Source organism: Streptomyces sp. NPDC094032 (genome assembly GCF_040303965.1).
Classification (GTDB): domain Bacteria; phylum Actinomycetota; class Actinomycetes; order Streptomycetales; family Streptomycetaceae; genus Streptomyces.
Genome location: NZ_JBEOUE010000011.1, coordinates 55637 through 112444, shown reverse-complemented (window position 1 = coordinate 112444; position 56808 = coordinate 55637). Strand labels below are relative to the sequence as shown.

Annotated in this window: 46 protein-coding genes and 2 pseudogenes (2 of these 48 only partly in view); 20 read left to right on the top strand and 28 right to left on the bottom strand. The window is 73.9% G+C overall.

The window, feature by feature from the left end; translation table 11 throughout:
- From ABTZ54_RS17755 to ABTZ54_RS17740, 4 genes and pseudogenes are all read right to left on the bottom strand, one after another.
- Positions 1–1528 carry the 5' portion of an AAA family ATPase gene (locus tag ABTZ54_RS17755; RefSeq protein WP_351664265.1) on the bottom strand. The gene continues 554 nt to the left of window position 1, outside the view, so the window shows 1528 of its 2082 coding nt (coding positions 1–1528); its start codon is at positions 1526–1528; the stop codon falls past the left edge of the window.
- A 35-nt stretch (positions 1529–1563) separates the two neighbouring features.
- Positions 1564–2268, bottom strand: a complete 705-nt coding sequence (locus ABTZ54_RS17750; RefSeq protein ID WP_351663947.1) for a Pvc16 family protein — start codon at positions 2266–2268, stop codon at positions 1564–1566.
- Complete coding sequence (locus ABTZ54_RS17745) at positions 2265–5462, bottom strand: hypothetical protein (RefSeq protein WP_351663945.1); 3198 nt, start codon at positions 5460–5462, stop codon at positions 2265–2267. The genes ABTZ54_RS17750 and ABTZ54_RS17745 overlap by 4 nt, the downstream gene beginning before the upstream one ends.
- Before the next feature lie 172 nt (positions 5463–5634).
- Positions 5635–6255, bottom strand: a pseudogene (locus ABTZ54_RS17740) (helix-turn-helix transcriptional regulator); the annotation flags it as partial.
- 429 nt (positions 6256–6684) lie between these two features.
- Here ABTZ54_RS17740 and ABTZ54_RS17735 point away from each other — a divergent pair.
- Positions 6685–8010, top strand: a complete 1326-nt coding sequence (locus ABTZ54_RS17735; RefSeq protein WP_351663943.1) for a COG1470 family protein — start codon at positions 6685–6687, stop codon at positions 8008–8010.
- 242 nt (positions 8011–8252) lie between these two features.
- On the opposite strand, the gene ABTZ54_RS17730 is transcribed toward ABTZ54_RS17735, so the two are convergent.
- From ABTZ54_RS17730 to gadC, 4 genes are all read right to left on the bottom strand, one after another.
- The gene (locus tag ABTZ54_RS17730; RefSeq protein WP_351663941.1) at positions 8253–9917 is read right to left on the bottom strand and encodes a hypothetical protein; all 1665 of its coding nucleotides are present in this window, start codon (positions 9915–9917) and stop codon (positions 8253–8255) included.
- A 105-nt stretch (positions 9918–10022) separates the two neighbouring features.
- Positions 10023–11888: an eCIS core domain-containing protein gene (locus ABTZ54_RS17725; RefSeq protein ID WP_502997261.1), complete on the bottom strand. Its 1866-nt coding sequence runs from the start codon at positions 11886–11888 to the stop codon at positions 10023–10025.
- Between the two features lie 163 nt (positions 11889–12051).
- Complete coding sequence (locus ABTZ54_RS17720) at positions 12052–12492, bottom strand: hypothetical protein (RefSeq protein WP_351663886.1); 441 nt, start codon at positions 12490–12492, stop codon at positions 12052–12054.
- Positions 12489–13967: a glutamate/gamma-aminobutyrate antiporter GadC gene (gene gadC / locus ABTZ54_RS17715; RefSeq protein WP_351663884.1), complete on the bottom strand. Its 1479-nt coding sequence runs from the start codon at positions 13965–13967 to the stop codon at positions 12489–12491. Before gadC ends, ABTZ54_RS17720 begins: the two co-directional genes overlap by 4 nt.
- A gap of 412 nt (positions 13968–14379) precedes the next feature.
- On the opposite strand from gadC, the gene ABTZ54_RS17710 reads away from it, so the two are divergent.
- Positions 14380–14679, top strand: a complete 300-nt coding sequence (locus tag ABTZ54_RS17710) for a DUF1876 domain-containing protein (RefSeq protein WP_351663882.1) — start codon at positions 14380–14382, stop codon at positions 14677–14679.
- A gap of 79 nt (positions 14680–14758) precedes the next feature.
- Here the strand turns inward: ABTZ54_RS17710 and ABTZ54_RS17705 are convergent, their stop codons facing one another.
- The 5 genes from ABTZ54_RS17705 to ABTZ54_RS17685 form a co-directional block, all read right to left on the bottom strand.
- The gene (locus ABTZ54_RS17705; protein ID WP_351663880.1) at positions 14759–15370 is read right to left on the bottom strand and encodes a CBS domain-containing protein; all 612 of its coding nucleotides are present in this window, start codon (positions 15368–15370) and stop codon (positions 14759–14761) included.
- Between the two features lie 79 nt (positions 15371–15449).
- Complete coding sequence (locus ABTZ54_RS17700) at positions 15450–16724, bottom strand: serine hydrolase domain-containing protein (protein ID WP_351663878.1); 1275 nt, start codon at positions 16722–16724, stop codon at positions 15450–15452.
- 88 nt (positions 16725–16812) lie between these two features.
- Positions 16813–18813: an FAD-dependent monooxygenase gene (locus tag ABTZ54_RS17695; RefSeq protein ID WP_351663876.1), complete on the bottom strand. Its 2001-nt coding sequence runs from the start codon at positions 18811–18813 to the stop codon at positions 16813–16815.
- Positions 18814–18897: 84 nt separating this feature from the next.
- A complete protein-coding gene (locus ABTZ54_RS17690) occupies positions 18898–19563 on the bottom strand; it encodes a GntR family transcriptional regulator (protein WP_351663874.1) in 666 nt (221 codons plus the stop codon).
- A complete protein-coding gene (locus ABTZ54_RS17685) occupies positions 19563–20786 on the bottom strand; it encodes a CaiB/BaiF CoA transferase family protein (RefSeq protein ID WP_351663872.1) in 1224 nt (407 codons plus the stop codon). Before ABTZ54_RS17685 ends, ABTZ54_RS17690 begins: the two co-directional genes overlap by 1 nt.
- 178 nt (positions 20787–20964) lie before the next feature.
- On the opposite strand from ABTZ54_RS17685, the gene ABTZ54_RS17680 reads away from it, so the two are divergent.
- Positions 20965–22170: an acyl-CoA dehydrogenase family protein gene (locus ABTZ54_RS17680; RefSeq protein ID WP_351663870.1), complete on the top strand. Its 1206-nt coding sequence runs from the start codon at positions 20965–20967 to the stop codon at positions 22168–22170.
- A gap of 25 nt (positions 22171–22195) precedes the next feature.
- Here the strand turns inward: ABTZ54_RS17680 and ABTZ54_RS17675 are convergent, their stop codons facing one another.
- Both ABTZ54_RS17675 and yczR read right to left on the bottom strand, forming a co-directional pair.
- Positions 22196–22699 carry an FBP domain-containing protein gene (locus ABTZ54_RS17675; protein WP_351663868.1) on the bottom strand — a complete coding sequence of 168 codons (504 nt, stop codon included), beginning with the start codon at positions 22697–22699 and terminating at the stop codon, positions 22196–22198.
- 73 nt (positions 22700–22772) lie between these two features.
- Entirely contained in the window at positions 22773–24254 is a 1482-nt protein-coding gene (gene yczR, locus ABTZ54_RS17670; RefSeq protein ID WP_351663866.1) for a MocR-like transcription factor YczR, read from the bottom strand.
- A gap of 350 nt (positions 24255–24604) precedes the next feature.
- On the opposite strand from yczR, the gene ABTZ54_RS17665 reads away from it, so the two are divergent.
- Entirely contained in the window at positions 24605–25138 is a 534-nt protein-coding gene (locus ABTZ54_RS17665; RefSeq protein WP_351663864.1) for a universal stress protein, read from the top strand.
- On the opposite strand, the gene ABTZ54_RS17660 is transcribed toward ABTZ54_RS17665, so the two are convergent.
- Positions 25123–26565, bottom strand: coding sequence for a DUF6777 domain-containing protein (locus ABTZ54_RS17660; protein WP_502997260.1), 1443 nt, complete (start codon positions 26563–26565; stop codon positions 25123–25125). The two genes, ABTZ54_RS17665 and ABTZ54_RS17660, sit on opposite strands and share 16 nt — an antisense overlap.
- An 84-nt stretch (positions 26566–26649) precedes the next feature.
- Here ABTZ54_RS17660 and ABTZ54_RS17655 point away from each other — a divergent pair, with 84 nt between their 5' ends.
- Positions 26650–28017 (top strand): streptophobe family protein, encoded by a 1368-nt coding sequence (locus tag ABTZ54_RS17655; RefSeq protein ID WP_351663860.1) that lies wholly within the window; start codon positions 26650–26652, stop codon positions 28015–28017.
- 69 nt (positions 28018–28086) lie between these two features.
- On the opposite strand, the gene ABTZ54_RS17650 is transcribed toward ABTZ54_RS17655, so the two are convergent.
- Genes ABTZ54_RS17650 through ABTZ54_RS17640 form a run of 3 tightly spaced genes read right to left on the bottom strand, consistent with a single transcriptional unit; the run spans position 28087 to position 32477 of the window.
- Positions 28087–29124: a serine/threonine-protein kinase gene (locus ABTZ54_RS17650; RefSeq protein WP_502997259.1), complete on the bottom strand. Its 1038-nt coding sequence runs from the start codon at positions 29122–29124 to the stop codon at positions 28087–28089.
- Positions 29125–29156: 32 nt separating this feature from the next.
- Positions 29157–29936, bottom strand: coding sequence for a hypothetical protein (locus ABTZ54_RS17645; RefSeq protein WP_502997258.1), 780 nt, complete (start codon positions 29934–29936; stop codon positions 29157–29159).
- A 6-nt stretch (positions 29937–29942) separates the two neighbouring features.
- Positions 29943–32477: an FHA domain-containing protein gene (locus tag ABTZ54_RS17640; protein ID WP_351663858.1), complete on the bottom strand. Its 2535-nt coding sequence runs from the start codon at positions 32475–32477 to the stop codon at positions 29943–29945.
- Between the two features lie 114 nt (positions 32478–32591).
- Between ABTZ54_RS17640 and ABTZ54_RS17635 the strand changes: the two genes are divergently transcribed.
- From ABTZ54_RS17635 to ABTZ54_RS17615, 5 genes and pseudogenes are all read left to right on the top strand, one after another.
- Complete coding sequence (locus tag ABTZ54_RS17635; protein ID WP_351663856.1) at positions 32592–33200, top strand: TetR/AcrR family transcriptional regulator; 609 nt, start codon at positions 32592–32594, stop codon at positions 33198–33200.
- A 259-nt stretch (positions 33201–33459) separates the two neighbouring features.
- Positions 33460–34140 (top strand): ThuA domain-containing protein, encoded by a 681-nt coding sequence (locus tag ABTZ54_RS17630; RefSeq protein WP_351664257.1) that lies wholly within the window; start codon positions 33460–33462, stop codon positions 34138–34140.
- A gap of 108 nt (positions 34141–34248) precedes the next feature.
- A complete protein-coding gene (locus tag ABTZ54_RS17625; RefSeq protein ID WP_351663854.1) occupies positions 34249–35640 on the top strand; it encodes an NADP-dependent succinic semialdehyde dehydrogenase in 1392 nt (463 codons plus the stop codon).
- Positions 35641–35710: 70 nt separating this feature from the next.
- Positions 35711–36211, top strand: a complete 501-nt coding sequence (locus tag ABTZ54_RS17620) for an NUDIX hydrolase (protein ID WP_502997257.1) — start codon at positions 35711–35713, stop codon at positions 36209–36211.
- A gap of 242 nt (positions 36212–36453) precedes the next feature.
- Positions 36454–36558: pseudogene (locus ABTZ54_RS17615) on the top strand (IS5/IS1182 family transposase); the annotation flags it as partial.
- A 123-nt stretch (positions 36559–36681) separates the two neighbouring features.
- On the opposite strand, the gene ABTZ54_RS17610 reads toward ABTZ54_RS17615, so the two are convergent.
- The 3 genes from ABTZ54_RS17610 to ABTZ54_RS17600 all read right to left on the bottom strand — a co-directional run bounded on the left by ABTZ54_RS17610 (position 36682) and on the right by ABTZ54_RS17600 (position 40321).
- The gene (locus tag ABTZ54_RS17610; RefSeq protein ID WP_351663852.1) at positions 36682–36849 is read right to left on the bottom strand and encodes a hypothetical protein; all 168 of its coding nucleotides are present in this window, start codon (positions 36847–36849) and stop codon (positions 36682–36684) included.
- 369 nt (positions 36850–37218) lie between these two features.
- Entirely contained in the window at positions 37219–38229 is a 1011-nt protein-coding gene (locus ABTZ54_RS17605; RefSeq protein ID WP_351663850.1) for a PHP domain-containing protein, read from the bottom strand.
- Positions 38230–38248: 19 nt separating this feature from the next.
- Positions 38249–40321 carry a SpoIIE family protein phosphatase gene (locus ABTZ54_RS17600; protein WP_351663848.1) on the bottom strand — a complete coding sequence of 691 codons (2073 nt, stop codon included), beginning with the start codon at positions 40319–40321 and terminating at the stop codon, positions 38249–38251.
- Positions 40322–40494: 173 nt separating this feature from the next.
- Between ABTZ54_RS17600 and ABTZ54_RS17595 the strand changes: the two genes are divergently transcribed.
- Positions 40495–43896 carry an ATP-binding protein gene (locus tag ABTZ54_RS17595; RefSeq protein ID WP_351663846.1) on the top strand — a complete coding sequence of 1134 codons (3402 nt, stop codon included), beginning with the start codon at positions 40495–40497 and terminating at the stop codon, positions 43894–43896.
- 29 nt (positions 43897–43925) lie between these two features.
- Here the strand turns inward: ABTZ54_RS17595 and ABTZ54_RS17590 are convergent, their stop codons facing one another.
- Entirely contained in the window at positions 43926–44834 is a 909-nt protein-coding gene (locus ABTZ54_RS17590) for a siderophore-interacting protein (protein WP_351663844.1), read from the bottom strand.
- Between the two features lie 204 nt (positions 44835–45038).
- On the opposite strand from ABTZ54_RS17590, the gene ABTZ54_RS17585 reads away from it, so the two are divergent.
- A complete protein-coding gene (locus tag ABTZ54_RS17585; protein ID WP_351663842.1) occupies positions 45039–45239 on the top strand; it encodes a hypothetical protein in 201 nt (66 codons plus the stop codon).
- 129 nt (positions 45240–45368) lie between these two features.
- Positions 45369–46559, top strand: a complete 1191-nt coding sequence (locus tag ABTZ54_RS17580) for an acyl-CoA dehydrogenase family protein (protein ID WP_351663840.1) — start codon at positions 45369–45371, stop codon at positions 46557–46559.
- 122 nt (positions 46560–46681) lie between these two features.
- On the opposite strand, the gene ABTZ54_RS17575 is transcribed toward ABTZ54_RS17580, so the two are convergent.
- The 3 genes from ABTZ54_RS17575 to ABTZ54_RS17565 all read right to left on the bottom strand — a co-directional run bounded on the left by ABTZ54_RS17575 (position 46682) and on the right by ABTZ54_RS17565 (position 48597).
- Positions 46682–47035, bottom strand: coding sequence for a hypothetical protein (locus ABTZ54_RS17575; RefSeq protein WP_351663838.1), 354 nt, complete (start codon positions 47033–47035; stop codon positions 46682–46684).
- Between the two features lie 191 nt (positions 47036–47226).
- On the bottom strand, positions 47227–47661 hold the full coding sequence (locus ABTZ54_RS17570; RefSeq protein WP_351663836.1) for a VOC family protein: 435 nt from the start codon (positions 47659–47661) through the stop codon (positions 47227–47229).
- 84 nt (positions 47662–47745) lie between these two features.
- Positions 47746–48597 carry a universal stress protein gene (locus ABTZ54_RS17565; RefSeq protein WP_351663834.1) on the bottom strand — a complete coding sequence of 284 codons (852 nt, stop codon included), beginning with the start codon at positions 48595–48597 and terminating at the stop codon, positions 47746–47748.
- Positions 48598–49009: 412 nt separating this feature from the next.
- Between ABTZ54_RS17565 and ABTZ54_RS17560 the strand changes: the two genes are divergently transcribed.
- The gene (locus ABTZ54_RS17560; RefSeq protein WP_351663832.1) at positions 49010–49924 is read left to right on the top strand and encodes a universal stress protein; all 915 of its coding nucleotides are present in this window, start codon (positions 49010–49012) and stop codon (positions 49922–49924) included.
- Positions 49925–50142: 218 nt separating this feature from the next.
- Here ABTZ54_RS17560 and ABTZ54_RS17555 read toward each other — a convergent pair whose 3' ends face one another.
- The gene (locus tag ABTZ54_RS17555; protein ID WP_351663830.1) at positions 50143–51003 is read right to left on the bottom strand and encodes a universal stress protein; all 861 of its coding nucleotides are present in this window, start codon (positions 51001–51003) and stop codon (positions 50143–50145) included.
- A gap of 175 nt (positions 51004–51178) precedes the next feature.
- Between ABTZ54_RS17555 and ABTZ54_RS17550 the strand changes: the two genes are divergently transcribed.
- From ABTZ54_RS17550 to ABTZ54_RS17530, 5 genes are all read left to right on the top strand, one after another.
- A complete protein-coding gene (locus ABTZ54_RS17550) occupies positions 51179–52138 on the top strand; it encodes a universal stress protein (protein ID WP_351663828.1) in 960 nt (319 codons plus the stop codon).
- Between the two features lie 4 nt (positions 52139–52142).
- The gene (locus ABTZ54_RS17545) at positions 52143–53126 is read left to right on the top strand and encodes an ABC transporter ATP-binding protein (RefSeq protein ID WP_351663826.1); all 984 of its coding nucleotides are present in this window, start codon (positions 52143–52145) and stop codon (positions 53124–53126) included.
- Complete coding sequence (locus ABTZ54_RS17540; RefSeq protein ID WP_351663824.1) at positions 53123–53941, top strand: ABC transporter permease subunit; 819 nt, start codon at positions 53123–53125, stop codon at positions 53939–53941. Before ABTZ54_RS17545 ends, ABTZ54_RS17540 begins: the two co-directional genes overlap by 4 nt.
- 257 nt (positions 53942–54198) lie before the next feature.
- Positions 54199–54666 carry an Hsp20/alpha crystallin family protein gene (locus ABTZ54_RS17535; protein ID WP_351663822.1) on the top strand — a complete coding sequence of 156 codons (468 nt, stop codon included), beginning with the start codon at positions 54199–54201 and terminating at the stop codon, positions 54664–54666.
- Between the two features lie 28 nt (positions 54667–54694).
- Positions 54695–55258: an Rv1733c family protein gene (locus tag ABTZ54_RS17530; RefSeq protein ID WP_351663820.1), complete on the top strand. Its 564-nt coding sequence runs from the start codon at positions 54695–54697 to the stop codon at positions 55256–55258.
- 75 nt (positions 55259–55333) lie between these two features.
- On the opposite strand, the gene ABTZ54_RS17525 is transcribed toward ABTZ54_RS17530, so the two are convergent.
- Positions 55334–56314 carry a LysR family transcriptional regulator gene (locus ABTZ54_RS17525; RefSeq protein ID WP_351663818.1) on the bottom strand — a complete coding sequence of 327 codons (981 nt, stop codon included), beginning with the start codon at positions 56312–56314 and terminating at the stop codon, positions 55334–55336.
- Positions 56315–56385: 71 nt separating this feature from the next.
- Between ABTZ54_RS17525 and ABTZ54_RS17520 the strand changes: the two genes are divergently transcribed.
- A protein-coding gene (locus tag ABTZ54_RS17520) for a maleylpyruvate isomerase family mycothiol-dependent enzyme (protein ID WP_351663817.1) crosses the window boundary here: on the top strand, positions 56386–56808 show its 5' portion. Its footprint extends 240 nt past the window's final position; 423 of the gene's 663 nt are visible here — the first part of the coding sequence; the start codon lies at positions 56386–56388; its stop codon lies beyond the right edge, outside the window.

Sequence of the window (56808 nt, the reverse complement as noted above, 5' to 3'; positions counted from 1 at the left end):
TGTCGACGACCGTGGACAGGTCCACCACGTACAGGTCCATACCGAGGTCGGCCGCCACGACCTCGGCGGACATCGTCTTCCCGGTGCCGGACGGACCCGCGAACAGCGCGATCACCCCGCGTCCGCGCCCGCCGCCGGGGCGCATCCCCCACCGGCCGAGCACCTGGTCGCGATGGCGGGCCCGCACCGCGAGCTCCCGCAACTGCCGGTGCGTGGCGGGCGGCAGCACCAGGTCGTCCCAGCCCACCGCGGGCTCCACCCGGCGGGCCAGCCGGGCGAGCCCCGCGCCGTTCTGGGCCCGTACGGCGGCCCGCAGATCGGCGGGCGACACCGGCCGGCCGTCGAGCGCGGCGGTGCGGACGGCGGCACCGGCGGCGCGGCGCAGCTGCCCGGCGTCGAGGCGGTGCGCGGCGACGGACCGGGCGAGCGATCCGGCGTCGGCGTCGCCCGGCCCCGTCTCGTACCGTTCCGCCGCCCGCCCCAACGCGTCCCGCCAGCGGGCCGCCTGGCGCTCGGGTGAGGGCGCCGCCACGGGCAGGGTGACGGGCGTGTCGGTGGCCCAGGCGGGTTCCCAGCCGCTCGTGCCGTACGTGAACAGGGGGATCCCGGCGAGCTCCGCGCAGAGCGCGCGCAGGACGCGGGCCCGTTCGCCGGGCTTGTCCGGCAGCTCCTCCAGCGGCCCCAGGACGACCCCGGCGTCCGCGAGCCGTGCCTCGCGGGCGACGGTCCGGGCGAGCGAGGTCACGGTGCCGCCGTGGTGGCCGAGCGCCGCCGCGTCCAGGGCCAGGACGCCGAGCCCGCGGGCGTCCAGCGCGGCGGCGGCGAGGCCCGCCGGGTCGCCCCCGTGGGAGCGCAGGTGGACGTGGCCGTGGCCGGACGCGGCGGCGGCCCGGTCCCGTTCGGCGGGATCGGCGGCCGGGTCCCCGGCGGCCCGGCCGAGGACGTCGGCGAGCAGCGGGTCCGGCGCGGTGTCGCCGAGCAGGTGCGCGGTGACCCGGTCGGGCACGGCCAGGACGCGGGACAGCGGCGGCCGTTCGGGCTCGGTGACCTCGACGAGCCCGCCGGCGACGAGCGGCGCGGCGGGCGAGAGCCGGAACCGGGCGGCCGCGACCCCGGCGCGGCCGCACAGTTCGAGCGCGAGCCCGACGGTGGGCCGACGGCGCGTCAGGTCGTCGTTGAGGTACCCGTACAGCTGCTCGAAGCGCGCGTCGAGGTCCGGGGCGAGGGCCACCAGAAGCAGGTCCAGGTCCAGCGGGGCGAGCCCGAAGCGGGCGGCCAGTACGGCGAGCGGCGACCCGGGCGGCGGGGCGCCCGGCCCGAGCGCCGGAAGCACGGGGCCGTACGCCGGGTCCAGGACACGGGCGACCGCCTCGGGCGTCAGGAACTGCCCCCGATAGGGGTCGTCCGGATCCGGATCGCCCCCGGCCCGGACCGCGACGGCCTGCCGCACCCGCTCCTCGACCAGCCGCAGACGGCTCCAGAGGTACGGGGGAGGGGCGGGCGGGTCCGAGTCCCGCCCCGACTCCAGATCCCGCCCCCACCCCCCACTGATCGCACTGCGCGTCACGGCTGGCGCTCTCCTCGGCGGCGGCGGGCGGGGGCGGGGCGGCGTTCTCGGGGGCCGCCGAAGCCCTCGTCCGGCGGCGGGGTGTCCACCTCCGAGTAGCGCAGGCGGCGGGTGTCCTCGGCGTCCGGCGTCGAGCGCGGTGCCGAGCGCATGACGAGGCCCTCGGTGACCGGTGGTGCCGTGCCCCGGCTGAGGCCCGCCAGCGGGGCCCGTACCCGTACACCGATCGAGGGCTTCAGCTCGCCGCCGAGCGCCGACCACACGTCGGAGGCCGAAGGGGCGTCGGGGCCGGGGGCTCCCGCGTCCAGCGGTACGAGCAGGCCGAGTTCGGCGAGCGTCCCGCCGAGCAGGCGGGCGGGCAGGTCGTCGCGGGCCGTGAGGCAGACGAGCACCTGGGAGAGCAGCCGGTGCTCGTCCTCGGGGCGGCCCGCCCACGCGGAGACCAGGTACGTCAGCTCGAACCACCGGGGCGGGCTCCGGCGCGCCACGACGAAGCCCTCCTCGTCGTACACCTCGCCCGCGCCGCTGCCCCGCCGGGCGTGGTCCTCGCGGATGTCGTACAGGAACACGCAGACGGTGGGCGTGCTGCGGCGCGCGGCCCAGTCGCGGGTCGGCGCGTCGAAGACCACCTCGACGCCCGCCGCCTCCAGGCCGGACTCCGCGAGCAGGCGGCGCAGCGCCTCGTCGACCTCGTGGATCATCGGCGGGCCACCACGTCCGGCGGCTGCACCGTCCCGGCGACCACGAGGAAGTCGGTGCGCACCGGCGAGAAGCCGGGACCGCTCGCCGTGATGACCCGGGGCCCGGTCTGGTCCTTGGCGAGGATCAGGAGCTGCCCGATGAACGAGCCGTCCGGTCCTGGCACGGTCGGCGCCGCCGCGGCGGTGATGCCCGGCCGCCAGGTGAACCGTACGGGTACCCCGGGCGGGAAGTCCTTGCCGCGCACCGAGGTGACGAAGCCGGGCTTGCCGATCGGCGGGACGGCGACGATGCGCGGCTGGAGCACGCGCAGGCGCTGCCGGGCGGTGTTGTCGCGGAGGTCGGCGTCCGTGCCGGTGGTGGTGAGCACGCCGGTGACACGGGCCGTGAGCGCCCGGTCAGGGCTGAGGACGACCTGGAGGACGGCGCGGGCACCTGGTGCCAGGTCCGGCAGCGCGCAGGTCCAGCCGCTGTCGCAGCCGGGCGGCGGCCCGTTGTGGGGGACACCGGCGGGCAGCCCGACGCGCAGCCTGAGGCCGGTCGCGAGCGCCTCCCGCCCGTTGCGGACCGTGTACGTGACGACGACGCGCCCGCCCACGTAACCGGGGTTCGGCTGGACGGTGATCCGTACGCCCGGCCCGGCCCGGGGCGCGGGCGGCTCGGGCGGCGGAGGCGGTGTGGACGTCGGGGGAACGGTCGGGGTCGGCGGGGTCGTGGCGGGTGTCGACGGCGACGGTGTGGGTGTCGAAGGCGACGGCGTGGGCGTCGGCGGCACCGGCTCGCGCACCGGCACGACCGTGCGGCCCGCGTTGTCGCTCGGGCGCGGGTCGAGGACCGCGCCGGTCACCGACCAGTCCACCGGCTGGTCCCCCGGCACGGAGCCGGTGAAGGTGACGTCCACCGGGACCGTGACACCGGGCGGGACGACGCCCAGGGCGCAGGTCAGGGCCGCCGGGTCGCAGGAGGCCCCGGGCGCGGTGAGCGCGGTGACGGTCAGCCCCAAGGGGGGCGCGAGGGTCAGCCGGGTGCCGGGCGAGGACGCCGGACCCCGGTTGACGACCTCTACCCGGATGATCCCCGGCACGCCGACGGTCAACGGCGGGACCGTGCCGGGCGCCTGCACGGCGAGGTCCACGGACTGCTGCACGGCGGGCTCCTTCTGACGGCCCGGCAGCCCCGCGGTGAGCGGAGTGAGGGCGCCGGTCGCCACGTCGACCAGGCTCAGCTTCTCCGGGCTGTTCGCGGCGAGCGCGGCCCGGGAACTGATCACCAGGCTCCGGCCGTCCGCCGTCCAGGCGGCGTCGCGCGGCTGGAAGGGCCCGGTGTACGAGGTGTCGGGCAGCTCCCGGTGGCAGGCGCCCGGCACGTCGCGCGCGGCGGCCGGCAGCAGCACGCGGCAGCCCGCTTCGAACGCGTCGCCGTTCAGGGGAGCGAGCAGCAGGCCGTTGCGCTGGTCGATGAGACCACCGCCGTTCTTCCGGTTGAAGGCCACGAGGGTGCCGTCCGGCGAGAAGGCGGGGCTGTCGTCGATGACCGCGCAGCCGGGCGGGCACATCGCGGCGCTCAGGTCGCTCTGCCGGTCGAGCCGGTCCACGGGCACGGTCCAGACGTGCTTGTTGCCGCCGTTGCCGTTGATGACCTGGTTCCGTGTGAACGCCAGGGTCGTGCCGTCGGACGACCAGGTCGGCTGGGCGTCGCCGCCCCGCGCCTGGCCCTCCGGCGGGACGATCTCCCCGCGCAGGGCTCCGGTCGTGGCGTCGGCGATCAGGATGCGCCCGGGGCCCGAGGCGTCGCCGACCCCGCCGGGGGAGGTCCGGGTGAAGGCGAGGAGCCTGCCGTCGGGGGAGAACGTCGGGTCGGTGTCCCAGTCCCGGGGCCCGCGCCCGGCCAGCGGCAGCGCCCGGGGGTTCATGCCGTCGGCGTCCGTGAGCCAGATCCGTTGGACGCGCGCGTCGCGCGTGCCCTCGAAGAGGGTGACCGCGATCCCGCGCCCGTCGGGGGTGTACGTCTGCCGCTCGGTCCACGGATCGAAGCCCGGCGCGGGCCGGAACAGCGGGTCCCGCGCGGGATCGGTGTTCGTGTCGGCGGCCGGGTCCTCGTCCAGGATGATCCGGCCGAGGTCGCGGGGGTCGGCGCCGTCCGACCGCACGTCCTGGAGCGTCACCTCGTGCGGGCCGGCCGCCGAGACCCGCTCGACGACGGCGGCACCGGAGTCGGACGGGCCGAGCCAGGTGGGCGAGGAGACCTCGCGGTCCTCGCTGAGCACCACCTCGGGCGTGTCCGCCGTACGGACCGTCACCCGGAAGACATGGTCCCAGTCGCCCTCGCAGTTGCAGGTGCGGTCGGGGCTGAGGAAGAGCACCCGGTCCCCGTCGGGCATCCAGGATGCCCCGTGGGTCCGCCACTGCGCCGGAGTCCCGTCGAACAGCGCACCGCCCGAGCGCCCGTCCGTCCACCGCAGCCGAGGACCGCCGGCACCCGTGGCGGTGTAGGCGATCGTGTCCCGGTGCGTGGCGTCGTCCACCGGGTTCCACACCGGCTCCCCGGCGGTCCCCTGGGAGGGGTCGCTCACCAGGGTGGCGGTGCCGCCGTCCAGCGGACGTACGTAGACCTGCCGCCCGACGGCCGGATCGGCGTCGCTGGCGTACGCGAGCCGCCCGCCGTCCGGCGAGACGGTCGGGTGCTCCTCGTTCGCGGGGGTGTCGGTCAGCCGGGTGAGCCCGGTGCCGTCGATGCCCACCCGCCACAGGTCGCGCGGCCCGCCGCCGGGCGGCGGCGAGTCGAAGACCACGGCCCGGCCGTCCGGCGTCGGCCGGGGGTTCGCCGCGTCGAGACCGCTGGTCAGCCGGGTCACCGAGCCGTCCGCGGAGCGCAGATAGACCTGCGGCGCCTTCTCGTCGCGGCGGCTCGCGAACACCATCAGGTCGCCCAGCGCCGCCGGCTGGACGTCCAGGTGGGCCGGGCCCTCGCCGAACAGCGGGGGGCTGGTGGTCCCGGACGCCACCCGGCCCATGCTGCGGTGCCGCGTCCCCGCGTACGCGATCCGGACGTCACCGGCGTCGGCCGCCCGGGGACCCGCCTCGGCCTTGTCGGGGGCGGAGGCCGCGGTCACCGCGAGCAGGGGGACCAGCAGCAGCATGGGCGCGCCGACCCTCCCCCAGCGGTGCCGTCGGCCGCCGGAGCCGCCCGTGCTCATCACGGTCCACCTCACAGTCCGGTGCAGCACTGTCCGTACGTCCCGGCCACCCTGCCGACCGCACGGCGCCGCCCGGCAGGGCCCCGGGGCCGCACCCGGGGGAAGCCGCCGGTGCGCTTTGGGGCAGCCGGGGCGGCCGGACCGTACGGACCCGGCTGCACCGGACGGCGGGTCAGATCAGGCCGTTGCGCAGGGCGTAGCCGACCGCGTGGGTGCGATTGCGCAGCTCCAGGCGGGTGATGACCTCGTGCAGCACGTTCTTGACGGTCCGTTCCGAGTACGAGGTGGTCCGCGCGATCTCGGCGGTGTCCAGGCCCTCCGACACCAGGCGCAGCATGTCCGCCTCGCGCGGGGTCAGAGTGGACAGGGACGAGGCGTTCGGGTCGAGCGCGGAACGCTGGAGGCTGCCGACGTGGCTCAGCAGCCGGGCCAGCAGGTCGCCGGGGAGCACGCCCTCGCCGTTCGCCATCGCCAGGACCAGCCGCAGCAGCCGGTCCTGGTCGGCCTCGGCGCGCCGCAGCACCGCGGTCACCCCGCACTCGATGGCCCGCTGGAGCGCGTCGCCCGACTCGAAGGTGCCGACCACGAGCCCGGTCCGGGTACGGGAGTTGTGCCGCAGCCGCCTGAGCAGCGCGGCGGTCTCGTCGTCCACGCTGTCCACGGTCACGAGCGAGACGCGCGCCTCGGCGGCGCGGGCGCCGTCGAGCAGCTCGATCTCCGGGCGCTGCCGGAGCTGGTGCACGACCCCGACGTGCAGCACCGGGTCCGAGGCGTACACGGCCACGGAGATCCGCCGGTCCGCGACGCCGGACGGCGACCGCGGGGCGACGGGGGCCTGGGGGGATCCTTCGGGCCCGGGGACGTCATGGGGGCGGGCGGAGTCGGGGGTACGGGGGGAGTCGGGGGTACGGGGAGAGCTATGGGGACGGGGAGAGGCATGGGTGCCGGGGCTCTCCCGCTCCCGGGAGGCCTCCCTGGTCCGGGGGGAGTCCTGGGCGGGCACCGTGACGGGGCCGGTGCCGGACGGGGTGACGGGTCCGCTGTGCTGAGCTCGGCTCATGAGTCGCTACCTGTTCGGTTTCGGTGAGACGTGCGCGGAGGGAGTACGGACGGGGGACGGAGGGCGGCGCCGGCGGGAAGCCCCTTCAGGCACCCCGGCTGCCCGGCGCGTTGCCCTCGTATACGTGGAGGCCCCGGGGGCCGTCGGCCTAGCGTCGCCGGGGTGACGTCCTCAGCTGCCTCTTCCAGCGCTGGCACGCCCGGTCTCGACATCCCGAGGGTGTCGGTCGTACCCGGCGGCACGGCGACCACCACCCTCACCGTCCGCAACGACGGCGACATCGTCGAGGCGTACCGCCTGGAGGTCGTCGGCGACTGCGCCGCCTGGACGACGGTGGAACCCGAGCGCGTGTCCCTCTACCCGGGCACGGCGGAGACCGTGACGATCCGTCTCGATCCGCCCCGCTCGTCGAGCGTGCGGGCCGGAGACGTACCGCTCGCCGTCCGCGTGCTGCCCACCGAGCACCCCGAGGCCGTACGGGTGCCGGAGACCGTCGTGCACGTCGAGGAGTTCCGGGAGCTGCGCACCGCGCTCACCCCGCGCCGCCGCCGCGGCTGGCTCCGCGGCCGCTACCGGCTCGCCGTCCGCAACGAGGGCAACGCGCCCGTGCGGGTGGCCTTCACGGCCGGACAGCAGGGCGAGGAGCTGAAGTTCGACTTCCGGCCCACGGCCCAGGACCTGGAGCCGGGCGAGTCGGCGGAGGCCGGGCTGCGGGTCGGGGCGGGCCGGCCGGTGTGGTTCGGCACGCCCACGACCTGGCCGTTCACCGTGGCCGCGACCGAGGGCAGGGACGGCGCGGAGACGCCCGACGCGGACCGGGCCGTACGGCCGCCGCTGGACGCCGAGTTCGTCCAGATCCCGATCTTCCCGCGCTGGCTGCTCGCGGTCCTCGCGGCGCTGCTCGCGCTGCTGATCGCCTGGTTCGCCCTGGTGCGGCCCGCCGTCCGCAGCACCGCCAAGGAGGCCGCCGACGAGGTCGTCCAGAAGCGGCCCGCGCCCACCGCGGTCCCGAGCGTGCGGCCCCCGGGCACCGGAAACGGCCAGCAACCGGGCGGATCGGGCGCCACGACGGCACCGGGGACGGGCGGCGACGGCGGGACCGGGACCGGGCCCGGAACGGGGACGTCCGGAGGGCAGCAGGGCTCCGCCACCATCGACCTGGAGACCGCCGGGGGCCAGACCAGGGCCGGCACCTACACCGTGCCCGCCGGCAAGGCGTTCGGGATCACGGACATCGTCGTGGCCAACTTCCAGGGCGACGAAGGCGTGCTGACCATCGACTTCGGCGATCGCAAGATCACGACGATCGCGCTGGAGACGTTCCGCAACCAGGACTACCACTGGGTCACCCCCATCAGGATCACCGAGAGTCAGACCGTGACCATCCAGGTGACCTGCGCGAAGCCGGGCACCCCGGCCACCGGCCGTCGAGCGCAGAAGTGCCACGAGGTCCTGAACGTGAGCGGTGTGCTCAGCGACCTGAGGTGAACCGGGCGGCGCGGCCCATCTTCGGGCATCTCCGCGTCCGCGCAACGTGACCCCCGCCGGCGCTGTCCGGAAAGCGCCACCGGCGTCCGGGGGCCCGCCGCCCGATTTGCCGCCGTACGTGCGCGGCGCATCACCGCGCAAATCGGCGGACTTCGGTCCGCCGTGGCGCGTTCGGGCCGGTGCGAAGGAAGACCGGTATGGAGCGCTCTCAAAAGCGCTCTCAGAAGTGCTCCCGGCACGGGTCAGGTCACCGGGACGGTCACCGGGACGGTCACCGGCTGCCCCGAGGCCGTCACCGCCCTGGCCGCGCCGAGGTCGACCGTCCCCGGCAGCATCGCCTGCGGCCGCAGCAGGTCCTTGAGCAGGTACCGCATCAGCTCCTCGCCGGTCATCGCCTTGAGCCGCTCCGCGAGCCGCGGTGCGGACACGTCGAGCCGCTGGATCTCCACGAGCGCCCGTTCCACGAGCCCCGGCACGATGTCCGCGCCCATCAGGGTGTTGGACCGCAGGCGCTCGGGGTGGATCCGCTCCCGCTCCCCGGAGCCGTACGTCATGGTGCTGTACGGGTCGGCCGCCGCCTGGGTCATCGCGAGGGAGATCTGCCCCCGGCGCTCCAGATCCGGTTCCGCCGTCATCTCGGCCATCATCCTCATCGGGTCCATCCGGTCCGCGGCGTCCCTCGCTCCCACGTCGAACTTCCGCACGGGCAGGGTGAACTCGGGCGAGAAGGTCTCCTCGCGTGTGCCCAGCTTGCTCTGGGGCCGCGACGGGTCCTCCGGGCGGGCGCGCAGCGTGGGGAGATCACGCTGGGCGAAGTCGCTGAGCATGAGCCAGCCCTGGGTCATCAGCGGCGACGCGAGCAGCGGGATCTCGATCCGCGCGGGCTCCCCGCCGCCGAACCGGGTCTCGCGGAACGGGCTGTCAGGGACCTCCAGGAAGAAGAACACGAACCCCTCGTTGGCCAGCACGTGCTTGTCGTACGCCTCCGAGTTGTTCGGCGCCGTCGGGTCCGTCCTGAGCAGGTCGGTCTTGGACCGTATCCGCCCGGCGCCGAGCATCTGCACGGCCCGCTCCCGGGACGTGTAGTGGCACAGCACGCCCTGCCGCAACGCCGTCGTCAGCCGGGTCCGCACGGCCCCGATCCAGCTCTGGTCCGCCCCCTGCGCGAGCTCCTCGGCCATGCCCGCCCGGTTGAGCTCCGACAGCTCGCGGAAGTAGCCGGCGCCCCGCATGTGGAAGGCGGCCGCGCTGTCGGCCCACTCCTCGCGCTGCCACAGCATGCCGCCGTCGGTCATCGCCCGGAACGGCTCCCTGGCCGCCTCGGGCAGGGCGTCGTCCCGGACGATCTGCCCCCGTACCAGGGCGAGTTCGTCCTCGACGGTCCTGCGGGCGGCGGAGAGGAAGGGCTTGAGCGGGCCGCTCGCGTCCTGCTCCGCCGGGGCGATCTCGAACTGGATCCGGGTCAGCGCCATGAGGCAGTGCATGGGGTCGCGGTGGGGGTCGGCGTCGTAGTCGGCGATGGACTCCCGTATCCGGGTCACGAGCGGGTTCGCGGGCTCCGGCCGGGTACGTGTCAGAGCCGTGAACCGGCCCAGCAGGCCCTCGGGGCGCGGATCGGCCGGCAGCGAGGGGCCCAGCTTCTTCGGGCCCTTGCGCTGGATCACGGCGTGCGCGGCGGGCGCCGGCGCGGAGGCGGGCGGCGCCGCGGCGGGCCCGGTCCCGCGCGCCGCGTCACGGCCCGGGGCGAGCATCCGGGCCACCGCCGCGTTGCCGACGGACCGTTGGAGCTCCGGCAGCCTGCCCGCCGCCGGTGCGGCGGAGCCACGACGCTTCGCCGCGCCCCGCGCGGAACGGTCCGGCGAGGTGTCGGCCGCGTCCTTGCGCTGGGGCCGGGCGGGGATCGGCATGGGCGGGCTGCCTCTCGGGAGACGCGGGCGACTCCCCCCTGCCTACGCCGGCCACGGGACCGGCGCCCATGCCCCTTCGGGCACACCAGGGGGCAGCCGCGCCCGTCACGGGCTGTCGGGACCGGGTCCCGTCCGGCGCCGGCTGGTGTCGCCGGACTGCCCACGGGTGTGCCGGTACGCCTCCTCCGCCCAGTCCGCGAGGTTGTGCAGCTCGGTCCGCAGCTGGTCCCAGGTCTTCATCTGGCTGCCCATCGTGCGGATCTCGAAGGGGACCATCATGGTGCCCTCCTCCTCGTGCGGGGCGATCTGGTTCATGCCGCCGAAGACGCGCTGCTGGTACACGGCCGGGGTCCCCTTGATCGCCGACCTGGCGAACTGGACGAGGGAGACCGGGCCGCCGTCGACGTCCCGGGTGGCCTTCTCCCGGAATTCCAGCTTGCGCCCCTCCCCGGAGTCCTCCTGATACCCGGCGAGCACGTCGAGGACGTCCTCGCTCCGCTTGGTCAGGAAGGTCTTGAACCCGGCTTCGAGGAGCCGGTGCACGTCCGACAGCCTGGACCGGGACAGCACGGCCGTCAGGTTCTTGATCTGGCCCCGGTCCTCGTCCTCCGCGAGATAGTCCGCCACCGCCGCGACCTGCGTGTAGAACAACTGGCAGTAGCCGTCGAGGGTGTCCGTGTCCAGCTGCTTGCGCTTCTTCGTGGCCGAGCCCTCCTCCTCGTACATCTCCACGATCTTTCCGGCGAACGCCTTCGCCTGCGTGAACCGGAACCGGGCACGGCGGTTCGGCGCGCCCGGCACGTCGGGCGCGGCGGTCCTCAGCCGGTCGAAGAACAGCGGCATGCCCTTCAGCGGCACGCCCACGGAGTAGTGCACGAACAGGCCGTCGCCCAGGCCCGGCTGCCCGGAGTGCTCCGCGTAGTCGAGCTCCGGGGCGACCCGGGCCTCCGCGCCCTCGGCCAGGATCTCCAGGTCCAGCGGCAGGTCCGCGAGGGGCGTCTTGTCGGCCGCGCCGTAGAACGCGTCGCGCACCGCCCGGATCTCGTCGAGCAGCCGGTCGAGCCGCTCGGGCCCGGCCTCGTTCATCGAGCCGACCACCCGGACCGCGCCGGTCACGAACTCCACGTTCGAGTACCCGGTCCCGTCCCGCAGACCGCGCTTGTCGGAGACGACCTTGAAGTCCTCCTTGGTGCTCTTGGCCAGGTCGGTGTCGCCCTCGAACATCCGCCCCTGGGCGTCCTCCACGGGGAGGCTGACCTCGGTCTCGAAGCCCAGCATGCGCTGCACGGGCGCGTCCGGCCGGGCGGCCCGTCGCGCGACCGCGGTGCCGGGCGCGGGCGTGGGTACGGACGCGGATTCGGAGGCGGGCCGGGGCCGCCCCGCCATCACCCGGTCGGCGTTCGCCTCGGCCGCCCGCTCGAAGGCGTCGGACGGGTCGGAGAGCGACAGACCGGCACCGTTGTCCGTGCCGGGGACCGGCCCTCCGCGCTGCTGGACGACATGCGTCAGCTCGTGCGCGAGCGTGTGCTTGTCGGCGCCACCGGCCCCGATGACCACATCCCGTCCCGAGGTGTAGGCGCGGGCCCCGATCTCGGCCGCGGAGCGCTGGGCCGTCGCTCCCGTGTGGACCCGTACGTCGGAGAAGTCCGCGCCGAGCCGCGCCTCCATCTCCGCGCGCAGCGGCTCCCCGAGGGGCCGGCCGGGCCGCCGGAGCACATCGTGCACGAGGGAGGGGCGCGCGGGGGCCTCCTGTTGCCCGTCGAGGTCCGGCTCCCGGTCCTGTGCGCGCCGCACCGCGCGTGCCACGGCCGCGTTCCCGATGCTCCCCTGCAACTCCGCCGCGTTCCTCGGGGAGACGGCCCCCTGCGGCGGCCCGGCAGGGCGCGGCACCCGGGCCGCCGTGCCCGTACGGGCGTCACGGGCCGCCCTGTCGTCGGACGGACCACCCCGGCCCTTGGCTTTCGCGCGCACGAGTCGCCCTCCGATCGACGGTCACGGTCCCCGCTCCGATGGTCCCGCGCGCCACGCCGTCCGCCCAGCCCCGGGAGGGCAGTCCGGGGTCCGTCATGACTGCACCCCGCCCGTGGTACGGGCGGGGCGCGGTCACGTTGTCACGCGGGCGTCGGTGGTCCGGTCACCGCTTCACGGTGTCGTCGGTCTTCAGGTCGGCGACCGCCTTGTCGAAGTCGTCGACCTGGTCGGGGCAGTAGACCTGGAGCACGATGCGCTCGGCGTCCACGGCCTTGGTGTCGGCGATGACCGGGCGGTTGCCGGGGCCGGTGGCGCCGTTGGAGAGCTGCTGGATCTGGTAGAGCGCCTTCTTCAGGGCGCTGTCCGGGTCGTCGCAGACCTGGCCGCCGTCGGTGCCGAGCAGGCGCTGGACGGTGTCCGTGTCGGGGGCCGGATAGCCGGCCTTCACCAGCTCCTCGCTGAGCTGGTCGGCCTTCTTCTGGGACGCGTTGGTCTTCTTGAAGCTGCTGTAGCGCACCAGCCCGGTGATGAGCAGACCCAGCAGGAGGGCGATGGCGCCCCAGTAGATCCACTTGTGCTCGGAGGCGAAGCGGGTCGGGCTCATGCGGTGTCTCCCTCGCTGCGGGCGGCCGTGTCGCCGGTGGCCGGAGCCATGCGCCAGCTGGGCTTGCGCACCTTCAGGAAGATCCAGGGGATGAGGAGGCCGAGGACCAGGAGGCCGGAGGCGATGAACAGGACGTACGAGAGGACGCTGCCGCCGCCGAACTGCGAGGGCGGCACGAAGCCGATCGCCAGCGCCGCGAGGGAGGCCAGCAGGCCGACGGTGCAGACCAGGCCGAGCATCGGCACGCGGTAGCCGCGCGGGTGGTCGGGCTTGTTCTTCCGCAGCCGCATCGCCGCCACGAACATCAGCAGGTAGACGATGAGGTACACCTGCGTGGTGATGGTCGAGAAGATCCAGTAGACGCTGGAGACGTTCGGGACCAGCGCGTACATCAGGGCGATGATCGAGGTCACGACGCCCTGGGTGACGAGGATGTTCTGCTGGATGCCGAACTTGTTGAGCTTCTGGAGGAACGGCGGCAGGTAGCCCTCGCTGCGGGAGATCTCCAGGAGGCCCTTGGACGGGCCGGCCAGCCAGGTGAGCATGCCGCCGAGGGAGGCGGAGATCAGCATCACGGCGGCGACCGGCGTCATCCACCCGATATTGAAGTACGAGAAGAAGGCGTCGAACGCCTGCATGACGCCGGCCGTGAGGCTGAGCTGGTCCGCCGGGACGACCCAGCTGATGGCGAGCGCGGGCAGGATGAAGATGAGCAGCACCAGGCCCATCGCCAGGAACATCGACTTCGGGTACTCCTTCGCCGGGTCCTTCAGCGAGGAGACGTGCACCGCGTTCATCTCCATGCCGGAGTACGACAGGAAGTTGTTGACGATCAGGACGAGGCTCGCGAGGCCGGTCCACTGCGGCAGCAGGTGGTCGGCGTTCATGGGCGCCGCCGAGGCGTTGCCCTGGCCCAGGAAGACCATGCCGAGGACCACCAGGATCGTGCCCGGGACCAGGGTGCCGATGACCAGGCCCCAGCTGGACAGACCCGCCAGGGCCTTGGTGCCGCGCGAGGAGACCCAGACGCCGGTCCAGTACAGGACCATGATCACGATCGCGGTGTAGACGCCGTTGGAGGCGAGCGAGGGATCGATGACGTACGCGATGGTGGAGGCCACGAAGGCCAGCAGGCTCGGGTAGTAGAAGATCGTCATCGCGAACTGGCACCACACCGCGAGGAAGCCCAGCGGCTTGGAAAGACCCTCGGCCACCCAGCGGTACACACCGCCGCTCCAGCCGGAGGCGAGCTCGGCCGAGACGAGCGCCGTCGGCAGCAGGAACACGAGCGCCGGTACGAGATAGAGGAAGACGCACGCGAGGCCGTACACGGCCATGGTGGGCGCCGCCCGCAGACTCGCCACCGAGGCGGTGGTCATGAGCGCGAGCGTCACCCACGTCAGCGTGGGCGGCGCCGAGGCCCGCGCCTCCGCGCGCGGTTTCGGCAGATCGGCAGGGACGTCCATCGATGCCATGGGCCCTCCTCAGGCGTGGCCGGGATGGACACCAGCGTCGACGGGGGTGCGCGCGGGCGCAGTCGGGGTGCGCCGGACGGGTGAACGGCCGCGGCCCCGGGGGCGCCCTCGGGAAGGGGCGTCCGGGAAGGGGCGCCGCCACCAGGTCGCCCAGGGCGGCAGCTCGGGGTGCGGGCTCGCCTCCCGGTCCGGTGCGGCAGGTCTGCCACGTGCTCTCTGCGGATACGGGGCGGCGCGGGGCGGTGCCCGGCGGTGACGCCCATCGTGGCACCGGCCGCACGCCGCTCCCGCACCGGCCGCACCGCCCAGCCGGGCGCCTGGCGCCGCCGCCCCGCCGGACGGATGCTGAGAGGAGAGGGCCGCGCGACGCTCCCGTGTGGCCCGCGGGCACGAGCGCACGAGGAGGCAGGCCATGACACGACACCTGGAGTGGAAGGTCGGCCTGGATCTGGTCGAGGACGGCGGCAGGACCAGGGCGGAGGCGCACCTGGACACCGGCACGTCGACCCTCACCGGCCACGGCACCGCCCGGTGCAACCCGGCGGACGTGGACGTACCGGCGATCGGCGACGAGCTCGCCGCGAGCCGGGCCATGAAGGATCTGGCCGGACAGCTGATGCGGGAGGCCAACCGGGAGATGGAGGCCGTGGGCGCGGACACCGTGCCCCGGCGCACCGGACCCGGATACGGCTGGCCGGAGGCGGTCTCCTGACGGGACCGCCGTCCCGCCCCGGACCCGCCGACGCCGGAGGGGCGGTCGGCGGGTCCGGGACGCGCACGCCACGGCGGCCCTACCTGCTGGCCTCCCCGTCGCCCCCGTCCCCGTACGTGAGCCGGTCCACGACCTCCACCACCCCGTCCACGTCCTCGCAGAGGCGGACGAAGATCGGGCCGACGCCCTTGCGGGGCAGCGTGCCGCTCAGGGTCACGCGGCCCTCGGCCACGTCGATGTGGAGCGAGGCGGGGGAGAGGCCGAGGATCCGGGTGACGACGTCCTCCAGGATCTCCTCCTGGATCGCCCGGTCCCGCCGCAGGAACAGCTGGAGCAGGTCGCTGCGGCTGAGCACCCCGATCAGACGCCCCTCCGCGTCGACGACCGGCAGCCGCTTCACCCGGTGGCGCTCCATCAGCCGCGCCGCCTCGACCGCCGTCCAGGACGGGCGGGCGACGAAGACGGGGCTGGACATCATGGCCTCGGCGGTGCTGGGACCCTCCTTGGCCGTGTGGCGGCGCAGCAGATCCGCCTCGGACACCACCCCCACCGGCCGGTTCTCCGCGTCGACCACGGGTACGGCCGTGATGCCGTACTCGTCGAGCAGCCGCGCGATCTCCTTGAACGGCGTGCCGGGTTGTACGGACACCGCGGTCGGTGTCATGAGGTCGGCGACACTGCGGTGCCTCATCGTTGGTCCCGTCCCTTCTCGACTCCTTTGTCCATGATCCCTCACGGGATCCGCGGACGGAGCCGAGGGCGACGGCCCGTCAGGAACCGGGCGGGGTCGAGGCGGCGGGTTCGGTCGGCTTCGGCAGGTTGTACACGTGGTTCGGGGTCACGATCTCGGTGATGGCCTTGCCGAAGAGCGTGCTGGGCTCGGTCTGGTCGTGCAGGATGTCGGTGTTCAGGAGCACCACCAGAGTGGCCTGTTCCTGCGGCAGGTAGATCGTCAGCGACTCGTAGCCGGGCAGCGAGCCGTTGTGGCCCACCCAGCCCTCCACCTTGAAGATGCCGAGGCCGTAGCCGGTGTCCTCGATCCCCGTCGAGCCCGTCTTCAGCCGCTGCGCCTGGGTGTCGGCGGTCAGCAGCGTGCCCGTGGCGACGACCTTGGCCCAGGTACGCAGGTCCTGGAGGTCCGAGATCATCGCGCCGGCCGCCCAGCCCCAGGACGGGTTCCAGTCGGTGGCGTCCTCGATCTGCCCCGTCGCCGTCTGGTTGGTGTAGCCATGGGCGTGCGGGCTCGGGAACTCCGCGCCGGTCGGGAAGAGGGTGTGCTTCAGGCCGGCCGGCCGGACGACGTTCTTCGCGATGAAGTCGTGCAGCGGCATGCCGCCGATCTTCTCGACGACCAGGCCCAGCAGGATCAGATTGGTGTTGCAGTACTCGAACTGCGCGCCGGGCGCGAAGTTGACCGGGTGCTTGAACGAGTAGTCCAGCAACTCCTGCGGGGTGAAGGGGCGTCGGGGGTCGGACGTGAGCGCCTTGAAGAAGTCCTCGTCCATCGAGTAGTTGTACAGACCGCTGCGCATCCCGGCGAGCTCGCGCAGGGTGATGCGGTCCCCGTTGGGTACGCCGCCGATGTACTTGCCGATCGGGTCGTCGAGGCCGACCTTGCCCTGGTCCACGAGTTCGAGCAGCGCGGTCACCGTGAACGTCTTGGTCTCGCTGCCGATCCGCATGTAGAGCCCCGGGGTCATCGGCTGCAGGGTCGCCTTGTCGGCGATGCCGAAGGCCCGGATGTACTCGCCCTTGCCGGGCGCGGACAGGGCCACCATCACGCCCGGCACCCGTGCCTCGCGCATGACGCCCTGGATCGCCGCGTCCAGTCGCGCGGCGACGGCCGGACTGAGCTGGGGGAACTCGTCCCCGGAGGGCGAGGGCGGGGGCGAGGGCGAGATGCCGGTCGCCGAGGCGGTGGCCGCGGGCGGTGGCGCGGGGACCGTCACGCCGTACGCGGCTCCCGCGACCGCCGGGACGGTCAGGGTCCCCGTGAGGGCCACACCGATGCAGAGCCTGCGCCAACGCGCCTGCGAGTTCCTCACGGCAGCCTCCTGCCCGACGAGGACGACACTCCACTCTCCAGGCTAGGCCCGCGCCCGTACCCCCGCACGGCGAGCCCGCGCGCGTCCCTCACGCCCGGAACACGCGCGCGAGCGCCTCGGCGAGTGCCTCCGCCGTCGGCGGGTGCATTCGGGCACCCAGATACCCATCGGGCCGTACGAGAAGGCCAGTTGGCGGACGTACGGCGCAGACCCGGGCGAACTCGCCCCGCGCGTCCCGGTACAGCGGAAGCCCCGGCGGGCCGCCACTGCCATCGGCCGCCCCGTCGGCGGCGATCAGCACGCAGGCCCGCACGGCACCGCGCGACAACTCGACGGCCCTCGCGGCGAGTCGCCCGAACTCACCGACCGTCCGGGCGTCCCCGTACAGCAGCAGCACGTGGTCGCGTCCCCTCAACAGGTCGTACAGCCGGAGCGGTTGGACGGCGAGCGCGGTGACGAGCCCGACACAGTCCGGCACCCGGTCACCGGGGCCCGGGCCACCACTGCCGCCGCCCCGGCCACTCGCGGCGACGAGGGAGCCGACCCCGCCGGCCCGCACGGCCGCGTCGCTCCGGGCGGTCGCGCCGGTGGCGTTGCCTGCGCTGTCTGCGTCGCCTGCGCCGATCGCGCCGCCTGGGCCAGTCGCGCTGGTCGCGCCGCCTGGGCCAGTCGCGCCGCCCGCCCCGCCCGCGCCGCCTGGGCCAGTCGCGCCGCCCGCCCCGCCCGCCCCGCCCGCACCGCCCGTGCCGGTCGCGCCGTCCGCGCCGTCCGCGCCGGTCGCGTCAGCCGCGCCGCCCGCCCCGCCCCCGCCCGCGCCAGCCACCCCGCCCCCCGCCGCCACGATCGGGCTGCCCCGATAACCGACGAGCAGCTGCGCCTCCCGCAGCAGCGTCGTCTCCAGGTCCGCCGCGTCGGCCCGTACGCCCCCGGTCGCGTGTCGTACGGTGCGGCCGACGACCTCCTCGCCCACCGGGTGCCGCTCGGCGTCGTAGCTGGCGAGGAGGCCGGGGCTTGCGGCCCCGGTGACGGCGAGGGAGAGTTTCCACGCCAGGTTGCAGGCGTCCTGGATGCCGGTGTTCATGCCCTGCGCGCCGGTCGGCGGGTGGATGTGCGCGGCGTCGCCCGCGACGAACGCCCGGCCCTCGCCGTACCGGTCGACCAGCCGGTGGCTGATGCGGAACACGGAGGACCAGCGCAGCTCCGAGGCCGTCGCGGGCCGGGGCGCGAGCCGGTCCAGGACCCGCTGGATGTCGGCGAGCCCCGGCGCCCGCGCGCCGCCGTCCAGACCGTGGGCGACCTGGGCGGCGGTCGCGTCGGCCCCGCCGGGCGCGGCGGACGGCTCCTGCGGGACCCTCATCGAGACGCGGTAACGGCCGTTCCCCGGCAGCGGGATGCACACCAGGACGTCGTCGCCGGAGCCGTCCGCGCCGCCCCGCCGCGTCGAGCGCACCCCGTAACCGGGCGGCAGGTCCCAGTCGAGCTCCACGTCGCCCAGCATGTACTCCTCGGGGAAGGCCCCGCCCTCGAAGCCGAGGCCGAGCCGCTTGCGCACCACGCTGTGCGCGCCGTCGCAGCCCACCAGGTACCGGCAGCGGACCTCCTCCTCGACCACCGGCGCCCCCGCGCCCCCGGCCGTCACGAGCCGGGCGGTCACGCCGTCCGCGTCCTGCTCGAACGACACGAGCTCCGTGCCCCGTTCGACCCGGGTCCCGAAGCCGGCCAGGAACTCCTCCAGGATCCGCTCCGTCTCGTACTGCGGCAGCGCGGCGAAGCGGTACGGCACCTCGGGCGGCAGCACCAGGTCGAGCCGGGACCGCTCGACCCCGTCGACGTACAGGAGCTGCCCGCGCAGCGGTACGGCCGCCTCAAGGGCCGCCCGTACGCAGCCCATCCGGTCCCAGACCTCCAGCGTGCGCGGCTGGATGCCGACCGCCTTCGCGTACGGGAGCCGGGCGGGCAGCCGGTCGACGATCCGCACGCCCGTGCCGCGCCGGCGCAGCTCGGCGGCGGCGGTGAGCCCGACGGGTCCCGCGCCGACGACCAGGACGTCCAGAAGGCCCCGACCCGCCGTGAAAGTGTCGCTGCGCATCGTCGGCGCCTCCTGACCAGGCCCCCTCCACCATCGTCGGCCCCCGGCCCGGCCGGCGCACCCGCGACTCCCGGCCTCCCGGCCTCACTCCAGCGCGAGCACCTCGCGCAGCGCCGCGACCGCGTGGTCCCGGTGCTCGTCCAGCCACCGGACCGTCGCCTCGGCGTCGCCCTCGGCCAGGGCCGCGAGGACCGCCCGGTGCTCGTGGACGGCCACCTCCCGGTGCGCGTCCTCGGCGTAGTACAGCGAGCGGTACGCGTCGGTCGCGTCCCAGAGCGTGGCGATGAGCCGGACCAGGCGGGGCATCCCGGAGGCCTCGACCAGGGTGAAGTGGAAGCGCCGGTTGGCCGCCGCCATCGCGGCCACGTCCCCGGCGTCGGCCGCCCGCTCGACCTCGCGCTGGGTCTCCTCCAGGGCGTCGAGCGTGCCCTCCGGCAGGCGGTGCGCGGCCGTCCGCACGGCTTCCGTCTCCAGGATCCGCCGGATCCGGTAGATCTCCTCCAGGTCCGCGAGGGACAGCTCGGCCACGAAGTAGCCCCGGTGGACGTGGTGCACCACCAGGCCCTCGGCCTCCAGCGCCTTCAGGGCCTCACGCAGCGGGACCCGGCTCACGTCGAGCCGCGCCGCCAGGGTCTCCTGCCGGATCGCGCCGCCGGGCCGCAGCTCCCCGGAGGTGATGGCGCGCCGCAGCTCCGCGAGGACGAACTGCTGGGCGGTCGGTGGCCGCCGTCTCTCCACCGCGCCGCTCATCACCGGTGACCTTTCGCTCGGGGGTTCGCCGTCCATTCTGCTACGGGCCCCAGCTCGGCCAGCAGCTCGTCGGTGTGCTCGCCCAGGCGCGGGGGAGCGGTGCGGTAGGAGGCGGGGGTCGCCCCGAGGGCGATCGGGTGGGCGACCTGACCGGGACCGGCGGCGGCGGCCGGGACGCGCGGGGCGAGGCCCAGGCGGTCGGCGAGGGCGAAGGCGCCTTCGAGGTCGTTGATCGGACCGCAGGGCACTCCGGCGTCCGTGAGCTCGTCGAACCACTCGTCGGCGGTGCGCCGCGCCAGCGGCCCGGCGAGCTCCGCGATCAGCTCCTCGCGATGGGCGACCCGGGCGGTGTTGGTGGCGAACCGGGCGTCGTCGGCGAGGCCCGGGCGCCCGATCCGCTCGCAGAGCACGCGGAACTGCCGGTCGTTGCCGACGGCGAGGACCAGGGGCCGGTCGCTCGCCGCGAACTCCTCGTACGGGGTGATGCTCGGGTGCCGGTTGCCCATGGCGCGCGGGACGACCCCGGCGGCGAGGTGCGCGGCGGCCTGGTTGGTGAGCGCGGAGAGCAGCGAGCCGAGCAGCGAGACCTCCACCCGCTGGCCCTCGCCGGTGCGCTCGCGGTGGCGCAGGGCGGCGAGGACTCCGAGGCCCGCGTGCAGACCGGTGATCACGTCGACGAGGGCGACGCCCGCCTTGGTGCCGGTGCCGCCGGGCTCGCCGGTGACGCTCATGAGGCCGCCCATGGCCTGCACGAGCAGGTCGTAGCCGGGCAGCCGGGCGCCCTCGGCGGAGCCGAATCCGGTCACCGAGCAGTAGACGAGCCCCGGGTTGGAGACCCGTACGCGCTCGTAGCCGAGGCCGAGCCGCTCCATCGTGCCGGGCCGGAAGTTCTCCACGAGGACGTCGGCGCGGTCGACGATCGCCCGGGCCGCGGCCAGTCCCTCGGGGTCGGTCAGATCGAGCGTGACGGACCGCTTGTTGCGGTTCACGCCGAGGAAGTACGTGGCCTGTCCGTCGGCGAACGGCGGGCCCCACGCGCGGGTGTCGTCGCCCGTGCCCGGCCGCTCGATCTTCACGACCTCGGCCCCGAGGTCGGCGAGGAGCATCGTCATGTACGGGCCGGCCAGGACCCGGCCGAAGTCGGCGACGACGATCCCGGACAGGGCGCCCGGAGCGGGCATGCCGGGCTGGTCGGCGGGCGTCTCCGGATGGTCCATGGGCATTCCGCTCTCCTTACGTCGGAGATCGCCGGAGATCGGCGGAGATCGACGGTGATCGTCGGCGATCGGGATGCCTCCGGACCGTACGCAGAGAGGAGCGGATATTCAAGACTGGATCCAATATCCAATCTGGGCCTATGCTGCGGCACGCCGAGTTGCCACAGCCGCCAGGAGGCCGTCCGTGAAGTCGTCGCCGAAGCCGTCGCGTTCGTCGCAGTCCTCGCCCGTCCACCCCCTCGACCTGCTCGCGGTCGACGGACTGCTGACCGACGAGGAGCGCGAGATCCGCCGCACCGTCCGGGCCGCGGCCGACCGCGACCTGCGCCCGCACGTGGCCGGCTGGTTCGAGAAGGGCGCCATCCCCGCCCGCGAACTCGCCCGCACCCTCGGCGGCCTCGGCGTCCTCGGCATGCACCTTGAGGGCTACGGCTGCGCGGGCACCAACTCCGTCGCGTACGGCCTCGCCTGCATGGAGCTGGAGGCCGTCGACTCGGGCCTGCGCTCGCTCGTCTCGGTCCAGGGGTCGCTCGCCATGTACGCCCTCTGGAAGTACGGCTCCGAGGAGCAGAAGCAGCGGTGGCTGCCCGGGATGGCGGCGGGCGAGTACATCGGCTGCTTCGGCCTCACCGAGCCGGACGCCGGCTCCGACCCCGGCGCCATGCGCACCAACGCCAAGCGCGACGGATCGGACTGGCTGCTCAACGGCACCAAGATGTGGATCACCAACGGCTCCGTCGCCGACGTGGCCGTGGTCTGGGCCCGTACCGAGGAAGGCGTCCGGGGCTTCGTCGTCCCCACCGACACCCCCGGATTCAGCGCCCCCGAGATCAAGCAGAAGCTCTCCCTGCGCGCCAGCGTCACCAGCGAGCTCGTCATGGACGACGTACGCCTGCCCGCCGACGCGATGCTGCCGGAGGCCCGCGGCCTCTCCGGCCCCCTCGGCTGCCTCAACGAGGCCCGCTTCGGCATCGTCTTCGGCGCGCTCGGCGCGGCCCGCGACTGCCTGGAGACCGCGATCTCCTACGCCGCCGACCGCACCGTCTTCGCCCGCCCGCTCTCCTCGTACCAGCTCACGCAGGCGAAGCTGGCCGACATGTCCCTGGAGCTCGGCAAGGGCATGCTGCTCGCCCTGCACCTCGGCCGCCTCAAGGACGCGGGCGAGCTGACCCCCGAGCAGATCAGCGTCGGCAAGCTGAACAACGTCCGCGAGGCCATCGCCATCGCCCGCGAATGCCGCACCATCCTGGGCGCCAACGGCATCACCCTGGAGTACCCGGTGCTGCGCCACGCCAACAACCTGGAGTCGGTCCTCACCTACGAGGGCACCAGCGAGGTGCACGCCCTGGTCATCGGCAAGGCCCTCACCGGCGAACAGGCCTTCCGCTGACCGGGGGCGCCACCGACTGCCGGAGCTAGGCCGCCGTCACCCGGTCCACGAAGGCGTTCAGGTTGCCCATCATGCGGTCGAGCCGCTCCGGCACGCTCAGCGACTCCTCGTGCCGCAGGCCGCGCAGCCGGGGCTCGCGCTTGCCGCGCACGTAGAGCGGGCAGGCCAGATCGGCGCAGACGTACGTGCCGATCGTGTTGCCCTCCCGGCCTCGGGCGCCCGCGAGCGGGGCGGCCAGCAGGGTGACGCCGGACGAGGCGTGCGAGGTCAGGCAGATCTGGCACATGCTGGACTTCACGGCGCTCGTACGGCCCACGGAAGGCACCCGGAAGGTGACGCCGACGGGGCCGTCCGGGCGGGGGACGACGAGATGGGCGCGCAGCGGCGCGCCCGGGTCGACCCAGCCGAGGAAGTCGAGGTCGGGCCAGGGCAGCTCGGCGAAGTCGAGCGGCGTCTTCATCCGGGCCGCGTCGCCCTTCGTGCAGTTCACGAAGGACGCGCGGATCTGTTTGTCGGTCAGTGGTTCCACCCTGGGACCGTACACACCGCCCCACGCCCCGGGCATCCGGTTATCGGGCACCCCGGGCGTATCGGCCGGCCGCTCAGGCCACCCACTCCGGCAGGGCGGGGCCCGAGACCCGTGCCGGGGCGCCCGCCAGAGCCGCCGCGAGCCGCTCGGCCGCCGTCTCGTACACCTCGCACGGCAGCGTGTACGGGATGCGCAGCCGGTGCTCGTGGGTGCCGGGGTCCACGCCGAACCGGGCGCCGCCCTCGACCCGAACCCCGTGCCCCAGGGCCCGCGCCGCGAGCTGCGAGGCGATCGGGCGGCCCAGGTCGATCCACAGGCACAGACCGCCCGGCGGGAGCGTCCACCGCCACTCCGGCAGATGCCGGGCGAGCGCGTCCACGAGCGCCTCCCTGCGCCGCCGCAGCTCCACCGCGCGCTCCGGCAGGAGCGGGTCGATCCGGTCCATCAGTGCCACGGCGACCAGCTGGTCCAGGACGGAACCCGCCAGGTCGTGGGTGATCCGCACCCGGGCCAGCTCCGTCACCATCCGCGAGGACGCCCGCGCCCAGCCGACCCGCAGCCCGCCCCAGCAGCTCTTGCTGAGCGAACCCACGCTGATGATCTGCTCGCCCGTGCCGGGACCCGCCGAGGCCGCGAACGGGCGCGGCGCCGGCACGTCGAGCGCGATGTCGGCGAGCGTCTCGTCCACGACCAGCCAGGTCCCGGTGGCCCGCGCCGCCGCGGCCACCTCCCGGCGCTGGTGCTCCGGCATCAGCCGGCCGGTCGGGTTGTGGAAGTCGGGGATCAGATAGGCGAGCCGCGGCGCCGTCTGCCGCAGCGCCGCGTCGATCAGACCGCTGTCCCAGCCCGTCTCGGTGACCGGCACGGGGGTGATCCGCAGCCGGTGCCCGCGCATGGCGTCCAGGGCGTTGGTGTACGAGGGGTTCTCCGCGAGCACCCGGTCACCCGGCCCGCCGAGTAGCGCGAGCGTCAGCGCCAGGGCCTGCTGGGCGCCGGTCGTCACCAGGATCTGCTCCGGCCGGGTCGGCAGCCCGCGGGCGGAGTAGCGGTCGGCGATGGCCGCGCGCAGTTCCGGCAGACCGTACGGGTGGTAGCCCTGGGTCGTCGCGTAGCGGGGCAGCTCGGCGGAGGCCTCGGCCAGCGCCTCGGCCAGGAGGGCCGCGGGCGCCTCGGGCGCGGCGAGGGCGAAGTCGATCACGGGCCCGGTGTCGCCGTGGATCGCGGCCGGACCGATCGGCGACTGCCCCTCGGGGAGCGCCGTCCAGGTCCCCGCGCCCTGGCGGCTGTGCGCGTAGCCGCTCTCCCTGAGGAGGTCGTAGGCGGAGGTGACGGTGGTCCGGCTGACGCCGAGGGCCGTCGCGAGCTCGCGCTCGGCGGGCAGCCGCATCCGCAGCGCCACCCGCCCGTCGAGCAGCGTCTCGCGCACCGCGCGGGCCAGCTCCCGGTAGCCGAAACGGCCCTCGGGCGGCGGGGTGAGCAGCGCCGCCAACTGGCGGCCGCTCAGCATGCGGTCGGCGACGGTGACCACGGAACGGACCACTCGACCCTGTGCCATGCCAATCACTCCTCATTGGCTCTGCTGTCCAGGCCAATAAGGCTACAGACTCCCGTCAAGTGGCCTGCGGGCCCAGGCAAGAGGAACAGCAAGAGGAACGGCAAGGGGAGAGGGTGCGTCATGTCCGGACACTTCACCGACCAGGACGAGAGGGCGTGGCAGCGGCGGGCTGAGCAGCGGATCGCCGAGCCGTTGGAGCTCGGACGGCGGATCCGGAATTGGATCCCTTGGCTGGGACGGGCGGTGCCGCTTCCCGGATCCGGGGCCGGTTCCGGGGCCGGATCCGCAGTTTCGCCGTCGCCAGTGGCGTCGCCCTCGCCCGTGGTGCGGGCCCGTCCCTGCGAGCCGGCATGAGCCGGATCGTCGTCGGCGTGAGCGGCTCGCTCGCCTCGCTCGCCGCCCTGCGGCACGCCACCGCCCTCGCCCGCCGCGACGGCGCCGAACTGCTCGCGGTCCTGGCCTGGGAGCCGCCGGAGGGGGAGGCGCTGGCCGCCCGGATCCCCGACCGCGCCTGGGCCCGCATGTGGGCCGACGAGGCCAGGGCCAGGCTGACGCGGGCCTTCGAGGACGGCCTCGGCGCCATCCCGGACGGGCCGGCCGTGGAGCGGCGGATCGTACGGGACGCCCCGGCGGCCGCCCTGTGCCGGGCGGCCGACCGCCCCGGCGACCTGCTGGTCCTCGGCACGACCACCGGCCGCGGCCTGCTCGGCGGGCCGCGCCGCCGCCCGGTGCTGCGGGCCGTCACCGCACGCGCCGAGCGGCCCGTCCTCGTGGTGCCGGGACCGGTGGTGCGCCGGGGCGAGGCCCGCGTCCTGCGGCGGCACGCCCGTACCGCCGTCGCGGCACCGGGCACGTACCCGGTGCCCCGTCAGATGATCGACTGAGGGCCGGGGACACCCGGCACGGACGGGGAGGTCGAGCCGGAGGCCGGGACGGACGACGAGGACTCCGACGTCGTCAGGCCCGCGGGCTGCGACGGAGGTCCGGAGGACGGGGAGCCGGTGGACGGGGAGCCGGAGGACGGCGAGGACGACGCCGACTCGGACGTGGAGGCCGATGACGACGGCGCCGACGGCGACGACGACGAGGCGGAGGGCGACGAGCTCGTCGAGGAGGTCGACGAGGTCGACGGGCAGGGCGAGGGTGTGACGCCGTTGCTCGGCGTCGGGGTCTCCGTGCCGGTCACCGTCACGCACGGCACCGGAGTGGACGGCGACGTGGACGGAGATGTCGACGGGGACGTGGATGTGGATGTGGACGGGGACATGGACGCCGAAGGGGAGGTCGTCGGAGGCGGCGGGGGAGTCGTGTGCTGGTCGTGGCGGACGGTGTCGCCCGGCTTCCGCGCGATCCAGCGGTCGTTGTGCGGGTCGTAGATCACGAAGATGTTGATGACCGTCACCGAGGGCTGTACGACCACCGTGTTGCTCGGCCGGTAGCCCGGCCAGACCGTGCCGACCTGCTTCGGCGCCGACTGCGCGACCGGCGGGGTCAGCGGGTTGCCGCAGGCGCACCGCACGCGGGGCACCCCGTGGTCGTCCACCAGGACGGCGGTGCCGGCCTGGAGCACGGCCTGGAACGGGGTCGGAGCACCGTTGCGGAAGCCGTGGTTGGTGACCCGGGTGTCCACCCGCAGCTGAAGCGAGGTCAGGGAGCGCAGATAGCCCGGGACCTCGTTGGCCGAGATGCCGAGGACCTTGGCGAAGGCCGCGTTCTTGGGGGGCTCGTCCGAGAGGAAGCGGATCTGCCGCTCGACGTCGCAGCTCGCCGTCCGGTGCGTACCGCCGTACAGGCCGGGGGCCGAACCCGACACGCTGCGCGTGGCGTTGCCGCCGGTCCCGGTCTGGCTGGGCAGCGGCACGGGCGACATCGAGGCGCCGCTCGTGCGGGCCGTCGACTGGGTGAAGGGGTCGGGTCCTGACGCCGAGGTGTTCTGGAGGAACACCTCGCCGCCTCCGGCGCCCGCCTCGTTCTTGCCGCCGCCGTTGTCGCGGGTGAGGACCACGACGAGCGCGACGGCCGCCACCAGGACGGCGACGAGCGAGGCGACCTTGGGCACCGAACGCCACCAGGGGCCCCGGCCGTCACCGCCGGGCGCGCCTCCGACCGTACCGCCGGAGCCGGAATCACCGGAGCCGCCGCCCCGTGAGCCTCCGCTTCCGCCCCCGCCTCCGCCCCCGCCGTCGTACGGCGGGCCCGGAGGTGGTGGGGGAGTGGTCTGGCCGGGGCGGGTGGAGGGGCCCGAGAGGGGTCCGGAGGGCGGGCCGGCAGGGGGGACCGAGGGGGTGCCGGACGGCGGGTGGGAAGTCACGTTTTTCCCTTTCTTCCGTTCCGCGCCCATTGTGTGCGCCGACCGGGTACCGCCCGCAAGCGGACGGCGGCCACCGGTACTAGCGTGGGCCAGGTGAGCAATCGGCTCCCCACCCCACCCCGCACGTCCCCCGCCGACCGCCCCACGGGACGGCTCGCCCGTGACGTGGCTCTGGCCCTCCTCACGGTCGTCGCCGGACTCGTGGCCATGGGCGTCGTCGCCGGCCTCGGACTGTGGGCCGCGGGCGCCGCCGACCTCCCGGGCGGCGCGGGCGCTTTCGTCGCCGTCCTCGCGGCCGTCGTCGTCATGGCGGCGGGCGGGCAGGTCGGTCTCTCCGGATCCGCCGGCGATCTGGCGGGCACCCAGGCCGAACTGACCGCCATGCCGCTCACCGTCACCCTGGTGGGCGCACTCGTCACCGGCTTCTGCTTCCTGCGCCCGCTGCGCCACCACGCCGTCGCCCGCACCCGCGACCTGCTGTCCCTCGCCGTGCCGACCGTCCTGATCTGGCTGGCCGCGCTCGCGGGCCTCTCCGCGCTCGCCCGGCACGACTTCCCGATCAGCGTCGGCGGCGGCACGTCCCAGAACAGCGGCGACCTCGGAGACCTCTTCAGTGAGCTCCTGAACGCCGTGAACCCCTCGGTGGGCTTCCGCACCGACCTCGGCCCCACGCTCTTCTACGGCCTGCTGTGGATCCTCGGCGTCCTCGTCGTCGCCCTCCTCGTCTCCCGCAGGACCGCGCTGCCGACCCGGCTCGTCCGCCACCACGCGGCCGTCCGGCCCGCCGCCTCCGCGATGCTGCTGCTCGTCCTCGCGTACGTGGCGATCGGCCTCGTGATCGGTGTCGTCGTCGCCGCCACCAAGGGCCACGTCGCCCAGACGCTCGCCGTGCTCCTGCTCGGCCTGCCCAACGTCAGCTGGCTCGCGCTCGGCGTCGGCATCGGGGGTTCCTGGGAGGGCAAGGTGGACGGCCCGTTCGGCCTGCCCATGCCGCAGATCCTCGACGACGTGCTGCGCGGCGGGAACGGCGGCAAGGACCTGTCGACCGTCGACCTGTCCAGCCTCGCCTCCTACGACGCCCGCGCCTGGTGGCTGCTGCCCATCGCCGCCGTCCTGGTGCTCGCCGCCGCCTTCACGGCAGCCGTGCGCTCCCCGGCGCGCACGCGCCTCTGGCAGCACTCCCTCCACCTCGGCATCGCCTTCGCCGTCGCGATGCTCGTCATCACCCCGCTCACCCTCGTCGAGGCCCGCTTCGGCCTCTCGATCCTCGGCATCGGCGAGCTGGAGTCCCTGGGCGGCGAGGTCGTGCTCCGCCCGAACATCTGGAGGACCGTCGGCCTCGCCCTCCTCTGGGGCCTGGCGGCGGGCTTCCTCGGCGGCCTGCTCGCGCGTCCGGTACGGCGGCGGGGGGAGGTCGGGGGCGGGACGACGGGGGACGGGGGACGGGGGTAGGGCGGGGGACGCGGGGTAGGGCGGGGGACGCGGGGTGGGCCCGTTGCGGGCCGTCACTGGTCGGACGCGTCACCGTTCGAACGTGTCGCCGATCCGCCGGAACACCGGGCGCGCCCACGCCGGTGGCTCGGGTGGCGGGCCCTGTGGGCGCGCGCCGCCGCCGGTCTCGCGCGGCGGCTCCTTCGTCCGCTTCCCCCGCTCCAGCGCCGCCCGCAGCTCGGTCACGAACTCCAGGCAGGTCCCGTACCGCTCCTCGGGCGCCTTGGCCAGCGCCTTCGCGAGCACCGTGTCCGCCGCCTCCGGGAGTCCGGCCCGCACCTCCGACAGCGGAGGCGGCGGGTCGTACTGCTGCGCCCAGAGCACCGCGATGTCGTCGTCCCTGCGGAAGGGCACCACCCCGGTCAGCATCTCGAAGACGACGCAGCCCAGGCTGTAGACGTCGCAGCGGCCGTCCACCGGTTTGCCGGAGATCTGCTCGGGCGCCACGTAGTCCAGCGTGCCGACGAACTGCCCCACCGTCGTGAAACCGGTCAGGGACAGCGACTTCTTCGTCAGACCGAAGTCGGTCAGGTACACGTGCTCGGGATGGTCCCCGTCGGTGCCCTCGGCGACCAGGATGTTGCCCGGCTTCACGTCCCGGTGCACCAGGTCGTGGTCGTGCGCCGCGTCCAGGGCGGAGGCCACCTGGATCGCGATCCGCGCCGTCGTCGCGGGGTCGAGCGCGCCCTCGCGGTCCTCCATGGCCCGCAGGTCCTGCCCCGGCACGTACCGCATCGCGATGTACAGCAGGCCCTCCGTCTCGCCCGCCTCGAAGACCGGCACGATGTGCGGGTGATCGATCGCCGCGGCCACCCGCGACTCGTGCGCGAAGCGCCTGCGGAAGGTGTCGTCGCGGGCCAGCTCAGGAGCGAGCAGCTTCAGGGCCACGGTCCGGTCGAGGTTCAGGTCATGGGCCCGGTAGACCACCGCCATGCCACCGCGCCCGATCTCGTCCTCGACCAGGTATCCGGCGATCCGCTTGCCGATGAGTCCCGAGTCCCGGCCGACCGGCAACTCGGCGTACCCACCCGGTTCCGGCGCCGCACCGGGGGCGGTGTCGGTGGGCACGCCCGGTTCCGGAGGAACGCCGGGGGTCCCCATCAGCCCTCACCCGGCCTGCCGGGATCATGCCCACTCGGCCCGCCACCCGGCTCCGCCGGCCTCCCCACCACCCGCGTGGGCATCGCCCCGGGCGGAAGGTCGGGATCCGGCGGGGGTACGACCTGGGGCACGACCTGAGTCGGTTCATGCGGGGCCTGCGCTCCGGCGAATCCGTCCGAAGCACCGGCCTCCGCAGGCCCCCCGTCCGCCCCCTCGGGCACCCGCACCGCCGCGGCGACCGACGGCCCCGCAGAGGCCGCGTACGTGCTCAGACCGGTCCCGTCGCAGTACAGCCACCGCTCGTGCTCGGCGTCGTACAGCCACAGCGACTCGCCGTCGACGACCATCCCCACCCGCAGCCCGCGCGTGCGCCGCCGGAACGTCTCGCCGTCGGCCCTGCCCCCGGCCAGCTCCTCCGCCGCCCGCCGGTAGCGGCCCAGGGCGTCCTCCGCGCGGGCGATCAGCGGCCGGGGGTCGGCCGTGCGGGCGAGCGGGCGGCCCGCGGCGGGCGGATCGTCGGGTACGGAGACGAGGAGGCGCGCGTCGACCCAGGCGGACCAGCCGTTGGAGCACAGGATCCGCCCCCAGTCGCCGGCCCGGTCCACGAGCCGCACCGGCAGGAACGAGTCGAGCGAGGCCGTCGGCAGCCCCGGATCGGGCGTCTCCCAGGCGGGCAGCCCGTCGCGGGGCACCACGTGCGTGGGCCGGAAGTCGGGCACGTACGCGGAGTCGGGATCGGGATCGGGATGGGGGTGGGGATCGGGTACGACGCTGTTCACGGCACGCTACCTCCGCATCACGACGGGCTCGTGCCGGCGCAGCAGCCGGGCGACGACGAAGCCGAGGACGACACAGAGCACCACCAGCATCCCCATGTCGAAGAGCCAGGCGCCCACCGTGTGGGCCATCAGCGGGTCCGCCGTCTTCTCGCTCGGCGCGACGGTCCCGATGTCGATCGTCGCCCCCATCGCCGCGAACGCCCAGCGGGACGGCACCAGCCAGGCCAGCTGCTCCAGGACCGGCGTTCCCCGTACGTTCAGCAGGGCCCCGCAGAACACCACCTGCACGATCGCGAGGAGGACGAGCAGCGGCATCGTCACCTCCTCCTTGCGGACCAGCGCGGAGACGAAGAGGCCGAGCATCATCGCGGTGAAGGCGAGCAGGGCGACGGCCAGGGTCAGCTCCACCAGCGGGGGCATCAGGACGCCCTTGCCGTCGGGCACGTTCAGCGGGACGCCGATCAGCGCGACCAGCGTCAGGACCACCGCCTGCACGATGGTGATCGCCCCGAGGACCACGACCTTGGACATGAGGTACGCCGAGCGGGACAGGCCGACGGCCCGCTCCCTGCGGTAGATGGTGCGCTCCTTGACCAGCTCCCGCACCGCGTTCGCGGCCCCGGTGAGGACCCCGCCGACGCACAGGATCAGGAGCACGTTCAGGGTCGACTCGGGGCCGAAACGACCCTCCGACAGCGCCCGCGCCATCGCGCCCATGATGAACGGCAGGGCGATCATGATGGCGAGGAAGGTGCGGTCGGCGGAGAGGGCGGTCGTGTAGCGCCGTACGAGCGTCCGCAGCTGTGACCACCAGCTCTGCGCCTTCGGCGGCGGGGGCGCGGGCGCGGGCGGCGCGCCGAAGGCGTCGGGTCCCGGCCGGACCATGGCCTCGTCGATGTACTGCCGGTGCAGGCGCGAGGCACGGTACTGGGCGGCCCAGTCGCGATCACGGTCGTTCTCGAAGGCCTCGAACGCCTCCGGCCACTGGTCGAAGCCGAAGAAGCCGAGCGTCTTGTCGGGAGGGCCGTAGTACGCGACCCGGCCGCCCGGCGCGAGGACCAGCAGCCGGTCGCAGACGTCCAGGCTCAGCACGCTGTGCGTGACGACGATGACGGTGCGCCCGTCGTCGGCGAGCCCGCGCAGCATGTGCATCACCGACCGGTCCATGCCCGGGTCGAGGCCGGACGTCGGCTCGTCGAGGAAGAGCAGCGAGGGCTTGGTGAGCAGTTCCAGGGCCACGCTGACCCGCTTGCGCTGCCCGCCCGAGAGGCTGTGGATGGGCTGCCGCGCCCGCTCGGTCAGCCCCAGCTCCCCGATGACCTCCTCCACGCGGGCGCGCCGCTCGGACGCCGCCGTGTCCTCGGGGAAGCGCAGCTCGGCGGCGTACCCGAGGGCCCTGCGCACGGTGAGCTGGAGGTGCAGGATGTCGTCCTGCGGGACGAGGCCGATGCGCTGGCGCAGCTCCGCGTAGTCCCGGTAGAGGTCGCGGCCGTCGTAGAGCACGGTGCCCCGGTCGGCGGGCCGTAGCCCGGTGAGTGCGTTGAGCAGCGTCGACTTGCCCGCGCCGGACGGCCCGACGACGGCCAGCAGGCACTTCTGCCCGACGGGGAAGGTGACGCCGTCGAGCAGGGTCTTCCGGCCGTGGTCGACGGTGACGGCGAGCTCCTGCACGTCGAGCGAGACCTCGCCGTTGTCGGTGAACTCGACGAGATCGCCGCCGATGAGGCAGAACGCGCGGTGCCCGATGCCGATGATGTCCTCGGCCGTCACCCGGGCCCGGCCGACGGGGCTGCCGTTGAGGAAGGTGCCGTTGTGGCTGCCGAGGTCATGGATCCAGTACGTGCCGTCCGGCGCCGCCCGCAGCTCGGCATGCCGCCGCGAGACGGTCAGGTCGTCGACCACCAGGTCGTTGTCGGGCGCCCGCCCGATCAGGACACTGCGCGAGGGCAGCGGCCGCACGGAGGTCGGCTGCCGGAAGGTCCCCGTACGCCCGGGATACGAGACGGAGGAGGGGCGCGGGGGGACGGGGGGTGGGGCGGGCCCGTAGGGGGACGCCGCACCCGGCTCGGGGTCGGGCTGGGGCTGGGGCTCGGGTTCGGGGATCGGCGGGGGTACGAGCGGAGACGCGGCGGCGGGCTCGGGGATCGGCGAAGGTGCGGGCGGCGACGCGGAGGCGGGCGCATCCGGGCCGGGGGCATCCGGGCCGGGCGCATCCAGGCGGGGGGCCGCCGAAAGCACCGCCACCGGCCCGTCCGCCGGATGCCCGAAGCGGATGACCGTACCGGCCCCGACCGAGCTCAGATGCACCCGCCGGTCGTCGGCGAAGGTGCCGTTCGTGCTGTCCTCGTCCTCGATGGTCCACTGCCCGCCGGTCGCCCGCAGCACGGCGTGGTGCCAGGACGTCCTCGCGTCGGCCAGGACGAAGTCGCAGGTGGGGTCGCGTCCGATGCGATAGACGCGGCTCGGGTTCATGACGGTCGCGTCCCCGCCGATCTCCAGGACCAGCTCGGGTGGGGCGGGCGCGACGGGCCGCTCTCCCATGTCCGAATCTTAGCTTCGGACGCCGGTCCATGCCCGGGAGGGCCGCCGGTATGGTGGTCGCCCCGCCGCCTGCGGGAGAGGCCGGACGACGGGTGGGAACGAGGAGGAGAGACCGTGCCGAAGGGTGTCACCGGGCGCCGGCCGCGTACCCGCGCGGCCCTTCTGACCGCGGCCCTGGAGACCTTCGCGGCGTACGGGTTCCACGCCGCGAAGATCGAGCAGATCTGCGAGCGCGCCGGTTACACGAGGGGCGCGTACTACTCGAACTTCGCGAGCAAGGAGGAGCTCTTCCTCGCCCTGTTCGACGAGCACAGCGACCGGATCGTGCGCCGCCTGGCGCAGTCGGTGGACGCGCTGGGGCCCGAGGAGTGCACGCTGGAGCGGATCGCGGAGCTGGCCGCACGGGTGGAGCCGGACGAGCGGGACTGGTACCTGGTCAGCACGGAGTTCACCCTGCACGCCATCCGCGATCCGCAGGCGGCCTGGGTACTGGCCCGGCACGACGCCCGGCTACGGGCCGAGATCGCCCGGGGCATCGAACTCGTCCTGCGCAGGGCCGGCCGCGAACTGACCGTGGACGCGGACCACTTCGCGCGGCTGGTGGTGGCCCTGCGCGAGGGCGGCCTGGCACAGAGCTACGTCGAACCGGCCGCACTGCCCCCGGGGACCCTGGAACGCGACTTCCTGGCCCCGCTGTTGGCGTCCTGCACCCGCCCGGTCTGACCCGGGGGATCCCCAAGCCACACAGAACCGAATCCAATGCGGCGATCGCCCTTGCGACGCACGGATATCACTGACTACGGTCGCTCCGGGCAGCGGGAAAGCGCTTGCTGCCCGGAGCGCACCGGGGAGCGTCGTGAGCGATGTGAGCAACGTGTCCGACGAGGGCGGCGTGTCTGACGTGAGCAACGTGTCTGACGCGGGCGGCGTGGGCTGCGTGAACGACGTGGGCGGCGTGAGCGACGTGGGTGACGTGGGTGACGTGGGTGACGTCCGCGACACCCGCGACGTCCTCATCTACACCCGCACCGCCGGCTACCGCCACGACTCGATCCCCGCCGGAGCCGCCGCGCTCGTCGAACTCGCCGCCGTCGTGGGCCGCCCCGCCGAGACCACCGACGACCCCGGCGCGTTCACGCCCGCCCGCCTCGCCCGCTGCGCCGCCGTGGTCCTCCTGTCGACGACCGGCACCGTGCTCACCGACGCGGGCCGCGCCGCCCTCGAAGCGTACGTACGGGCCGGCGGGGGGCTGCTCGCCGTGCACGCGGCGGCCAACGCGGAGCCCGACTGGCCCTTCTACGGCGAACTGCTCGGCACCCGCTTCGCCGGCCACCCGGAGATCCAGCCGGGCACTGTGTGCGTGGAGGCGCCGGGCCACGCGGCGACGGCCTGCCTCCCGGCCCGCTGGGAGTGGACCGACGAGTGGTACAACTTCACCGCCAACCCCAGGGCCACCGGCGTACGCGTGCTCGCCCGTGCCGACGAGACGGCCTACCGGGGCGGCACCCTCGGCGCCGATCACCCCCTGGTCTGGTCCCGCGAGACGGGCCCGGGCGGCGGCCGCTTCCTGTTCACCGCCCTGGGCCACGCCACGGAGGCGTACACGGACCCGGCCTTCCGCGCCCACCTGGCGGGCGCCCTCCACTGGGTGACCGGCGGCTGAGCCCCGCCCCCCGCACCCGGGCGTGTCACCCCACCGCACCGCCCCGATTGCGCCCGGCGCCAGGGCACGAAAGGTTTCCGGAGGGGGCGGAGGCCAGGAGGAGACGACATGGGCATCGCCACCGTGAACCCGGCGACCGGCGAGACGCTGCGCAGGTACGAGGCCCACGGGCCCGCCGAGATCGAACGCCGGATCGATGCCGCCCACGAGACGTACCGCCAGTACCGCACGACGCCCTTCGCGGAGCGCGCCCGACTGATGAAGGCCGCCGCGCACCTCCTCGACGAGGACACGGACGACATCGCCCGCACCATGACCACGGAGATGGGCAAGCCGATCGCCGCGGCCCGCGCGGAGGCCGCCAAGTGCGCCAAGACCATGCGCTGGTACGCGGAACACGCCGAGGCCCTGCTCGCCGACGAGCACCCGGACGAACACGACGTCCAGGACGCGGGTGCCGACAGGGCCCGGGTCCACTACCGGCCGCTCGGCCCGGTCCTCGCGGTGATGCCGTGGAACTTCCCGCTCTGGCAGGTGATCCGCTTCGCGGCGCCCGCGCTGATGGCCGGCAACACGGGGCTCCTCAAGCACGCGTCCAACGTCCCCCAGACCGCCCTGTACCTGGGCGAACTGTTCCGCAGGGCGGGCTTCCCCGAGGGCTGTTTCCAGACCCTGCTCATCGGCTCGGGCGCGGTCGAGGGCGTGCTGCGCGACCCGAGGGTGGTCGCCGCGACGCTCACCGGCAGCGAACCGGCCGGCCGCTCCGTCGCCGCCATCGCGGGGGACGAGGTGAAGAAGACGGTCCTGGAGCTGGGCGGGAGCGACCCGTACATCGTCATGCCCTCCGCCGACATCCCGCGCGCCGTCAAGACCGCCGTGACCGCGCGCGTACAGAACAACGGGCAGTCCTGCATCGCGGCCAAGCGCTTCATCGTCCACCAGGACGTCTACGACGACTTCGCCGAACGCTTCACCGCCGCCATGAACGCCCTCACCGTAGGCGACCCCCTGGACGAGGACACCGACGTCGGCCCCCTGGCCACCGAACAGGGCCGGACCGACCTGGAGACCCTCGTCGACGACGCGGTACGCCGAGGCGTCACCGTCCTGTGCGGGGCGAGCCGCCCCGACGCCCTGCCACGCGGCTGGTACTACCGGCCGACCGTCCTGACCGGCATCACCCCGGAGATGCGCATCCACCGCGAGGAGACCTTCGGCCCCGTCGCCACCCTCTACCCGGTCGCCGACATCGAGGAAGCCGTAGCCGTAGCCAACGACTCGCCCTTCGGCCTCAGTTCCAACGTGTGGACCCGCAAGGAAGAGGACATCGCCTTCTTCGTACGCGACCTGGAAGCAGGCGGCGTCTTCGTCAACGGCATGACCGCCTCCCACCCCGCCCTTCCCTTCGGCGGAGTGAAGCGCTCAGGCTACGGCCGCGAACTCTCCGGCCACGGCATCCGAGAATTCTGCAACCCGACAACAGTCTGGCAACGCGGCTGACCCCTCCCGGGGTCAGCACGCTCCTGCCCGAAAGGCGGTCTTGTCAGTGGGCTCTGCCAGGGTGTGCGTCGTGGATGAACTGGTGGAGCGTGTCGACGATCAAGATCGTGTGCTGGGGCCGGTCAGCCGCCGGCAGGCCATCCGGGAGGGCTGGCTGCACCGAGTCGCCGTGACGGTGTGTCGTGACGAGCGTGGACGGATCCTCGTCCACCGACGGTCGGAGGAGGTATCGCGCTTCCCCGGGCTCTATGAGCTCGGGGTCGGGGGCGCCGCGAATGTCGGCGAGCCCTATGAACAGGCCGCCGCGAGGGAGCTGGCCGAAGAGGTGGGCATTCGCACGCTGCCGCGCCTGCTGTTCACGTTCATCAACCGCAGCGGCTTGAGCCCTCACTGGCTCGGCGTGCATGAAGCCGTGGTGCCGGACAACGTGGTCCCCAATTCCGATGAAGTCGCCTGGCACGGCTGGCTGACCGAGCCGGAGCTGCGATCGGCCCTGCTGGAGTGGCGCTTCACCCCCGACAGCAACGAGACCTTCACCCGGTATCTGACGTTCCGGACCGCGCGGTCCTGATCTCACCGATCGCGCTCAAGCTCAGCGCCTGTCGATCGCCTTGACCACCTTCAGCGACGCGGGTCCAGACACAGGAGTCGTTCCCCGAGTGTCAGTTCCGTCCGTGGTGGGCGTGGTGGAGTCGGACGTGACCAGTCGGTCGGCGATGGGCCGACCACCGCCGAACCCTGGAGGCCATGGCGTGGAAGTACCGCACCTGCTCGCCCTGGCGTGACCTGCCGGACGAGCCCGGTTCGTTCCAGGGGGCTCCAGGCCGGGCCGAACCCGACGACCACGCCCTCGGACGCTCCCGCGGCGTCCTGAGCACGAAAGTCCACCTCGCCAGCGACAGCCGTGCACGACCCCTCGCCCTTTGCGTCACCTGGCCATGCGAACGCACAAGCTCGCCATCGCCTGCCAGGCCGCACTCCACCTCGCCACCATCCTCATCTGGGCACGGCGATGACTGATGACTACGGAGCAACGGCGATTCAGTCGTAGAAGAAGAGCTCAAGGTCCTCGACGGATCCAGGCCCGGTGAGGAAGCCCTCGGCCTTCGCGATCTCGTCTTCTGGTGGCAGCTCACCCTTCAGGAGCTGCCGCATCCAGATCTCTCCTTGCTCCCCGACCGCGTAGATGCCGGACAGCAGCTCGGCCATGCCAGCAGGGTTGGGTGGGACGTGTCCGGCGACGGGTTGGAGCACCCACCCGCCTGATCGGGCCGCGAGCCGCAGTACCCCGGCCCAGTTCGCGACCCTCCCGATGCGTACGTGCCACGAGTCCTCGCTGAACGGGGCCATCCGTCCGCCATGGAGTGGGTTTGTGGCGGCGCCGATGTCGTGGATGACTTGCCGCTCCACGGCGTCGCGGACCCAGCGCCCTTCCTGCGCTTCCTCAATGGCGGCCTCCCACCACTTCCACCCGCCGTCGAGTCGGTCCGCGAATGTATCCATGTGGACAGGCTTCCATGCGCGATGCCGCAAGTATCAAGGGGGCGCCGACCTGCGGATCCATCAAGGCGACAGGCCCTAGCTCCGCGCCCACCCCAGCAGCTCCTCCGCCGACCAAGTGTTGATCACCCGCTCCGCCGGGACCCCGCACTCCTCGGCCCGCGCGCAGCCGAGGATCTGCCACTCCAGTTGGCCCGGGGCGTGGGCGTCCGTGTTGATTGCGAAGTGGGCTCCGGCGGCCATGGCGAGGTGAAGGAGGCGGTGGGGTGGGTCCAGGCGTTCGGGGCGGCTGTTGATTTCGACTGCCGTGCCTGTTTCGGCGCAGGCGGTGAAGACGCGTTCCGCGTCGAACTGGGACTCGGGGCGGAGCCGGCCGCCGCTCACCAGGCGGCCTGTGCAGTGGCCGAGTACGTCGAGCAGAGGGTTGCGGACGGCCTTCTCCATGCGGCGGGTCATCGCCCGGGGCTCCATCCGCAGCTTCGAGTGGACCGAGCCGACCACCAGATCCAGCCGGTCGAGCAGCTCCGGCTCCTGGTCCAGCGAGCCGTCCTCCAGGATGTCGCACTCGATCCCCGTGAGCAGCCGGAACGGCGCCCACTCCTCGTTCAGCCGGGCCACCAGGTCCAGTTGCCGCCGCAGCCGCTCGGCGGAGAGGCCGCGTGCCACCTTCAGGCTCGGCGAATGGTCCGTCAGGACCGCCCACTCGTGCCCGATCCGGGCCGCCGTCCGGCCCATGTCCACGATCGTGCTGCCGCCGTCCGACCAGTCCGAGTGGAGGTGGCAGTCGCCGCGCAGCGCCGCCCGCAGCGTCTCGCCGCCCGACACCTCCGGCACCGGGATCTCCCGCTCCAGCCGCTCCAGATAGTCCGGCACCCGCCCGTCGAGCGCCTCCCGCACGACCGCCGCCGTCTTCGGCCCGATGCCCTTCACCGACTCCAGGCTCCCCGCCGCCGCCCGCCGCGCCACCTCCTCCGCGCCCAGCGCCGTCACCGCCGCCGACGCCGTACGGAAGGCACGGACGCGGTACGTGGGTGCCTGCGAGCGCTCCAGCAGGAACGCGATCCGCTCCAACGCCGCCACCGGGTCCATCGGCCGCACCCTCCTCCCGTCAGCCCGCCGGGCCCGCCGCGGGCGCGGGCCCGATCTCGCACCACACCGCCTTGCCCTCGCCCCGCGGCTCCACACCCCAGCGCGAGGCCAGCGCGTCCATCAGCAGCAGCCCCCGGCCCGAGGTCGCCGCCTCCCCGGGAGTACGCCGCCGAGGCCACGCGCTCGAACGGTCCTGCACCGAAAGACGCACCCGCCGCACCGGCTCCGGCAGCACCTCCAGGGTCAGCACCGCGCCGCCCTCGGTGTGCAGCAGCACGTTCACCAGCAGCTCGCCCGTCAACAGCTCGGCGTCGTCCGCGAGTTCCGGCATGCCCCAGTCCACCAGCGCCTGACCCACCGCCGCCCGCGCGTCCGACAGGCCCTGCGGGTCGGCCTGGTGGATGTACTGATGGATACGCGGCGCCCGCGGCGTACCCGGGTCGGGACTCCTCCGCAGCACCAGCAGCGCCACGTCGTCCCCCGAACCCCAGCGCTCCCACAGCTGCTCGGACAGATGGTCGGCGAGCGCCTCCGCCTGCGGCGGACCACTGCTCACCGCGTCCGCGAGCGCCGAAAGCCCCGCCTCGATGTCCGTCCCCGGCTGCTCGACAAGCCCGTCCGTGCACAGCACCAGCGTCTCGCCCGGCACCAGATCGAGCCGGGTCTCCGGGAACTCCTCGTCCCCGAACACCGTCGCGAGCCCCAGCGGCAGCCCGCCCCGCAGCTTCGGCCGGCCCACCCGCCCGTCCGTATGCCGGATCAACGGCCCCAGATGCCCCGCCCGCACCCCACGCACCGTGCCGCCGGCCAGATCCACCTGGGCGTACGTACAGGTCGCGAAGCGGTTCGTGTCCAGCTCGGCGAGGAAGCGGGAGGCACGCGCCAGCACCGTGGACGGGGCGTGGCCCTCGCCCGCGTACGCCCGCAGCGCGATCCGCAGCTGCCCCATGATCGCCGCGGCGTGCGTGTCATGCCCCTGCACGTCGCCCACCACGATCCCGACCCGCCCGCGCGGCAGCGGGATCACGTCGTACCAGTCACCGCCGACCTGCCGGCCGCTCCACGCCGCGTGATAGCGCACCGCGATCTCGCCCCCGGTGATCACCGGGATCCGGCGCGGCAGCATCGTCGCCTGGAGGCCGGTGGCCAGCTCCCGCTCCTCGTCGAAGAGGATCGCCCGCTGGAGCGACTGCGACACGATCGCCGCGAGCCCCAGCAGCAGATTGCGCTCGTCCGCGTTGAACGTGCTCCGCCGCCGGTAGAACAGCGCGAGCCCGCCCAGCTTGCGGGCCTGCGCGATCAGCGGCAGATAGCAGGCCGACTTGAACGGCATCCGGTTCACGTACGACGCCAGCTCGGGAAAGTCCCGCCCGAGCGAGGCGAACGTCGGGACGAACCGCGGGCGACCGCTCAGCACCGTCTCCGCCATCGGCAGCCCCTGGTCGAGCCGCCGGATCCGGAAGTCGTCGAACACGTCCAGGGACTCCCCGGACAGCGCGATGATGTTCAGGGAGTCGTTCTCCACGAGCCCCAGCGCGAGCCCCTCCGCGCCGAGCCGCGCCAGACCCCCGGGGCCGGTCAGCGCCGCCGTCACGTCGTCCACCGTGACCGCCCGCGACAGCGCGTGCGTCGTCCGCTCCACGATCGACGTCTGCACCTCGCGGCGCTTCTCCAGCTCCAGGAGGAACGCCGAATGCGTCACCTCGGCCGTCGCGTCCCGCACGATCCCCACGATCCGGTACGCCAGGAGCCCGTCCCGGCGCAGGATCCTCGCCTGCACATGCGTCCATTGAGGTGTCCCGTCGGGACGTTCGAGTCGGACGTGCGCGGTGTACGAGGACTCCCCGCCGGTGATGGCCCGCTTGATCACCGCGTCGAGCCGGGACCGCTCCTCCGGGTCCAGCCCGCGCACCAGCGTCGCCGGCCGCCCGTCGAACTCCTCCGGGGCGACCCCGAAGACCAGCAGCCCCGCGTCGTCGACATCGATGGTGCCCGTGTCGAGATCCCAGTCGAAGCTGCCGGTACGGTTCATGGCGAGCCGCTCGGTCGGCCCGATCTCGCCGCCGTGCGCGCTCCGCTCGTCTTCGGTCATCCTCCCCATTGTCGAACCGGCACCCCCTGGACGCCATGGCGGCGACACCGCCGTATGGGTGAATCCCTGGGGGATTTCCCGGCGGGGTTTGCTCGGGGAGCTCCCTGGGGCTTTCCGGGGCTTTCCGGGGCTTCCCCGGCGGGCTTCCCCGAGGTGTTCGGCAGAATGGGCCGGTGCATCCGTCCTATCGCATCCTCGGCCCCGCCCAGGCCCTCCGCGCCGACGGCCGCGAGGCCGCCCTGAACGGCACCCGCCTCCGGGCCCTCCTCACCGCCCTGGCCGCGGCGGGAGGGCGCCCGGTGGGCACGGACGCGCTGATCGCGCAGGTGTGGGGGGACGAGGAGGGCCCGGAAGCGGGCGCCGAGGCCATGCGCGGTGGGACTGGGACGGCCCCCGCGGCCCCCGCGGCCGCCGCGGGTGGCAGCACCGCGGCCGTCGGTGGCCGTCTGGCCGCCCTCCAGGCCCTCGTCGGGCGCCTGCGTCGCGCCCTCGGCCCCGACGCGGTCGCCTCGGAGCCCGGCGGCTATCGGCTCGTCGTCGCCGCGCCCGAGGAGATCGACGTGTTCCGCTTCGAACGGAACGCCGACGCCGCCGCCCGCGAGCTGGACGCCGGCCGCCCCCAGCGGGCGGCGGAGCTGCTCGACGAGGCCCTTGGTCTCTGGCGGGGTGCCGCACTCGCCGACCTCCCCGGCCATGACATCGACCCCCTCGCCGTCCGCGCCGAACGCCGCCGCACCCGCGCCCGGCGCGACCGCCTCGCCGCCGCCGTGGCCCTCGGTCACGCCCAGGACGCCCTCGCCCCGCTGGCCGACCTCGTCGCCGAGCACCCTCTCGACGAACCCCTGCACGCCCTCCACCTGCGCGCCCTGCGCGCAGCGGGCCGCCCCGCAGAGGCCCTCGCCGCCTACGAGACCGTGCGCACCGCTCTGGCCGAACACCTCGGCACCGACCCGGGCCGCGAACTGAAGGAGCTGTACGGGGAGTTGCTTGCCGGATCGGAAGCCGAGCCCGTCGCGCCCCGCCCCGCCGCCCTGCCCCTCCCGCTCACCTCGTTCCTGGGACGGGAGGCCGAATTGGCGGAGTTGGCCGAGGATGTGGTGAGGTCGCGGCTCGTCACCCTCCTCGGTCCCGGCGGGGTCGGCAAGACGCGCCTCGCCATGGAGGCCGCCCGGGGTGTCGAGGCGGGCCCGGCCGACCCCGAGCGGCGGATCGAGGTGTGGGTGGTCGAACTCGCCTCCGTACGCGAGGAATCCGCCGTTCTCGCCGCCGTCCTCACCGCACTGGGCGCCCGCGAGACCCAGCTCTGGAGCGGCCCCGCCCTGGCCGAGCCGACGGGCCGAGACCCGCTCGCCGCCCTGGTCGAGCACTGTGCCCGCCGCCGGATGCTGCTGGTTCTCGACAACTGTGAGCATGTGGTGGGTGCGGTTGCGGGGTTGGTGGAGGTGTTGTTGGCGCGGTGTGCGGGGGTGACGGTGCTGGCGACGAGTCGGGAGTCGTTGGGGGTGCCGGGGGAGGTGGTGCGGGTGTTGGGGCCGTTGTCTGTGGGGGCGGGGGTGCGGCTGTTTGGTGAGCGGGGGGCTGCGGTGCGGCCTGGTTTTCGGGTGGAGGAGGTTGCGGGGGCTGCTGAGGAGATTGTTCGGCGGTTGGATGGTCTGCCGTTGGCTGTGGAGTTGGCGGCGGCTCGGTTGCGGATGTTGACGGCGGGGCAGATCGCGGAGCGGTTGGATGATCGGTTTCGGTTGTTGACGTCGGGGGCGCGGACTGTGTTGCCGCGGCAGCAGACCTTGCGGGCGGTTGTCGACTGGTCGTGGGAGTTGTTGGACGGGGCCGAGCGGGCTGTGTTGCGGCGGTTGTCCGTTTTTACGGGTGGGTGTGATCTGGAGGCTGCGGAGGGGGTGTGCAGCGCCGCCTCTGGTGATGTGGGGGATGTGTTGGGTGTGTTGGGGGCTCTTGTCGACAAGTCGTTGGTGGTGGTCTATGAGGGGGAGGGGGGTATGCGGTATCGGTTGTTGGAGACGGTGGGTGAGTATGCGGGGGAGCGGCTTGACGAGGCCGGGGAGCGGGAGAGTGTCGAGCGGCGGCATCTCGTGTACTACCGGGAGCTCGCCCGCCGCATCGAGCCCGAACTCCGTGGCTCCCGGCAGGCGTTCGCCGTAGCCCGCTTCGAGACCGAGCACGACAACATCCGGGGCGCGCTGCGGACCGCCGTACGGCTGGGGGAGGAGCAGGAGGCGCTGTGCCTGGTCCACGCCATGAGCTGGTTCTGGCAGCTGCGCAACCACCAGCTCGACTCCCGCACCTGGGCCCGGGCGGCCGCCGGCCTCGGTCCCGACCCGTTCCTGGCGCCGGTGCGGCGTGCAGAGCCCTTCGCCGGGCGGTGCGTCGACGTACCGCCGCCGTGGACGGGGGAGCGTCTGTGGGAGGCGCGGCGTGGTGGACAGCTCTTCGTCCTCGCCACCGAGGGCGGTGAGGGCGGTGAGAGAGGCGAGGGCGGCGGCGGTGGCGGCCTGCTGGAACGCCCCGAGACCCGCGCCCGCCTGGACGCCGTCGTCGCGGCGTACCGCCCCGGACTGCCGCAGACCTGCCGCCAGCCCGGCGCGATGTGGTACTTCGCCCGGCTCATGACGGGCGGTTTCGGCAGCCTCGACGAGACCCTCGCCGCGATCGTCGCCGCCGCCCGCGCGCACGGCGAGGACTGGGACGTGGCCTTCGGCCTGCTCCTGCGGGCCAAGCTGCTCGGCGAGCAGCCCGGTGACGCCGAGGAGGCGCTGGGCCTCTTCGAGGCCGCGGGCGACTCCTGGGGCATCGCCGAATCGCTCGCCGCGCGCGGCGAGACCTACGAACGGGCCGGGCGCTCCGACGAGGCCGCCGCCGACTTCGCCCGTGCCATGGAGGCCGCGGCCCGGCTCGGCGCCCACTCCCAGGTCCCCGTCTTCAAGGCGCTCCTCGCCGCCGTCCGGCTCCGTACCCGGGCCGTGGCCGACGACCCCGTGGCCTGGGCGGACGCGGAACGCATGCTCGCCGAAGCGGCCGACGAAGCGGGCGAATCGGGGGTGGAGCCCGTGAGCACCGCCCGCCTGCTGCTCGCCCAGCACTACGGGAACACCGGCCGCACCGATCTGGCCCGCGCCGAACTCGACCTGATGGAAGCCGAGTTCGGCGCGGAGACCCCGGGCCTGTTCCGTGGCATGCTCGGCGGGCTGCGCGGCTGGCTGGCCTGCGAGGAGGGCGCGTACGAGCAGGCGACCGCTCATCTAGCCCGCGCCGTACGGGAGATGGAGGTCCTGGCGTACCTCGTCGCCCCCTATCTCGTCGTCGCCCAGTTCGCGCCCGCCGCCTGGGCCCGCGCGGGGAGCGGGTCGCCCGAGACGGGCGCCCGCCTGCTCGGCGCGTACGACACCCACCGCGGTACATCGGGCGGCGCGGGCTTCCGCCCGTACACGGTCCCGACGGAGTCGGCGATGCGGGAGCGGGCGGAGGAGACGCTGCGGAAGGCCCTCGACCCCGAGGCGTACCGCGTCCACTACGGGGAGGGCACCGGTCTTACGGTGAGGGAGGCGGCGGCGCTGGTGTAGCGAGCCCTCCCCCCGCTCCCGGCGGCCCCCTACTGGCCGTCCCGCAGTGCGAGCCGCTCCCGCGCCTCCGCCAGGTCCTCCTCCGTAGGGGAGTCGTCCTGGGTGAGCTTCCTGCGCCAGTACCCGGCGAAGTCGACGGCGCGCCGGTCGAACCCCCGCTCCTCGACGAGGTGGCGGCGCAGCGCCCGTACCGTCGCCGCCTCGCCGGCCAGCCACGCGTACGGCCGTCCGGCGGGGAAGGCGGCCGCCCGTACGGCGTCCTCCGGGGAGGCGTCGCTGTGCAGCCAGCGCACGGTGAGCCGCCCGGCCGTCGGCAGCGGTTGTTCCTCGGCCGCGTCGGCGACCTGGACGTACGCGAGGGCGCGGTGGCCCGGCGGCAGGGCGGCGACGAGCGTGGCGAGCGCGGGCAGCGCGCACGCGTCGGCCACCAGAAGGGCCCAGTCGCCGGTGCCGGGGTCGACGGGCGGGGCGAAGTGGTCGGAGGGCCCGAACATCCCGAGGACGTCCCCGACGCGGGCGCCCCGTGCCCAGCGGGTGGCGGGCCCGTCTCCGCCCCCGTCCCCGCCGTGCAGGAGGAAGTCGACGTCGACCGTGGCGGCGGCGGGGTCGTGGGAACGCAGCGTGTAGCTCCGCATCCAGGGCCGCCGCTCCTCGGGGATCGCGCTGTACGCGGCGTACCAGCGCATGACGTCGCCGTCGGGGTCGGGGGCGGGCAGTACGGGCTCGGGCTGCCCGAGGCGCGGAAAGTACAGCTTGACCTGCCGGTCGGGGCCGGCGAGCGATACCTCGGCCAGGGACGGGTCGCCGAGGGTGACGCGGACCATGCGTGGGGTGACCGGGCGGACGGCGGTGACGGTGAGGCGGCGGAGGGGGAGGGGCTGGGGTGCGGGTGCGGGCCCGGGCTGGGCGCTGAGGCTGGATGGGGGTGTCGTCGTCATGGGGCTCCTCGTAGGGGGTGGGCGCCCTCCCCGTATCCGGGGAATGGGCTCATCCGGGTCATGGGCTCCCGCCCACCCTCCCCGCCGCTATCGACGTGGCGTCGACACGGCACCGACGCGCCGCCCGCACGGCCTTCCGCCCGGATGCGGGAGCGGAGTCCGGACACGAGAATGGCGAGTGCCTGCAGAACATGAGGAGGCGGCATGAACGGTGAGACCGACAAGACGTTCCGGGGGGACATCCCGACGCCCGACAGGATGCTGCATGCCGGGTCGGAGGGTGAGTTCTCGGCGGAGGACGTGTGCCTCGCGTCCGGCCGGGACCTGAATGCGAAGAACCTCGCCTGGGCCGAGCGGCGCATGGCCGAGAAGGGGCGTGCGTCGCTCGACGAGCTGCTCCCCTGAGCGAAGCGCGGATGCGTGTGCGCACGGGTGGGAACGGAGTCTGCTCCGTCCCCACCCCTTCCCCATTTGTGGAACACGTTCTACCGTGGCGCGGCACCGCGCGGAGACCGATCCAGGGGAGACGACGCCATGCACCTCGAGTACACGCCCGCCCAGCACAGCCTGCGCGCCGAGTTGCGTGCGTACTTCGCCGAGCTCGTCCCCGAGGACGTACACGCCCGTTACGCCGACCCCGCCGCGCAGAAGCGCTTCTACCGGGAGACCGTGCGTCGTCTCGGTATGGACGGCTGGCTGGGCGTGGGCTGGCCCAAGGAGTACGGCGGGCGCGGGCTGAGCCCGATGGAGCAGTTCATTTTCTTCGACGAGGCGGCGCAGGCGGGCGTACCGCTGCCGCTGATGGCGCTGAACACCGTGGGCCCGACGATCATGCAGTTCGGTACGGAGGAGCAGAAGGCGTACTTCCTGCCGAAGATCCTCTCGGGGGAGATCGACTTCGCGATCGGCTACAGCGAGCCGGAGGCGGGCACGGACCTGGCGGCGCTGAAGACGCGCGCGGTGCGGGAGGGTGACGAGGTCACGGGGCACTACACGGTCGACGGCCAGAAGATCTGGACCACGAACGGCGACACCGCCGACTGGGTCTGGCTCGCGGTCCGCACCGACCCGGCGGCGCCGCCGCACAAGGGCATCACGATGCTGCTGGTGCCGACGAGCGACCCCGGCTACTCCTGCACGCTGATCAACACCCTCGCCTCGCACGACACGACGGCGAGCTACTACGAGAACGTCCGCGTGCCGTGCTCGCGCCGGGTCGGCGAGGAGAACAAGGGCTGGCGCCTGATCACCAACCAGCTGAACCACGAGCGGGTCACCCTGGCCGCGCACGGCACGATGGCGATCCGCGCCCTCCACGACGTCCAGCGCTGGGCCGCCGACACCAAGCTGGCCGACGGCCGGCGCGTCCTGGACCTGAGCTGGGTCCGCCGCACCCTGGCCCGCACGCACACCCGCCTAGACGCGATGAAGCTCCTCAACTGGCAGATGGTGAACGCCGTCCAGAACGGCACCCTCACTCCCCAGGACGCCTCCGCGGTCAAGGTCTACGGCTCCGAGGCCCGCCGCGACGCGTACGCCTGGCTCATGGAGGTCACCGGTGCGGCGGGAGCCCTGAAGGAGGGCTCGGCCGGCGCGGTCCTCCACGGCGAACTCGAACGCGGCTACCGCTCGGCCGTCATCTTCACCTTCGGCGGCGGCAACAACGAGATCCAGCGCGAGATCATCTCCTGGATCGGCCTGGGGATGCCGCGCGTCAGGCGCTGAGAGGGCTCCGCTGAGCCGCGCGGCCCGCTTCGGCGAGCGGGCCTTTCCGACCCCGCGGGTCTCGCTGGAGGTGGCATACGGTGTCGTCCCCGTTCTGGAGCCGGTCCGCGCCCCGACCTCTCTCATTGGAACGAGTGGACCACCTGGATCGGGCCCACGATGTGCGCGTTGAAGGCGTCCAACTCCTCCGCCGGAACCCACAGTTCGAGGATCGTCCGGCCGCCGGCCCGCTGGACGGGATAGCGGCTCAGGAAAGCCGACTCGACGTCGAAGCGGGTGACGTAGCCGGCGCCGTCGTGCTTCACGTTCCAGTCGCGGGCGATCCTGATCGCGTAGTCCTCGTTCAGGACCGGGTAGAAGATCGGCTGCTCGGGGAGGCGGGGCGGCCAGGCGCGCCAGTTCAGGTCGCGGACCAGATCCAGCTCCTTGGGGCCGGTGGGGCGCCACAGGGTCGTCGTCGCCGGGTGGTCGGTCATCTGCGTGCCGCTCTCTGAGGGGATGGGCCCCGTGACGGACGGGGTTCGGAGAGCGGACTGTATCGGCCTCGTGAGGGCTGTGGCCATGGAGTTTCTGTGTGCCGAGGGGCTGTCGGAGGGAGTGGGTGAGGCTCGGTGCTGTTCGCCTCGCCTCGCCTCACCCTCTCGTTTCGCCTACTCCACGCGCCCGCTCAGTCGAGGCAGAACTCGTTGCCCTCGATGTCCTGCATCACGATGCAGGATTCGTTCTCCTCGTCGGCCAGCAGGACGCGTTCCTGCACCGCGCCGAGCGCCACCAGCCGCGCGCTCTCGGCCTGCAGCGTGGCCAGGCGCTCCTCGCCCACGAGGCCGGTGCCGACCCGTGTGCAGAGGTGCACCCTGTTCTTCACGACCTTGCCTTCGGGGACGCGCTGGAACAGCAGGCGCGGGCCCACGCCCGACGGGTCGGAGCAGGCGAACCAGCCCATCGTCTTCTCGGACTCCGGCGAGCGATGGTAGGCGTCCCACGAGTCGAAACCCTTCGGCGGCGGCTGGACGACATACCCCAGCACCTCGCACCAGAAGCGGGCGAGACGCTCGGGGTCCGCGCAGTCGAACGTGACCTGGAACTTCTTGATCGTTGCCATCCGGCCACCGTAGCAGGGGCTGTTTTCCCCATGTCCCGGTTGGGGGACGTGTGTTGGCGCCGGAAGCCTCCCGCCTTCGCCCCCTCAGTCGTGGGGCACGACGGCCACCGGTGCCGGGCTGTGGTGCATCACCGCGTGGGCCACGCTCCCGATGCTGCCGCCGAGTACCGACTTCCGGGTGCGCCGGCCCACCGCGACGAGCGCCGCGTCCCCCGCGATCCGTACGAGTTCCTCACCGGCCGAACCGATCAGCACCCGCCCGTTCACCGCCACGTCCGGGTACTTCGCGCGCCACGACTCCAGAAGCTCCTCCAACGAGTGCCGGATCTCCGGGGTCACAGCGGGCCGTACGTCCGGCACCATGGCCGGGCCGAGGCTCGCGTACAAGGGCAACTCCTGTACGTACACGACCTCCAGAGACCCGCGCCGCCAGGCGGCCTCCTCGCACGCGAACCGCAGGATCCCGTCCGCCGGCTGCCGTACGTCGACCCCGGCCACCACCGGTCCCCGCCGCGCCGCGCTCCCGGCCCGTACCAGCACGATGGGCTGTTCCACCCGGCCGGCGACCGTCATCCCGACCGAGCCCACGAGATACCCGGTCACGCCGCCCAGCGCCCGCGAGCCGAGGACCAGCAGTGCACTCCGGTCCGCCGCGGCCACCAGGCTCGGCACGGGGCCCGAGGGCAGGACCCGGGTGGTCACGGCGAGCCCCGGACGGTGTTCCCGCAGCCCGGCGGCCGTCCGCGCGAGCAGGTCCAGGGCCCACGACTCCACCGGCTCCCGCGACACCATCGGCACGAGCACGTCCGGCGACGGCTCCAGTACGTGCACCAACTGCAGCCCGGTACCCCGCAGCAGCGCCTCCTCGGCCGCCCACTCGGCGGCGGCGACCGCCTGCTCCGTGCCGTCCAGACCGACGACGATGTCTTGGGTCATGACCGTTCACTTCCTTCGGCGTCCGGCGCCGCTGCCGTTCGAGCTTCCGATGCCGTTCGCGACCGCGGTTCCGATTCCCGTTCCCGCCGCCCAGGGCCACCCGCCCGTCCCGTACCTCCACCGTCAGCGCCGCCGGATCGAGGCGCAACGTGGCGCCGAGCACGGCGCCGAGCACGGCGCCGACGGTCTCCCGGCCGGACAGCCCTGGCGCGCGCCGCCCACCGGTGTTCTCCTGAAGGTGAGGAGGGGACCCACCCAGAGACGCGGGGAAGCGGTCCCGTACCGCGCACCGCGCAATCAGGATCCGCGAGAAGCGGATGGGCCCCTCCTCCCGCCGGTGCGAGCCGCTGCGCGCCGCGAGCGCGGCGGTACGGGCACGGTCGGCCCCCCCACGTCCCGGAAGGTGCGCACGATGGAATCACCCCTGGTGGTGGGAGTGGACGGGTCCCGGGCGAGCCTCACCGCCGTGGACTGGGCGGTCGACGAAGCCGTACGCCACGGACTCCCGCTGCGGATCGTGCACGCCTCGCTCTGGGAGCGGTACGAAGGCGACGTCCCGGACCCGGACGCGGATCTGCCGTCGGGCCGCCACCTCGGCGAGAACGTCGTCCGCGAGGCCGCCGACCGGGCCCGCCTCCGCGCCCCCGGCCTCGCCCTCACCACGCACGTCCTCCCCGAGGACCCCTCCGGCGCCCTCCTCAGGGAAGGGCGCGACGCCACGCTCCTGGTCGTCGCCTCCCGGGGGCGCGGCGAGTTCGCCGACCTCCTGCTCGGCTCCGTGAGCCTCGGCGTGGCCGCCCGGTCCTCCTGTCCGGTCGTCGTCGTCCGAGGCGACGAGCAGGCCCTGGCGGCACGCCACGGGCGCGTCCTGCTGGGGGTCGGCGAGCACGACGTGGACTCGCCCGCCGTCCGGTTCGCCTTCCGCGAGGCGGCGGCTCGGGGCGCGGAGCTCGACGCCGTACGCGCCTGGCGACGCCCGGCCCACGCCCCCTTCCCGACCGGCGTGACCGGCGTGACCGGCGTGACCGGCGGGACCGGCGGGCACGGCGAGGGGCAGGCGTCCGAGCGGCTCGACGAGGCGCTGGACGCCGTGGCACGCGCGTATCCCGGCGTACGGCTCCTCCGGAGCACGGTCGAGGGCCCCGCCCACAGGGCGCTGACCGAGCGCTCGGCCGCCGCCGACCTGCTCGTCGTCGGCGCGCGCCGACGCGACGGCCTCGTCGGCCTCGAACTCGGCCGGGTCGCCCACCGCGCACTCCACCATGCCTCCTGCCCGGTCGCCGTCGTACCCCAGCGGCCTCCGGTGCCACGGGAGGGGGAGGTGTGACGCGCGGACGGGGCGCGGACTGGCGGGGGACGGGCGGGGACGGGCGGGGGATACGCGCGGACGGGCGTGAACGGGCGGGGACTGGCGGGGACTGGTGGGGGATACGCGCGGACGGGGCGCGGACTGGCGGGGGACGGGCGGGGGACGGGCGCGGACAGGCGGGGGACGGGCGCGGACGGGGCGCGGACGGACGCACACGCCCACCCCCCCATACGCCCTCAGACCACCGGCACCACCGCCACCGGCGCCGGACTGTGGTGGATCACCGCGTGGGCGACATGGCCCAGGTGGGGGCCGAGGGGGACCCGCCGGCTCCGGCGGCCCACGACCACCAGCCGCGCCCGCCGCGACGCCGCCACCAAGTGGTACGCGGCCGAGCCCTCCACCGCCGTGGCCGTCATCGCCACCCCCGGGTACCGCCGCCGCCACGGCACCAGCAGATCGTCCAGGCCGCCGAGGAGCCGGCCGCCCAGTTCCTCGCCGAGGCCGGGGTTTACGAGGGTGGCGTACGCGTACGAGGCGGGCAGCGTCCAGCTGTGCACGAAGCGGACGGGCAGGCCCGTACGGGCGCCTTCCGCGCATCCGAAGGCCAGCAGGGCCTCGCACGGGTGGTAGATGTCCACGCCCACCACGATTCCGCCGTCGGCGCGCGCGCCCCACCCGTCCTCCGCGCGCACCAGGACGACCGGCCGCCCGGCGGCGCCGACCACGGCGAGCGACACCGAACCCACGAGGAAGCCGACGGCGGCGCCGAGCCCGCGCGAGCCGAGCACCGTCAGATCGGCCGCCTTCACCGCAGCCGTCAGCACCTCGGACGCCCGGCCGCGCGCCCGCTCGGTGAACACCTCAAGGCCGCAGTGGTCCTCCCGTACCCGGTCGGCCGCGTCCTGGAGCAGCCTCGTGGACCGGCTCTCGGCGGCCAGGGTGGCGGCGCCGGTGAGTTCCACCGCCTCCGGCCACTCCTCCACCTGCACCATCCGGAGCGGCACCTCGCGCAGCACGGCCTCCCGCGCCGCCCAGCGCACGGCGGCGAGACTCTCGGCGGAGCCGTCGAGACCGACCGTGACCTGCGCTGTCATGACCCGCCTCCACTCCTCGGCCCCGCCTCCACTCCTCGGCCCTGCCTCCATGCTCATGCCCGCCGACTCGCCCCAGGAGGGCCGTACAGGTCTCGATCGGTACCGAACGGCCCCTCCCGCGCCGCCCGGCCCCGGTGCCAGCGTGGGAGGAGGTATCCCACTCGCGGGAGGAACCATGAACGCCGGGCTCCCCGGCCGAGCGGAACTCGGCAACGTCGTCGTCGGAGTCGACGGCTCCCCCTCCGCGCGCACCGCCGTCCTGTGGGCCGCGGCCGAGGCGGACCGCCGGGGCCGTCGCCTGCACCTCGTGCACGCCGCGGACACCGACCGGCGCGCCCTGTTCGCCGACGCGGAGACGATCCAGGAGGTACGGGAAGCAGGCCGCGACCTGCTGGCCCGTACCGCGCGCCTGGTCGGGGAGGACTTCCCGGACCTCGCCGTCACCAGGGAACTCGGCCGTCAGGAACCGGTCTCCGGCCTCCGGGCGGCCGCCGGCGCCAAGGGGACGATCGTGGTCGGCAACCGGGGCCTCGGCGGCTTCGCCACCCTCATGCTCGGATCCGTGGGACTGGGCGTGGCGGCCCGCGCCGACGTCCCCGTGATCGTCGTCCGCGGGGAGCGGACGCGCCCCGGCGCGGGTTCGGTGACCGCAGCCGTGCGCGGCGTCGCCGACCTGGACTGGCTGCCGCTCGCCGCCGCCGAGGCGGAGGCCCGCAAGGCGACGCTCCGCGTCGTGAGCGTCTGGAACGTGCTGTCCCAGGTCGGCAGCGTCGCCACCATGCTCGACGATCTGGACGGCATCGCCCGGCAGCGCGTACGCGAGACGCAGACGCTCGCCGAACGCATGCGGCGGCTCCACCCCGAACTGGTCGTCACCCACCACCTGGAGACGGGTACGAGCTCCGCCGGGATCCTCGTCGAGGCGAGCGCCCGCACCGACCTGATCGTGATGGGCCGGGGCCGCCGCCCACTCGGCCTCGGACCGTCCCTCGGACGCGTCGCGCACACGCTGATCCACCACGCGTACTGCCCGGTGGAGATCGTCCCGTCGGGCTTCATGACGCGCGGGGAGGAACCCCCGGCCGCCACGGGTACCGCCCGGAGCCGCCGTCCGACCGCCCCGGGCACACACTGAACGTATGGGTGAGACGCACGTCATCGAGCTCAGCCGGCTGTCGAAGCGATACGGGCCGGTCGTCGGCGTGGAGTCCCTGTCCCTGGCGGTGGAGGCGGGGGAGGTCTTCGGCTTCCTCGGCCCCAACGGCGCCGGGAAGACGACGACGCTGCGGTGTCTGGTCGGACTGCTCGGCCCCACGTCCGGCCACGCACGCGTACTCGGCCTCGACCCGATCACGGACCACGCCCGGCTCGCACCCCAACTCGGCTACCTGCCAGGCGAATTGCGCCTCTACCCCGAACTCACCGGAGCCCAGACGCTCGACCTGCTCACCGCTCTCCAGCGGGCACCCTCACCCCGCCGCCAGGAGCTGTGCGAGCGGCTCGACCTCTCGGAGAGGGACCTGCGACGCCCGGTCCTCGGCTACTCCCGGGGCATGAAGCAGAAGCTGGGCCTGGTCCAGGCGCTCCAGCACGATCCCCGCCTCGTCGTGCTCGACGAGCCCACGGAGGGCCTGGACCCGCTCGTCCAGGAGACCTTCTACGCGCTGCTGGCCGAGGCCACCGGCGCCGGGCGCACCGTACTGCTGTCCAGTCACGTGCTGCCGGAGGTCCAGCGCGCCTGCGGACGGGTCGCCATCATCCGCGAGGGCCGGCTCGTCACCGTCGAGCGCGTCGCCGCGCTCCGCGAGGCCCGGGCCCGCCGGATCCGCCTCACCCTCACCGGCGTACGCCCCGGCCGCCCCCGCAGCCTCGGGGACGCGGACCGCTGGAATCCGCGCTGGCAGGGCGACCGGGCCGAGCTGCTGGTCCCGCCGAGCGACCTCACGGCCACCCTGCGCGCACTGCTCACCCTCCCCGTCGCCGACATCACGGTGGAGGAGGCGGGCCTGGACGAGGCCTTCCTCGACCTCTATCGTGACCGCCCGCCCGAAGCGTCCCCCGAAGCCCGGCCCTCACTCCGGCCCGAATCCCCTCCCGAACCCCCGCCCGGAAACCCGCCATGAACGCCCGCCTGCCCCTCCTCTGGCTGGCCCTCCACCGCAGACGGCGGATGCTCATCGCCGTCCTGATCGGCATGGTGGCCTTCGAGGCGCTCATCGTCGTCGTGACGAACACGATCCCGCCGGAGCAGCTCTTCTCGGGCGGCAGGTCGCCGCCCTCGGCGTACCGGGCGTTTAGCGGCTCCAGCGGGGACGTCTCGATCGCCAGCTACCCGGGGCTGCTCGGCGCGGGGCTGACCCATCCGTTCTGGATCGCCCTCCAACTGACCGTGATCGGCTCGCTCGCGGCGGCCGCCGTCGCCGCCGACGTGGAATCGGGCACGATCGAGCTCGTCATGGTCCGGCCGGTCACCCGCACCCGGCTGCTCGCCGAGCGCGCCGCCGCCCTCCTCCTGGCCTCCGCCGCCGTGACCGCCGCGGCCACCCTGACCGTCGCGGCGGGCGTGGCGCTCTCCCCGAAGATCCACGCGCAGGTCGGCCTCAGAGGTGTGTTCGCCGCCGGGATCATGGGATACGCCTTCACCCTCTGCGTCACGGGCCCCGCGCTCGCCGTGTCCGCCGCGGTGGGGCGCCGGGCCCTGGTCCTGGGCGCGGTCGTCGCGATCGGCGCGGTCGGCTTCGCCGTCAACTTCATCGCCCTGGCCTGGGAGCCCGCCGCGCCGCTGCGGTACGTCAGCCCGTTCCACTACTACACGCCGGGCGACGCCCTCGCCCAAGGCGCGGTCCTCTGGTCGCGCGCGGCCGTCCTGGCGGGCGCGGGCGCGGCCGGTCTCCTCGCCGCACAGGTGCTCCTGCGCCGCCGCGACCTCACCCGGTGACGGCGACGGTGACGAGCGTGACCGGGCGCCCCTGCGCATGGGCCGGTCGGTCCCGTATCGGGACGGTCCGTTCGGCCCTCCCGGGCGGCCCCGTGGGGCACTTCGTAGGGCGGGACGAAAGCGGAAGAGTGGGCCACGGAGACCGCGACGGAGACGAAGGCAGGGACGAAGGCAGAGACTGAATGGAGGCGGAGGGGGAGGCGGCGACGGAGGCAGCGGCAGTGACGGCGAGAGGCCCCCAGACCAGGAGCAGAACGATGACCGCAGACAAGGCGGAACGCAGGCACCGCCGGTTCCCCGACTTCAACGACTGGTTCGACCGCGAGTTCCCGGGGCTGCCCGGCTGGCGCCCCGCCACGGCCGCCCACTCCATCCCGGTGGAGGTCACCAACTCCGGCGGCGTGTACATGCTGCGGGCCGAGCTGCCGGGCCTGGACCCCGACGACATCGGCATCACGGTCGACGACAACCTGATCACCGTCAGCGGCGAGCACGCCGAGAGCGAGGAGGACAAGGAGCACTCGGAGTTCCGGTACGGAGCCTTCCGCAGGACCGTGCGCCTGCCGGCCACGATCCCCGTAGGGGACGTCGACGCCTCGTACGCGGACGGCATCCTCACGGTGCGGGTCCCGATGCCGGACGCGGAAAGCGGGACCGTGCACACGATCCCGGTGCGGCGCGCCGACGCACGAGGCGCCGAGACCCGACCCCCGGACATCCGGTGAGCGAGTCGTTCCCACCCGGAGGTGCGCCATGTCCCACCACGAGCCGTCCCCCGGCGGCCGCACCGCCCTGGTCGTCGTCCTGCTGATGGCCCTGATCTGCGGCGCCGTCGCAGCCGGGCTGCTGTGGACGTCCGGGTCCAGGGCCGACCGGGCCCTGGCGGCCCATCGCCACCAGGTGACGGCGACGACGACGGCCCTGGCCAAGGAACTGCCCGTGGCCACGAGGTACGGCTCGCACCCGCAGGCCGTCGCACCGGCGGTCTGGGGCTACCCCGGCCACGTCCGGAGGACCGGCAGCGTCCCCGTCCCGGCCGGTTCGCCGAGCGGGCGCACCGTCACCATCTGGGTGGACGACAACGGCGTCCAGGCCCGGCCCCCGGGCAGCTCGGCGGACCGCGCGGTCGTCGCCCTCTCCGGCGGAACGGCCACAGCGGCGGCCGTCGGCGCCGTGGGGGCGGGCGCGCTGCTTCTCGTACGGAAGACGGTCGAGGCCCATGGTCTCGCGGCGTGGGAACGCGAGTGGGAACAGGTGGAGCCGGTGTGGTCGGGGCGGCTGCGGAGGGGCAGCGGCCAGGGCACGGAGGACGACTGATGGGCACGGAGGACGACTGACGGGAAACGACGACGACTGACGGGAAACGGCGTCGACTGACGGGAAACGGCGTCGTCAAGAGGTCTCCGGCGCCTTGGGAAGGGTCTTGCGCAGACGGTCGAGGAAGGCCCGGGCCGCGGGGCTCGCCGGCCCGTCGGCCCGCCAGGCCACGGCGATACGGGCGCGCATGCCGGGGCGGACGATGCGCAGCGTGCGGAGCTCCCCGCCGTGGCCGGCCTCGTCCTCCCCCGAGGGCAGCACGGCGACGCCGAGGCCCCGGGCGGCGAGCTGCTTGAGGGTGTGAGGAGCCGCCGCCTCGAACATGACCCGAGGTCGGAATCCCGCCCGCGTACACCCACGTTCGAGCGCCTCGCGTACGCCGGTGCCGTGGGGGAGGCAGATCAGCGGGCGGTCGCGGAGAGCGTCAAGGGGGATGTCGGGGATACCGGGGATGTCCCCGACGAGGGAACCAGGGGAATCCTCGATGCCGCCCTCCACGTCATCGTGATCGTCATCGAGAAGCGGGTCTCCGGGAGCGACAGCGGCCACCAGTGGTACGTCGATCACGATGTGGAAGGCCGCTCCCGGCGGCGGCACGTCTTCCGCCGTCCCGAGGACGGCGATGTCGAGCTCACCGGCCAGGAGGGCGGCCCGCATCCGCTCTGTGGTGTCCTCGGTGAGCGCGACCTCCACCGCCGGGTGGTCCCGGTGGAAGTCCGCGAGGAAGGCGGCGACGTCGAAGGCGTGCCCCGTGGCGCCGGAGACCAGGCCGAGCGTGACCCGGCCGCGCAGCAGTCCCGTGTACGCGTCCACCGTCTCCCGCACCGCGTCCGCCGCGGCCAGAGCGGCGCGGGCGTACGGGAGGACCGCCCGGCCCACCTCGGTCGGTGTCACCGAACGGCCGGAGCGGTCGAGCAGGGGCTGCCCCAGCTCCTTCTCCAGTTGGCGGATCTGGGCGCTGAGGCCGGGCTGCGCCAGGTGCAGCCGTGCCGCGGCGCGGGTGAAGCCGCCCTCGTCGACGACCGACACGAAGTAGCGCAACTGCCGAAGCTCCATAACCAACAATTCTAGATCGCAGCATAAGTATCTATTGGAACTATCGACCGGTGGGCCGCACGCTGGAGCGCATGGAAACCGTGAACGCCCGCAAGCGGAAGAACACCGAGGTCAGGGACGCCATCGCGGCGGAGCGTCGCGAACTGGCGGACCTGTTCGACACCCTGTCGCCCGAGCAGTGGGACGAGCCGAGCCTGTGCGCGGGGTGGCGGGTCCGCGAGGTCGTGGCCCATATGTCGATGGGGTTCCGGCTGTCCCTGCCCCGGACGCTCGCCGAGCTGGTCAGGGCGCGTGGGAATCTGCACCGTATGACCGACCGGGTGGCCCGCAGGGACGCGGCCGCGCACTCCGCCGGTGCGCTCGCCGGCTTCCTGCGGGACAACGCGCGTCACCCGTGGACCCCGCCGGTCGGAGGGTTCGCGGCGGCGCTCGGCCACGACGTGGTGCACGGCCTGGACGTCACCGTCGCTCTCGGCCTCGACCGGCGCGTCCCC

Excerpts from the sequence above, each read along its gene's own strand:
- ABTZ54_RS17690 (WP_351663874.1), bottom strand. The coding sequence starts at position 19,563 with ATGAGCGGCGCGGTGGAGAGACGGCGGCCACCGACCGCCCAGCAGTTC.
- ABTZ54_RS17550 (WP_351663828.1), top strand. The coding sequence starts at position 51,179 with ATGAACGCCGGGCTCCCCGGCCGAGCGGAACTCGGCAACGTCGTCGTC.
- ABTZ54_RS17545 (WP_351663826.1), top strand. The coding sequence starts at position 52,143 with ATGGGTGAGACGCACGTCATCGAGCTCAGCCGGCTGTCGAAGCGATAC.
- ABTZ54_RS17705 (WP_351663880.1), bottom strand. The coding sequence starts at position 15,370 with ATGAGGCACCGCAGTGTCGCCGACCTCATGACACCGACCGCGGTGTCC.
- ABTZ54_RS17555 (WP_351663830.1), bottom strand. The coding sequence starts at position 51,003 with ATGACAGCGCAGGTCACGGTCGGTCTCGACGGCTCCGCCGAGAGTCTC.
- ABTZ54_RS17570 (WP_351663836.1), bottom strand. The coding sequence starts at position 47,661 with ATGGCAACGATCAAGAAGTTCCAGGTCACGTTCGACTGCGCGGACCCC.
- ABTZ54_RS17710 (WP_351663882.1), top strand. The coding sequence starts at position 14,380 with ATGACACGACACCTGGAGTGGAAGGTCGGCCTGGATCTGGTCGAGGAC.
- ABTZ54_RS17600 (WP_351663848.1), bottom strand. The coding sequence starts at position 40,321 with ATGACCGAAGACGAGCGGAGCGCGCACGGCGGCGAGATCGGGCCGACC.
- ABTZ54_RS17535 (WP_351663822.1), top strand. The coding sequence starts at position 54,199 with ATGACCGCAGACAAGGCGGAACGCAGGCACCGCCGGTTCCCCGACTTC.
- ABTZ54_RS17720 (WP_351663886.1), bottom strand. The coding sequence starts at position 12,492 with ATGAGCCCGACCCGCTTCGCCTCCGAGCACAAGTGGATCTACTGGGGC.
- ABTZ54_RS17730 (WP_351663941.1), bottom strand. The coding sequence starts at position 9,917 with ATGCCGATCCCCGCCCGGCCCCAGCGCAAGGACGCGGCCGACACCTCG.
- ABTZ54_RS17560 (WP_351663832.1), top strand. The coding sequence starts at position 49,010 with ATGGAATCACCCCTGGTGGTGGGAGTGGACGGGTCCCGGGCGAGCCTC.
- ABTZ54_RS17665 (WP_351663864.1), top strand. The coding sequence starts at position 24,605 with ATGAGCCGGATCGTCGTCGGCGTGAGCGGCTCGCTCGCCTCGCTCGCC.
- ABTZ54_RS17685 (WP_351663872.1), bottom strand. The coding sequence starts at position 20,786 with ATGCCCATGGACCATCCGGAGACGCCCGCCGACCAGCCCGGCATGCCC.
- ABTZ54_RS17610 (WP_351663852.1), bottom strand. The coding sequence starts at position 36,849 with ATGGCCGAGCTGCTGTCCGGCATCTACGCGGTCGGGGAGCAAGGAGAG.
- ABTZ54_RS17525 (WP_351663818.1), bottom strand. The coding sequence starts at position 56,314 with ATGGAGCTTCGGCAGTTGCGCTACTTCGTGTCGGTCGTCGACGAGGGC.
- ABTZ54_RS17575 (WP_351663838.1), bottom strand. The coding sequence starts at position 47,035 with ATGACCGACCACCCGGCGACGACGACCCTGTGGCGCCCCACCGGCCCC.
- ABTZ54_RS17605 (WP_351663850.1), bottom strand. The coding sequence starts at position 38,229 with ATGGACCCGGTGGCGGCGTTGGAGCGGATCGCGTTCCTGCTGGAGCGC.
- ABTZ54_RS17540 (WP_351663824.1), top strand. The coding sequence starts at position 53,123 with ATGAACGCCCGCCTGCCCCTCCTCTGGCTGGCCCTCCACCGCAGACGG.
- ABTZ54_RS17750 (WP_351663947.1), bottom strand. The coding sequence starts at position 2,268 with ATGATCCACGAGGTCGACGAGGCGCTGCGCCGCCTGCTCGCGGAGTCC.
- gadC (WP_351663884.1), bottom strand. The coding sequence starts at position 13,967 with ATGGCATCGATGGACGTCCCTGCCGATCTGCCGAAACCGCGCGCGGAG.
- ABTZ54_RS17530 (WP_351663820.1), top strand. The coding sequence starts at position 54,695 with ATGTCCCACCACGAGCCGTCCCCCGGCGGCCGCACCGCCCTGGTCGTC.
- ABTZ54_RS17580 (WP_351663840.1), top strand. The coding sequence starts at position 45,369 with ATGCACCTCGAGTACACGCCCGCCCAGCACAGCCTGCGCGCCGAGTTG.
- ABTZ54_RS17585 (WP_351663842.1), top strand. The coding sequence starts at position 45,039 with ATGAACGGTGAGACCGACAAGACGTTCCGGGGGGACATCCCGACGCCC.
- ABTZ54_RS17565 (WP_351663834.1), bottom strand. The coding sequence starts at position 48,597 with ATGACCCAAGACATCGTCGTCGGTCTGGACGGCACGGAGCAGGCGGTC.
- ABTZ54_RS17695 (WP_351663876.1), bottom strand. The coding sequence starts at position 18,813 with ATGCGCAGCGACACTTTCACGGCGGGTCGGGGCCTTCTGGACGTCCTG.
- ABTZ54_RS17625 (WP_351663854.1), top strand. The coding sequence starts at position 34,249 with ATGGGCATCGCCACCGTGAACCCGGCGACCGGCGAGACGCTGCGCAGG.
- ABTZ54_RS17640 (WP_351663858.1), bottom strand. The coding sequence starts at position 32,477 with ATGGGAGAGCGGCCCGTCGCGCCCGCCCCACCCGAGCTGGTCCTGGAG.
- ABTZ54_RS17590 (WP_351663844.1), bottom strand. The coding sequence starts at position 44,834 with ATGACGACGACACCCCCATCCAGCCTCAGCGCCCAGCCCGGGCCCGCA.
- ABTZ54_RS17745 (WP_351663945.1), bottom strand. The coding sequence starts at position 5,462 with ATGAGCACGGGCGGCTCCGGCGGCCGACGGCACCGCTGGGGGAGGGTC.
- yczR (WP_351663866.1), bottom strand. The coding sequence starts at position 24,254 with ATGGCACAGGGTCGAGTGGTCCGTTCCGTGGTCACCGTCGCCGACCGC.